Origin of the sequence: Curtobacterium sp. MCLR17_040 (assembly GCF_003234735.1) — a bacterium.
GTDB lineage: Bacteria > Actinomycetota > Actinomycetes > Actinomycetales > Microbacteriaceae > Curtobacterium > Curtobacterium flaccumfaciens.
Genome location: NZ_QKTE01000001.1, coordinates 337,714 through 391,870, shown reverse-complemented (window position 1 = coordinate 391,870; position 54,157 = coordinate 337,714). Strand labels below are relative to the sequence as shown.

Annotated in this window: 60 protein-coding genes (2 of these 60 running past the window's edge); 40 read left to right on the top strand and 20 right to left on the bottom strand. The window is 72.0% G+C overall.

The genetic code is table 11. The features are described 5' to 3' along the window. Positions 1-2: a 2-nt sliver of an LCP family protein gene (locus tag DEJ01_RS01885; protein WP_111092055.1), read on the bottom strand. Its footprint begins 1,042 nt before the window's first position; a 2-nt sliver of its 1,044-nt coding sequence is all that appears in the window; only part of the start codon is in view: it crosses the left edge, with 2 bases visible at positions 1-2; its stop codon lies beyond the left edge, outside the window. Positions 3-77: 75 nt separating this feature from the next. Next, positions 78-485 (bottom strand): MarR family winged helix-turn-helix transcriptional regulator, encoded by a 408-nt coding sequence (locus DEJ01_RS01880; protein ID WP_071404826.1) that lies wholly within the window; start codon positions 483-485, stop codon positions 78-80. Positions 486-562: 77 nt separating this feature from the next. Here DEJ01_RS01880 and DEJ01_RS01875 point away from each other — a divergent pair, with 77 nt between their 5' ends. The 4 genes from DEJ01_RS01875 to DEJ01_RS01860 all read left to right on the top strand — a co-directional run bounded on the left by DEJ01_RS01875 (position 563) and on the right by DEJ01_RS01860 (position 5,801). Then, positions 563-2,677, top strand: a complete 2,115-nt coding sequence (locus DEJ01_RS01875; protein WP_111092054.1) for an efflux RND transporter permease subunit — start codon at positions 563-565, stop codon at positions 2,675-2,677. Positions 2,678-2,689: 12 nt separating this feature from the next. Further along, entirely contained in the window at positions 2,690-3,340 is a 651-nt protein-coding gene (locus DEJ01_RS01870) for a GntR family transcriptional regulator (protein ID WP_111092053.1), read from the top strand. 137 nt (positions 3,341-3,477) lie between these two features. After that, positions 3,478-4,980: an LCP family protein gene (locus DEJ01_RS01865; RefSeq protein ID WP_071404828.1), complete on the top strand. Its 1,503-nt coding sequence runs from the start codon at positions 3,478-3,480 to the stop codon at positions 4,978-4,980. A 38-nt stretch (positions 4,981-5,018) separates the two neighbouring features. Further along, positions 5,019-5,801: an endonuclease/exonuclease/phosphatase family protein gene (locus DEJ01_RS01860; protein WP_111092052.1), complete on the top strand. Its 783-nt coding sequence runs from the start codon at positions 5,019-5,021 to the stop codon at positions 5,799-5,801. A 6-nt stretch (positions 5,802-5,807) separates the two neighbouring features. On the opposite strand, the gene DEJ01_RS01855 is transcribed toward DEJ01_RS01860, so the two are convergent. Beyond that, the gene (locus tag DEJ01_RS01855; RefSeq protein ID WP_111028642.1) at positions 5,808-6,548 is read right to left on the bottom strand and encodes a hypothetical protein; all 741 of its coding nucleotides are present in this window, start codon (positions 6,546-6,548) and stop codon (positions 5,808-5,810) included. A 198-nt stretch (positions 6,549-6,746) separates the two neighbouring features. Here DEJ01_RS01855 and DEJ01_RS01850 point away from each other — a divergent pair, with 198 nt between their 5' ends. After that, complete coding sequence (locus DEJ01_RS01850) at positions 6,747-7,673, top strand: SDR family oxidoreductase (RefSeq protein WP_110858602.1); 927 nt, start codon at positions 6,747-6,749, stop codon at positions 7,671-7,673. A gap of 97 nt (positions 7,674-7,770) precedes the next feature. Here DEJ01_RS01850 and DEJ01_RS01845 read toward each other — a convergent pair whose 3' ends face one another. Next, positions 7,771-8,088: a hypothetical protein gene (locus DEJ01_RS01845; protein WP_111024588.1), complete on the bottom strand. Its 318-nt coding sequence runs from the start codon at positions 8,086-8,088 to the stop codon at positions 7,771-7,773. A gap of 169 nt (positions 8,089-8,257) precedes the next feature. Here DEJ01_RS01845 and DEJ01_RS01840 point away from each other — a divergent pair, with 169 nt between their 5' ends. Further along, positions 8,258-8,941: a TetR/AcrR family transcriptional regulator gene (locus DEJ01_RS01840; RefSeq protein WP_111092051.1), complete on the top strand. Its 684-nt coding sequence runs from the start codon at positions 8,258-8,260 to the stop codon at positions 8,939-8,941. A 91-nt stretch (positions 8,942-9,032) separates the two neighbouring features. Further along, a complete protein-coding gene (locus tag DEJ01_RS01835) occupies positions 9,033-9,227 on the top strand; it encodes a DUF2795 domain-containing protein (RefSeq protein WP_027467172.1) in 195 nt (64 codons plus the stop codon). A gap of 103 nt (positions 9,228-9,330) precedes the next feature. Here the strand turns inward: DEJ01_RS01835 and DEJ01_RS01830 are convergent, their stop codons facing one another. The 3 genes from DEJ01_RS01830 to DEJ01_RS01820 all read right to left on the bottom strand — a co-directional run bounded on the left by DEJ01_RS01830 (position 9,331) and on the right by DEJ01_RS01820 (position 11,697). Further along, positions 9,331-10,848 (bottom strand): threonine/serine exporter ThrE family protein, encoded by a 1,518-nt coding sequence (locus DEJ01_RS01830; protein WP_111032665.1) that lies wholly within the window; start codon positions 10,846-10,848, stop codon positions 9,331-9,333. 58 nt (positions 10,849-10,906) lie between these two features. Beyond that, entirely contained in the window at positions 10,907-11,161 is a 255-nt protein-coding gene (locus DEJ01_RS01825) for a hypothetical protein (protein ID WP_111047698.1), read from the bottom strand. Between the two features lie 95 nt (positions 11,162-11,256). Next, positions 11,257-11,697, bottom strand: coding sequence for an OsmC family peroxiredoxin (locus DEJ01_RS01820; RefSeq protein ID WP_027467170.1), 441 nt, complete (start codon positions 11,695-11,697; stop codon positions 11,257-11,259). Between the two features lie 123 nt (positions 11,698-11,820). Between DEJ01_RS01820 and DEJ01_RS01815 the strand changes: the two genes are divergently transcribed. Together DEJ01_RS01815 and DEJ01_RS01810 are read left to right on the top strand one after the other, a co-directional pair. Further along, positions 11,821-12,435 (top strand): DUF805 domain-containing protein, encoded by a 615-nt coding sequence (locus DEJ01_RS01815; protein WP_111092050.1) that lies wholly within the window; start codon positions 11,821-11,823, stop codon positions 12,433-12,435. A gap of 22 nt (positions 12,436-12,457) precedes the next feature. Then, positions 12,458-13,501: an NAD(P)-dependent alcohol dehydrogenase gene (locus DEJ01_RS01810; RefSeq protein WP_111024593.1), complete on the top strand. Its 1,044-nt coding sequence runs from the start codon at positions 12,458-12,460 to the stop codon at positions 13,499-13,501. 162 nt (positions 13,502-13,663) lie between these two features. Here the strand turns inward: DEJ01_RS01810 and DEJ01_RS01805 are convergent, their stop codons facing one another. After that, the gene (locus tag DEJ01_RS01805) at positions 13,664-15,538 is read right to left on the bottom strand and encodes a gamma-glutamyltransferase family protein (RefSeq protein WP_111092069.1); all 1,875 of its coding nucleotides are present in this window, start codon (positions 15,536-15,538) and stop codon (positions 13,664-13,666) included. 165 nt (positions 15,539-15,703) lie between these two features. On the opposite strand from DEJ01_RS01805, the gene DEJ01_RS18505 reads away from it, so the two are divergent. From DEJ01_RS18505 to DEJ01_RS01740, 13 genes are all read left to right on the top strand, one after another. Next, positions 15,704-16,900 carry a peptidoglycan DD-metalloendopeptidase family protein gene (locus DEJ01_RS18505; RefSeq protein WP_111092049.1) on the top strand — a complete coding sequence of 399 codons (1,197 nt, stop codon included), beginning with the start codon at positions 15,704-15,706 and terminating at the stop codon, positions 16,898-16,900. A gap of 515 nt (positions 16,901-17,415) precedes the next feature. Continuing rightward, positions 17,416-17,577: a helix-turn-helix domain-containing protein gene (locus tag DEJ01_RS18550; protein ID WP_220038656.1), complete on the top strand. Its 162-nt coding sequence runs from the start codon at positions 17,416-17,418 to the stop codon at positions 17,575-17,577. Positions 17,578-17,603: 26 nt separating this feature from the next. Continuing rightward, positions 17,604-18,407, top strand: a complete 804-nt coding sequence (locus tag DEJ01_RS01790) for a sulfite exporter TauE/SafE family protein (RefSeq protein WP_111092047.1) — start codon at positions 17,604-17,606, stop codon at positions 18,405-18,407. Continuing rightward, positions 18,404-19,039, top strand: coding sequence for a DNA alkylation repair protein (locus DEJ01_RS01785; RefSeq protein WP_181438331.1), 636 nt, complete (start codon positions 18,404-18,406; stop codon positions 19,037-19,039). Before DEJ01_RS01790 ends, DEJ01_RS01785 begins: the two co-directional genes overlap by 4 nt. A 77-nt stretch (positions 19,040-19,116) precedes the next feature. After that, positions 19,117-20,637 (top strand): MFS transporter, encoded by a 1,521-nt coding sequence (locus DEJ01_RS01780; protein ID WP_111092068.1) that lies wholly within the window; start codon positions 19,117-19,119, stop codon positions 20,635-20,637. Further along, positions 20,627-21,214 (top strand): TetR/AcrR family transcriptional regulator, encoded by a 588-nt coding sequence (locus DEJ01_RS01775; RefSeq protein WP_051597141.1) that lies wholly within the window; start codon positions 20,627-20,629, stop codon positions 21,212-21,214. The genes DEJ01_RS01780 and DEJ01_RS01775 overlap by 11 nt, the downstream gene beginning before the upstream one ends. A 98-nt stretch (positions 21,215-21,312) precedes the next feature. Then, positions 21,313-22,227, top strand: coding sequence for an aminoglycoside phosphotransferase family protein (locus DEJ01_RS01770; RefSeq protein ID WP_111092045.1), 915 nt, complete (start codon positions 21,313-21,315; stop codon positions 22,225-22,227). Positions 22,228-22,372: 145 nt separating this feature from the next. Then, positions 22,373-23,566, top strand: a complete 1,194-nt coding sequence (locus DEJ01_RS01765) for a zinc-dependent alcohol dehydrogenase (protein WP_071404842.1) — start codon at positions 22,373-22,375, stop codon at positions 23,564-23,566. Then, complete coding sequence (locus DEJ01_RS01760) at positions 23,566-24,663, top strand: NAD-dependent epimerase/dehydratase family protein (RefSeq protein ID WP_111092044.1); 1,098 nt, start codon at positions 23,566-23,568, stop codon at positions 24,661-24,663. Before DEJ01_RS01765 ends, DEJ01_RS01760 begins: the two co-directional genes overlap by 1 nt. Before the next feature lie 234 nt (positions 24,664-24,897). Beyond that, positions 24,898-25,254: an SHOCT domain-containing protein gene (locus DEJ01_RS01755; protein WP_071404844.1), complete on the top strand. Its 357-nt coding sequence runs from the start codon at positions 24,898-24,900 to the stop codon at positions 25,252-25,254. Beyond that, complete coding sequence (locus DEJ01_RS01750) at positions 25,254-25,505, top strand: hypothetical protein (protein ID WP_111024922.1); 252 nt, start codon at positions 25,254-25,256, stop codon at positions 25,503-25,505. Before DEJ01_RS01755 ends, DEJ01_RS01750 begins: the two co-directional genes overlap by 1 nt. Before the next feature lie 9 nt (positions 25,506-25,514). Continuing rightward, a complete protein-coding gene (locus DEJ01_RS01745; RefSeq protein WP_111092043.1) occupies positions 25,515-25,943 on the top strand; it encodes a DUF6314 family protein in 429 nt (142 codons plus the stop codon). Between the two features lie 33 nt (positions 25,944-25,976). Continuing rightward, on the top strand, positions 25,977-26,642 hold the full coding sequence (locus DEJ01_RS01740) for a pentapeptide repeat-containing protein (protein ID WP_111047878.1): 666 nt from the start codon (positions 25,977-25,979) through the stop codon (positions 26,640-26,642). A 60-nt stretch (positions 26,643-26,702) separates the two neighbouring features. Here DEJ01_RS01740 and DEJ01_RS01735 read toward each other — a convergent pair whose 3' ends face one another. Next, the gene (locus DEJ01_RS01735) at positions 26,703-27,716 is read right to left on the bottom strand and encodes an NAD(P)/FAD-dependent oxidoreductase (RefSeq protein WP_111092042.1); all 1,014 of its coding nucleotides are present in this window, start codon (positions 27,714-27,716) and stop codon (positions 26,703-26,705) included. A gap of 58 nt (positions 27,717-27,774) precedes the next feature. Between DEJ01_RS01735 and DEJ01_RS01730 the strand changes: the two genes are divergently transcribed. After that, positions 27,775-28,392, top strand: coding sequence for a helix-turn-helix domain-containing protein (locus DEJ01_RS01730; protein WP_111039782.1), 618 nt, complete (start codon positions 27,775-27,777; stop codon positions 28,390-28,392). 9 nt (positions 28,393-28,401) lie between these two features. On the opposite strand, the gene DEJ01_RS01725 is transcribed toward DEJ01_RS01730, so the two are convergent. Beyond that, complete coding sequence (locus DEJ01_RS01725; protein WP_111092041.1) at positions 28,402-29,046, bottom strand: hypothetical protein; 645 nt, start codon at positions 29,044-29,046, stop codon at positions 28,402-28,404. A gap of 111 nt (positions 29,047-29,157) precedes the next feature. Further along, entirely contained in the window at positions 29,158-29,913 is a 756-nt protein-coding gene (locus tag DEJ01_RS01720) for a glycosyltransferase family 2 protein (protein WP_146247539.1), read from the bottom strand. 146 nt (positions 29,914-30,059) lie between these two features. On the opposite strand from DEJ01_RS01720, the gene DEJ01_RS17870 reads away from it, so the two are divergent. From DEJ01_RS17870 to DEJ01_RS01675, 9 genes are all read left to right on the top strand, one after another. After that, positions 30,060-30,899 carry a hypothetical protein gene (locus DEJ01_RS17870; RefSeq protein ID WP_146247538.1) on the top strand — a complete coding sequence of 280 codons (840 nt, stop codon included), beginning with the start codon at positions 30,060-30,062 and terminating at the stop codon, positions 30,897-30,899. Further along, positions 30,896-31,339 carry a phage holin family protein gene (locus tag DEJ01_RS01710; RefSeq protein ID WP_051597109.1) on the top strand — a complete coding sequence of 148 codons (444 nt, stop codon included), beginning with the start codon at positions 30,896-30,898 and terminating at the stop codon, positions 31,337-31,339. Before DEJ01_RS17870 ends, DEJ01_RS01710 begins: the two co-directional genes overlap by 4 nt. Then, positions 31,336-31,908: a DUF3618 domain-containing protein gene (locus DEJ01_RS01705; RefSeq protein ID WP_111024914.1), complete on the top strand. Its 573-nt coding sequence runs from the start codon at positions 31,336-31,338 to the stop codon at positions 31,906-31,908. The genes DEJ01_RS01710 and DEJ01_RS01705 overlap by 4 nt, the downstream gene beginning before the upstream one ends. Positions 31,909-31,987: 79 nt before the next feature. Next, a complete protein-coding gene (locus tag DEJ01_RS01700; RefSeq protein WP_111055547.1) occupies positions 31,988-32,413 on the top strand; it encodes a MarR family winged helix-turn-helix transcriptional regulator in 426 nt (141 codons plus the stop codon). Positions 32,414-32,471: 58 nt separating this feature from the next. Then, complete coding sequence (locus DEJ01_RS01695) at positions 32,472-33,113, top strand: MBL fold metallo-hydrolase (RefSeq protein WP_110865612.1); 642 nt, start codon at positions 32,472-32,474, stop codon at positions 33,111-33,113. Positions 33,114-33,167: 54 nt separating this feature from the next. Continuing rightward, positions 33,168-33,857 (top strand): HAD family hydrolase, encoded by a 690-nt coding sequence (locus DEJ01_RS01690; RefSeq protein WP_111039777.1) that lies wholly within the window; start codon positions 33,168-33,170, stop codon positions 33,855-33,857. 97 nt (positions 33,858-33,954) lie between these two features. Continuing rightward, a complete protein-coding gene (locus DEJ01_RS01685; protein ID WP_111092040.1) occupies positions 33,955-34,437 on the top strand; it encodes a GNAT family N-acetyltransferase in 483 nt (160 codons plus the stop codon). A gap of 51 nt (positions 34,438-34,488) precedes the next feature. Then, positions 34,489-35,109 (top strand): TetR/AcrR family transcriptional regulator, encoded by a 621-nt coding sequence (locus tag DEJ01_RS01680; RefSeq protein ID WP_258367298.1) that lies wholly within the window; start codon positions 34,489-34,491, stop codon positions 35,107-35,109. Next, positions 35,106-36,779, top strand: coding sequence for an MDR family MFS transporter (locus DEJ01_RS01675; RefSeq protein ID WP_111092039.1), 1,674 nt, complete (start codon positions 35,106-35,108; stop codon positions 36,777-36,779). Before DEJ01_RS01680 ends, DEJ01_RS01675 begins: the two co-directional genes overlap by 4 nt. A gap of 325 nt (positions 36,780-37,104) precedes the next feature. Here the strand turns inward: DEJ01_RS01675 and DEJ01_RS01670 are convergent, their stop codons facing one another. Beyond that, on the bottom strand, positions 37,105-38,103 hold the full coding sequence (locus tag DEJ01_RS01670; RefSeq protein ID WP_239001389.1) for a LacI family DNA-binding transcriptional regulator: 999 nt from the start codon (positions 38,101-38,103) through the stop codon (positions 37,105-37,107). 162 nt (positions 38,104-38,265) lie between these two features. On the opposite strand from DEJ01_RS01670, the gene DEJ01_RS01665 reads away from it, so the two are divergent. From DEJ01_RS01665 to DEJ01_RS01650, 4 genes are read left to right on the top strand one after another with little or no spacing between them, the layout of a single operon-like run. Next, positions 38,266-39,297: a nucleoside hydrolase gene (locus DEJ01_RS01665; protein ID WP_111092038.1), complete on the top strand. Its 1,032-nt coding sequence runs from the start codon at positions 38,266-38,268 to the stop codon at positions 39,295-39,297. A 5-nt stretch (positions 39,298-39,302) separates the two neighbouring features. Next, positions 39,303-40,733, top strand: coding sequence for an MFS transporter (locus DEJ01_RS01660; protein WP_111039774.1), 1,431 nt, complete (start codon positions 39,303-39,305; stop codon positions 40,731-40,733). After that, positions 40,730-41,611 carry a ribokinase gene (locus DEJ01_RS01655; RefSeq protein ID WP_111092037.1) on the top strand — a complete coding sequence of 294 codons (882 nt, stop codon included), beginning with the start codon at positions 40,730-40,732 and terminating at the stop codon, positions 41,609-41,611. Before DEJ01_RS01660 ends, DEJ01_RS01655 begins: the two co-directional genes overlap by 4 nt. Before the next feature lie 10 nt (positions 41,612-41,621). Beyond that, positions 41,622-42,563 (top strand): Ppx/GppA phosphatase family protein, encoded by a 942-nt coding sequence (locus DEJ01_RS01650; RefSeq protein ID WP_111092036.1) that lies wholly within the window; start codon positions 41,622-41,624, stop codon positions 42,561-42,563. A 12-nt stretch (positions 42,564-42,575) separates the two neighbouring features. Here DEJ01_RS01650 and DEJ01_RS01645 read toward each other — a convergent pair whose 3' ends face one another. Beyond that, a complete protein-coding gene (locus DEJ01_RS01645; RefSeq protein ID WP_111092035.1) occupies positions 42,576-43,208 on the bottom strand; it encodes an antibiotic biosynthesis monooxygenase in 633 nt (210 codons plus the stop codon). A gap of 142 nt (positions 43,209-43,350) precedes the next feature. On the opposite strand from DEJ01_RS01645, the gene DEJ01_RS01640 reads away from it, so the two are divergent. After that, positions 43,351-44,163, top strand: coding sequence for a cupin domain-containing protein (locus tag DEJ01_RS01640; RefSeq protein WP_111092034.1), 813 nt, complete (start codon positions 43,351-43,353; stop codon positions 44,161-44,163). A gap of 11 nt (positions 44,164-44,174) precedes the next feature. Here the strand turns inward: DEJ01_RS01640 and DEJ01_RS01635 are convergent, their stop codons facing one another. Then, the gene (locus tag DEJ01_RS01635) at positions 44,175-45,212 is read right to left on the bottom strand and encodes a Ku protein (RefSeq protein ID WP_111092033.1); all 1,038 of its coding nucleotides are present in this window, start codon (positions 45,210-45,212) and stop codon (positions 44,175-44,177) included. Between the two features lie 135 nt (positions 45,213-45,347). On the opposite strand from DEJ01_RS01635, the gene DEJ01_RS01630 reads away from it, so the two are divergent. From DEJ01_RS01630 to DEJ01_RS18025, 3 genes are all read left to right on the top strand, one after another. Next, on the top strand, positions 45,348-46,238 hold the full coding sequence (locus tag DEJ01_RS01630) for an SDR family oxidoreductase (protein WP_111092032.1): 891 nt from the start codon (positions 45,348-45,350) through the stop codon (positions 46,236-46,238). Next, complete coding sequence (locus DEJ01_RS01625; RefSeq protein WP_111092031.1) at positions 46,235-48,769, top strand: ATP-dependent DNA ligase; 2,535 nt, start codon at positions 46,235-46,237, stop codon at positions 48,767-48,769. The genes DEJ01_RS01630 and DEJ01_RS01625 overlap by 4 nt, the downstream gene beginning before the upstream one ends. A gap of 158 nt (positions 48,770-48,927) precedes the next feature. Beyond that, positions 48,928-49,083 carry a hypothetical protein gene (locus tag DEJ01_RS18025; protein ID WP_164941141.1) on the top strand — a complete coding sequence of 52 codons (156 nt, stop codon included), beginning with the start codon at positions 48,928-48,930 and terminating at the stop codon, positions 49,081-49,083. Positions 49,084-49,372: 289 nt separating this feature from the next. On the opposite strand, the gene DEJ01_RS18020 is transcribed toward DEJ01_RS18025, so the two are convergent. The 6 genes from DEJ01_RS18020 to DEJ01_RS01600 all read right to left on the bottom strand — a co-directional run. After that, positions 49,373-49,549, bottom strand: a complete 177-nt coding sequence (locus DEJ01_RS18020; RefSeq protein ID WP_164941140.1) for a hypothetical protein — start codon at positions 49,547-49,549, stop codon at positions 49,373-49,375. Between the two features lie 10 nt (positions 49,550-49,559). Then, a complete protein-coding gene (locus tag DEJ01_RS01620; RefSeq protein ID WP_181438330.1) occupies positions 49,560-50,534 on the bottom strand; it encodes a sugar phosphate isomerase/epimerase in 975 nt (324 codons plus the stop codon). A gap of 153 nt (positions 50,535-50,687) precedes the next feature. Further along, on the bottom strand, positions 50,688-51,371 hold the full coding sequence (locus DEJ01_RS01615) for a fumarylacetoacetate hydrolase family protein (RefSeq protein WP_111028610.1): 684 nt from the start codon (positions 51,369-51,371) through the stop codon (positions 50,688-50,690). Positions 51,372-51,404: 33 nt separating this feature from the next. Beyond that, the gene (locus tag DEJ01_RS01610; protein WP_111092029.1) at positions 51,405-51,620 is read right to left on the bottom strand and encodes a hypothetical protein; all 216 of its coding nucleotides are present in this window, start codon (positions 51,618-51,620) and stop codon (positions 51,405-51,407) included. Beyond that, complete coding sequence (locus DEJ01_RS01605; protein ID WP_111092028.1) at positions 51,601-51,951, bottom strand: hypothetical protein; 351 nt, start codon at positions 51,949-51,951, stop codon at positions 51,601-51,603. The genes DEJ01_RS01610 and DEJ01_RS01605 overlap by 20 nt, the downstream gene beginning before the upstream one ends. A 93-nt stretch (positions 51,952-52,044) precedes the next feature. Then, positions 52,045-54,157, bottom strand: partial view of a phosphoketolase gene (locus DEJ01_RS01600; RefSeq protein ID WP_111092027.1) — the 3' portion only. It continues 344 nt past the right edge of the window; only the last 2,113 of its 2,457 coding nucleotides appear in the window; its start codon lies off the right edge, out of view; its stop codon occupies positions 52,045-52,047.

Here is a 54,157-nt window from a genome sequence, read left to right as displayed (position 1 = left end):
ATGCGGGGCTCCTGTGGTCAGGTCGGCACGCACCGACCACAGGATCTTATCGCATGTGGTATTTCATGAACAGTGTTTCACTCGGACTGCGGTTTGGCGAGCAGTTCGCCCAGTGCCGTCCGGAGTGCCGGGTCCTCCGGCAGGACCTCGCGCTCGATGTGCCGTGCGGTCTCCCAGGCGGACCGGCCAGCGGACGTCACGCTCACCACGCGGCGCCGGCGATCGGCGGGATGCGGGGTGCGCTCGACCAGGCCGTCCCGCTCCATCCGCTCGAGCGTGCGGGACATCGTCTGCGGCTGGACCCGGGCCGTGCGGGCGATGGTGTCCGCGCCGGTCGGACCGGTCCGGATGAGGATGTCGATCGCGACGACCGCGGCGTGCGAGAGCCCGATGGCGCGGAGCCGTTCGTCCCAGTCCCGTTCGACGGACCGTGCAGCCGCGGACAGCAGGCGCCCGAGGGGCCACTGCTCGCTCGTGTCCTGCATGCCGTGATTCTATGGTCGTCAGGAGCGCTCGACCGTCAAGTAATCAGCATGCTGACGATCGGTGTACGCTCACCGACGTGTCCCGCTTCCTCCGCATCGTCCTCCCCGCGCTCGTCATCGTGGTCTGGCTCGGCATCGCCTCGGTCGGCGGTCCCTTCTTCGGCAAGATCTCCGAGGTCTCCACCAACGACCAGACCTCGTTCCTGCCCGCCTCGGCCGACGCCACGAAGGTGCAGGAGCGGTCCTCCGAGTTCCGCGACGAGTCCGGAGCGCCCGCGATCATCGTCCTCGAGCGCGACGGCGGACTGACGTCGACCGACCTCGCCGACGCGAAGACACTCGCCACGACGCTGTCCGACCGCGCCGACGTCGATGCCGTCAGCCCGGTGATCCCGAGCGAGGACGGCGACGCGGTCGAGATCGTCGCCACGCTCACGCAGGACGCCGAGACCGGGGACGCGGTCGCGGCCATCCGGGCCGACGTCGACGACGCGCTGCCGTCCGGTGTGAGCGGCTACGTCACCGGCCCCGCCGGGTTCACCGCGGACCTGACCGAGGCCTTCGCCGGCATCGACGGGCTGCTGCTCGGGGTGGCGCTCGCCGCGGTGTTCGTGATCCTGATCATCGTCTACCGATCACCCCTGCTGCCCGTCCTCGTGCTCGGGACCGCCACGTTCGCCCTGTGCGCCTCGATCCTCGTGGTCTGGTGGCTCGCCAAGGCCGACATCGTGACGGTCAACGGGCAGGTCCAGGGCATCCTGTCGATCCTGGTGATCGGCGCGGCGACGGACTACGCGCTCCTGTACACCTCGCGCTTCCGGGAGGCGCTGCGCGACCACCGCACCGGCTGGGACGCGACGAAGGCCGCCCTGCGGGGGAGCCTCGAGCCGATCCTGGCCTCGGGCGGCACGGTGATCGTCGGGGTGCTCTGCCTGCTGCTCTCCGACCTCAACTCGAACAAGGCGCTCGGCCCCGTCGCGGCCATCGGCATCGCATTCAGCCTGCTCGCCGCCCTGACGCTGCTGCCCGCGCTGCTGCTCGCGTTCCGCCGCGCGGCGTTCTGGCCGCTGCGTCCCGCGTTCGGCAGTGCCCACCCCGTGCTCACCGGTCCGGACGCCCGCGGCATCTGGGCGCGCGTCGGACGGCTCGTCGCCCGTCGGTCGCGGGTGGTGTGGATCGTCTGCACGGTCGGCCTGCTCGCGATGGGTGCCGGCCTGTTCGGACTCAAGGCGGACGGGGTGCCGCAGAGCGACCTGATCATCGGGTCGTCGCAGGCCCGTGACGGTCAGGACGTGCTGGCCGACCACTTCCCGGGCGGGTCGGGCAGCCCCGCGCAGGTCATCGGCGCGGAGCGCGACCTCGACCAGCTCGTCGACGCGATCACCGCGGTGGACGGGGTCGACGGTGTCGTCGCCGCAGCGAAGGACAGCCCCGCCGGGACCGTCCCGGTGACCGGGTCCGCCGCCGGCAGCAGCACGCCGACCGTCTCCCGCGGTGACGTCCTGCTCGAGGCGACGCTGTCCGACGCCGCCGACTCGGACGCCGCCGAGCAGACCGTCCGCGACCTCCGCACCGCCGTCGAACGGGTCGACCCGGGAGCGATCGTCGGTGGCGTCACCGCGACGGCGGTCGACACGAACGACACCGGCATCCGTGACCGCACCCTGATCATCCCCGTGGTGCTCGTCGTGATCCTGCTGATCCTGATGCTCCTGCTCCGCAGCATCGTCGCGCCGCTCGTGCTGATCGGCAGCGTGATCGTGTCCTTCGCGGCGGCCCTCGGTGTCGGAGCGCTCGTCTTCGACCACGTGTTCCACTTCCCGGGGGCGGACCCGAGCGTGCCGCTGTACTCGTTCGTGTTCCTGGTGGCACTCGGCGTCGACTACAACATCTTCCTCATGACACGAGTGCGTGAGGAGGCACTGCGGCACGGTCCACGCGAGGGCGTCCTGCGCGGACTCGGCGTGACCGGCGGGGTGATCACGTCGGCGGGCGTCGTGCTCGCCGCCACGTTCGCCGCCCTCGGCGTGATCCCGATCCTGTTCCTCGTGCAGATCGCGTTCGTCGTCGCGTTCGGCGTGCTGCTCGACACGATCGTGGTCCGTTCGCTGCTCGTGCCGGCGCTGGCCTACGACCTCGGGCACCGCGCCTGGTGGCCGTCGCGCCTCTCGCGCACGAACCCTGACATGTGACACGCTGGACCCATGCCAGTTCCCTCGACGCAGTCCGCTGCCGAGCGCAAGCTCCTCCGTGACACGGTGCAGGACAAGATCCGCGACGCCATCATGGACGGCACGCTCGAGCCCGGGGAACGGCTCAACGACGACGACCTGATCGCCTGGCTCGGGGTCTCCCGCACCCCGATCCGCGAGGCCCTCGCCGAGCTCGCCCGGGCCGGCCTCATCGAGATGGCGCCGAACCGCTACACCCGGGTCGCGGCGCCGACGAAGGGGGAACTCCTCGACGCGTACCGCACCCTCGGCGTGATCTACGGCGGCGTCGTGCGGCTCGCGGTGCCCCGGTTCACGGACGCGCAGCGCAAGAAGATCGTGAAGATGCTCGACGACGTGCACGCGCGGGTGAGCGCCGACGAGCAGGACCAGGTGGCGCGCGACGGAGCCGGCATCTACGCCATGTGGGCGGATGCGTGCGGCAACCCCTCGCTCGTGCAGCTCTGCAACTCGACCACGGACGGGCTCTCCTTCAAGCTCCGCGTGCCGGAGCTCGCCGAACTCCTGCCGGCCGACGTGATCCTGCCCGAGCTGACGAAGCTCAAGGACGCCGTCGTCGCGAAGGACCCCATCGCTGCCGAACTCGCCATGGAGGCGATCCACCTGCTCCCGTCGCGCGACTAGCGCGACCAGGAGACGGACTGGAGGCCCGTGGGGACGCCGCCACGGGCCTCCAGCCCGTCACGGGGTGACGGCGAGTACGGGGTGACCTTCCAGGCGCATCCCATGTCCGTTCCCCGCGTGGCGGTTATGGTTTCCCGGTGAGCAACGAACCCGAGCAGACGACCGAGCCCGCACACCGCGGTGCTGCGACGCCGCGCCACGGGCGCCAGAAGCGACGCGCAGGCGTCGTGTTCCCGGCCGTCGCGGGGGTGCTCACGATGGCCCTGTTGCTGGGCGTCGGGTACGCGGGGTACGCGTACAACCAGCTGTCCGACGGTGTCACGATCGTCAACGCGATCACCGGCAAGAAGGACACGAAGGACGACGTCGACGGCAAGGCGCAGAACATCCTGCTCGTCGGGGACGACCACCGGCCGGAGAACGCCACCCCCGAGCAGATGGCGGAACTGAGCACGACGTCGGACGGCGGTGCGACGAACACCGACACGATGATCGTGCTGCACATCAACGCCGACGGCAGCCAGGCGACGATGATCTCGTTCCCCCGTGACTCGTACGTCGACATCCCGGACGTCGGCAAGGGCAAGCTCAACAGCGCCTTCTACTACGGCACGCTCAACGGCGGTGGCGACACCGGCGGTGCGAAGATGCTCATCAAGACGATCGAGAACCTGAGCGGCCTGCAGATCGACCACTACGTCCGCGTCTCGCTGCTCGGCTTCTACCAGGTCGTCAAGGAACTCGGCCCGGTGCAGGTCTGCCTCAACCAGGCGACCAGCGACCCGTACTCCGGCGTCGACCTGCCGGCGGGCAAGTCCTCGCTCAACGCGAAGGAGGCGCTGTCCTTCGTGCGACAGCGCCACGGCCTGCCGAACGGCGACCTCGACCGCAACGTCCGCCAGCAGTACTTCCTGTCGCAGGAGGCCCGGAAGGTCACGTCGGCGGGGACGCTGCTCAACCCGGTGAAGATGGGGAACATCCTCAAGGCCGTCGGCGGATCGATCCAGACCGACACCGACCTCATCGACCTGGCGTCACAGATGCGCAACCTGCGGCCCGGCAACATCCAGTCCGCCACCATCCCGACGCTCGGCACGCCGACCATCTACGTGAACGGCTCCGCCCTGTCGATCGTCGAGGTCGACACCGTCGGCCTGCCCGCGTTCGTGCAGGGCCTGGTCGGCGAACCCGAGGCGTACACGAAGGCCGGCCGCGCACAGCCGGCGAACACCTCGGTCACGGTGCTGAACGGCAGCGGGGTCGAGGGTGCCGCGACGGCTGCGGGGCAGGTCTTGACCGCCCGCGGCTTCCAGGTCGCTCCGGCCGGTTCGTCCGCGACGACGAAGACCACCCAGGTGCAGTACCCCGCCGGTCAGGAGTCGCAGGCGAAGGCCATCGCGTCCGTGGTGCCCGGTGCCGTCGCCGTCCGCACCAGTGCGGTCACCGGTGTCACGCTCGTGCTCGGCACCGACGGCAAGACCGCGAAGCCGATCGCGACCGAGCCGAGCGCCGGGGCCTCGACGCCGTCGACCGGCGGTTCGAGCACCGGCTCGAAGCCGACGAAGAAGCCCGCGAAGGAGCCGACGGCCAAGTCGACCGACGTGCACAACTACGGCACCGAGGGCACCTGCATCAACTGATGGGAACCCGCCGGGCAACCGATCGGTAGGTTCACGGTGTGACCAGCGCCACACGCCCGATCGTCCTGATGACCTACAACATCAAGAACCCGGACCCCGCGCACGACTGGCCGGCCCGCCTGCCGGTCGTGCTCGACCTGATCCGCCGGCACGACCCCGACCTGCTGTGCGTGCAGGAGGCCTTCGCGCGCCAGATGGACGACCTGCGTGCCGGCCTGCCGGACCACGCCGACGTCGGACAGGGGCGCGAGGGCGGTGACGCCGGCGAACACGCGTCCGTCTTCTACCGCCGCGACCGGTTCCGGCCGTCCGACGAGGGGTCGTTCTGGCTGTCGGACACCCCGGACGAGCCCGTCTCGAACACCTGGGGCAGCCTGTACCCGCGGATCGCGAACCACGCCCGGTTCCTCGACGCCGAGGGACCCGCGTTCACCCTGCTCACCACGCACCTGGACCACGAGCCCGGTGCGCACGGTGACGAAGTCCGCGGCCGGAGTGCCGCGCTCATCGCCGAACGACTGGCGGGCACCACCGGCCCGGTCGTGTTCGCGGGGGACTGCAACGAACCCGCGGGCAGCGGGACGGCCTCGCGGGTGTTCGCCGAGGCCGGGTTCGCCGACACCTGGCTCGCCGCGGGCGACCCCGCCGACCGCACCGCCACGTTCAACGACTGGCAGCCGCCGGTCGACTCGGGCGAGCGGATCGACTGGGTGCTCACCCGCGACGTGAGCGCCGTGGACCGCATCGTCATCGACCACGACGGCCCCGAGACCTGGTTCGCCAGCGACCACTTCCCGGTCATCGCGACACTGCGGGTCTGAGTCGCTTCAGCAGCTACGCTGCGCGTGGACGGGCATCGGTGAACCGAGCACCGTGACGGTCGTCTCGTTCGTCAGGGCGGAGACCCCGTTGGTGCCGGCGTCGTCGGAGTGCTCACTCGACTCGTCGTCGTCGTCGTGCCGGTCGGCCCAGCCCTCGCGGAGCAGGAGCTGCCAGGCGCGCGAGTCGTCCGAGCCGTAGGACACCCGCTCCGAGCGGGGAGCGTCGGCGATCTCGTCCGCGATGTCGTCGCCCACCCGGACACCGCCCGGGCCGGTCAGCTCGATCTGCCGGCCGAGCACGCTGCGGACTGAGTCGCGCAGCACCCGGATCTCGACGGCGTTGCCGGCCGCCGCGTCAGTCGTCAGGGCTGCGACGCGGATGGCGCCGCCCCAGGTGTAGGTGGTGCCGGCAGGGAAGCATGCCCCGCCGTCACCCTCGGCCGTCTGCGTGCGGGACGGTGTGCCGAGCAGACGGTTCAGGACGCTCACGGTCAGCCCGGAGTCGCGCATCGAGGACTCCACCACGGTGTCGTCGCCGTCCCGGAGCACGAGAGCCTCGGCGTCGAGCTCGATCGAGTCGACCCGTCGGAGTTCCGCCTTCGTCACGTGCACCGGAGCGGCGTCGTGCGAGGTCTCGGCGGCCACGGCCACGTCTGCCCCGAGCCCGGCGGTGCCGTCGAACGCGAGCGCACCGGCCGAGAAGGCCAGCACGGCGGCGCCGAGCGCCAGCAGGGTCCGAGGAGTCACCGTTCGACGGTAGGGCCTCGATTGGAACAGAACGACAGGTGTTACCGAATCGGAGCCTGCCCGTCACCGGACCGTGACAAACGAGGATCACGCACCTGCGGCCCTGGAGCGGTGCGGTCGACGGGCGCAGGCCGCTCCGCGCAACGGGGGACAGCCTCCTGGACGGCCCGCAGCGACCCCCTGCGTACCGTCGGCGGCATGACGGACCAGCAGAACGACCAGACCGGGCCTGACCAGTACGTGATGCAGGACCCCACGAAGATGTACGCCGACAAGAAGCCCGACGAGCAGTACCTCGAGGGTGCCGGCACCGACGCGGAGATGGCGCAGAACGTCCCCGCCGACCACGGTGAGGACACCTACCGCGGCTCGGGTCGTCTGACCGGCCGCAAGGCGCTCGTCACCGGTGGCGACTCCGGCATCGGTGCCGCCGTCGCCATCGCCTACGCCCGCGAGGGTGCGGACGTCGCGATCTCGTACCTGCCCGAGGAGCAGGAGGACGCCGACCGCATCGTCGGGCTCATCGAGGCCGCCGGACGCAAGGCCGTCGCGCTGCCGGGCGACATCACCTCGCTCGAGGTCTGCGAGCAGCTCGTGGCCGACGCGGTCGAGCAGCTCGGTGGCCTCGACATCCTGGTGAACAACGCCGGCAAGCAGCAGAACGTCGACGACATCACGAAGATCTCCGACGAGGAGTTCGACGAGACCTTCAAGACGAACGCCTACGCGACGTTCCGGATCACGAAGGCCGCCGTGCCGCACCTGCAGCCCGGCTCCACGATCATCAACACGACGTCGATCCAGGCGTACGCCCCGTCGCCGCACCTGGTGCACTACGCGGCCACGAAGGCGACCGTGAACAACATGGCGAAGGGCCTGGCCGCGCAGCTCGCGCCGAAGGGGATCCGCGTCAACGCGGTCGCTCCGGGCCCGATCTGGACGCCGCTGCAGCCGGCCGGCGGTCAGCCGCCGGAGGCGCTGCCGAGCGCGGGCGAGCAGACCTACCTGGGCCGCTGGGGCCAGCCGGCCGAGCTCGCGCCGGCCTACGTGTTCCTCGCGAGCGGTGAGTCGTCGTACGTCGTGGGCGAGACGCTGCACGTCGACGGTGGGATGCCGACGCCGTAGGGCGCTGTTCCTGACGGGGCTCTGACGGGAGGCGCGGTGCCGGTGGGTACCGCGCCTCCCGTCGTCCGTGTGGCCGGGCCTACGGCGCCTGGTCGCGTCAGCAGCTGACGGAGCGCGCCATCCGCTCGAGGAGCTCGCGCGCCGACATCGCGGCGGCCAGCTCGACCTCGACGGGGTTGATGCCGATCGCCTGCTCGAACGCGCGACGGCGGGCCTGGTCGGCGATCGGCACCTCGGGGCGCTGGGGCAGCACGGCGATGGCTCGAGCCGCCGCCTCGAACGCGCCGGCGGGCCGTCCGAGCTGCTCCCACATGGCCCGGACGTCGTGCGCCACCTGCTCGGGATCGCCGCCGAACTCGAAGCCGGTCGAGGCCATGGTCGCGAGTCCCTGGGCAGTGGGGTCGTTCGGGGTCATGCCCGCATGGTCGCACGGACGGCCGCGAACCGGCTCGACGTCGGGGTCTGTCCCCCCTTGTGCCGACACCCGTACCGGGGATTCTGGTGTCCCCCGTTCTGCGTTTGGATGGAGGTACCCCGGATCCGGGGTGACACGGACAGGACGTCCGGGGACGACGGAGGGCACGATGCTCGAACACACCAGCGCCGACACGCAGGCCGCGGCGGCCGCGGCGGCCACGCTGCACCTGCGGATCACGATCGTGGGTGCCACCGTCGACCTGCTCCGGGACGTCCCCTTCCACGAAGCCCGGCCCCTGCAGGTCGCCGAGCGGATGGGCATCAGCGTCGCCGAGCTGGAGCAGCACTTCCCGTCGTGGGACGGCCTGGTCCTCGCCGCACTGGACCGCTGGAACGGTGCCCGGATGGACGAGGTCACGCACGAGGTCGGTGACGGCTCGACCGTGGACCTGCTCCGCGCCATCGTCGCCTCGAACGCCGAGGACCCGGCCCTGATGCGCCTGCTCGTCGCCCTGCTGTCCGTCGCGGGCAACCCGGCGCACCCGATGGCGACCTACCTGCGGTCGCGGTACCAGCTCTTCTTCGCGCAGATCAAGCGCGGCCTGGAGCACGACGTCGCCATCGGCCGTGCCCCGCACACGATGGACCCCCGCCGCGGCGCCGAGCAGCTCATCGCCCTGTACGAGGGGCTGCAGCTGCAGGCCCTGCTGCGCTCTGAGCTCGACCTGGTGGCGGCGTTCGACCGCGCGGTCGCCCGGCTCGAGCGCGGCTGGATGGAGCGGTACGAGCCGCAGGCCGCCCGCCGTCTGGCGATGTGGGACGACGACGAATCGGGCAGCTGGGAGATCTGACCGGCGGTTCGTCCGCGGAGCGCGTTCCCCGCGCCGTCGTGCAGCGCGCCGCGGGTACTCCGGGAGGCGCAACCTGACGGAAGGAACCGACATGGCAGCACCGAACCCCATCCAGGTCCAGAAGTACCTGAGCGGCATCGACTACCCGGCGTCCAAGGACGACGTGGTCTCGACGGCCGAGCAGGAGGGCGCTCCGGACGACGTCCTCGAGGCGCTCCGTGCGATCCCGGACGGCGAGTACGACGCCCCGACCGCGGTGTCGAGCGCGGTGTCCGACGCCGGCTGAGCGCGGCCGGCCCACTCGGTGAGCAGAAGAGGTCGGGTGCGTGCGTCGCACTCGACCTCTTCTGCTCACGAAGCGCCTGACGGAGCGGTGCCGGCCGAGCCGCTCACGAAGCGCCGCCCGAGCGCGACCCGCGCGGCACCGAACCGTCGCCGGGGTCGTACCCGGTGTCACGGATGACACGCAGCGCCGTGGTGTCGTTGTGGACCGAGTGCACGACGACCCGACGCGTCCGGCGGAGCGCTCGACGGGCACCGGGCGTCGCGAAGAGCCCACCGAGCACCAGGCCCGCGCCGATCCCGAGTGCCACGGACACCGCTGCCACGAAGTCGAGCGCGGCGCTCGACGACCCGGACATGAAGTTCAGCAGGGCGTTCGACACGGCGACACCGGGCAGCAGCGCCCCGCAGAACGCCGGCACCGCGATCGCCGCCACGGCCGTGCGCATCCGGACGGCCGCGTAGGTGGAGAGCACCCCGAGCAGCACCGCCGCCAGGAACGTCGCCCCGAGGAGCGGCAGCCCGGCCTGCCGCAGCGCCCACAGCGCGGCACCGGCGGCGACCGAGAACACCACGGCGACCGGGATCACGCGGGCGCTGGCCTGCTGCACGAAGCAGTTCGCGCCCGCCGACACCACGGTCAGCGACAGCGACGCCCAGAGCGGCAGGGTCTGCGTCACGATGCCGGACGGGTCGACCTCGATCCGCAGCCAGTGCGTCATCGCGATCCCGGCCGGCACCCCGACCACGATCGCGGCGATGACCAGCCCGATGTAGAACGCCCGGGCCACGGCCATCGCCCGGAACCCGGAGATGGCGTCCTGCGCCCAGGTCACCAGGGACGGGTGCGGCAGCAGGAGCACCACGAGCGCCGCCACCATCGTCGCCGCACCGTTCGCGTTCAGCACCCCGGCCCAGATGGCCAGCGTGCCGATCGCCGACGCCACCGCGCCCTGCGCCCCGGACACGAAGAACTGCGGGTACCCGCGGTCGGTCAGCCAGCGTCCGGAGACGATGATCCCGAGCATCAGCACGAACGCCCCGAGTCCCGCGCGCCACCCGCCTCCGGCCTGCACGGCGATCGAGATGCCGAGGATCGACAGGCCGACGTCGGACAGCCACATCGGCCACCGCGGCGGGAGTCGCAGGACGGCGACCAGGGCGCTCACCGCCGAGGTCATGTCGCGGTCGTCGTGGATGAGGTCGTCGACGATCTGGTTCGCCCGCGCGAGCTTGTCGAGGTCGGAGCCGTCCGACCGCACGGTGCGGACCTTGACGAGCGGCGGGACGTCGGCTGGGGCGTACTGGATGGTCACCGAGCTGCCGGAGAAGTCGAGGTCGAGCGGCGCGAGGTTCCACTTCGTCGAGACCGCGACGACGGCCGTCTCGACGCTGCGGGTGTCGGCACCGGAGGCGAGCATGACCTCGGCCAGGTCGAGGCAGAAGTCGACGATCTGGGTCGCCGTGTACTGGTCGCGCCCCTTGGCGTCGGGCTCGACGTGCTCGTAGATCGTCCCGCGCAGGCGGGCTCGTGCGTCGCGCAGGTCGTGCTGCGCGAGGCTGCGGCGTCGTGGCCGGGGTGGGCGGCCCGGCTTGTGCGGGCCCGGGGGGTGCTGCTCGGCCATCACGCCATGGTGCCAGTCGACGGCGGCCGAGTCCGGACGTCCGCTGGACGCCTTCGGATCAGCCCCGGCGGCGCGTGCTCAGACGACCGAGGGCGAACGCCGCGACGACCGCGCCCACCAGCACGAGGACCGGTCCGGCGGTCAGCTGCCACGGTCGGCCATTGGCGACGAACGCGTAGTCGGACAGCGGGGCGTACGCGAACCACCCGAAGGACGACGGCGGAGTCGTCAGCACGAACACGATCCCGACGACGACGGCCAGCAGGCCGAGCCAGAGGGCGACGAGGGTCGGGGTGGCGAGGAAGCGGGGCACGGCACCCAGCGTAGGTGGACGACGGACGGGAGGCCCGTGGCGGGGTCGCCACGGGCCTCCCGTCCGTCAGGTGGTGACGCTCCTGCGTCCCGCGCCTACTGCTCGAAGGTCGCGTGCAGCGTGATCTCGACGCCGGTCAGCGCCTTGCTGACGGGGCAGGTCGCCTTGGCGTCCTCGGCGGCCTTGAGGAAGGCGGCCTCGTCGATGCCGGAGACCTCGCCGCTGACGGTCAGGACGATGCCGGTGAGACGGAAGCCGCCGGCCGGGTCCGGACCGAGCGAGACGTCGGCCTTGACGTCGAGGGCCTCGACCGTGCCGCCGGCCTCGCCGAGGACCGCGGAGAACTGCATGGCGTAGCAGGCCGAGTGGGCGGCGGCGATGAGCTCCTCGGGGCTCGTGGTGCCGCCGGCGTCCTCGGCGGTGCGCTTCGGGAACGAGACGTCGTACGTGCCGACCTTCGAGCTCGAGAGTTCGACCTGGCCGGAACCGTCCTCGAGGCCGCCGTTCCAGGCGGTGCGTGCGGTGCGAGTGGGCATGCCCGCTCCTTTCGTGTGGGGGAGCGGCCCCGAACGGGACCACCGCTCCTGAGTCAATCGGAGAACGAGCGTTCTCGCAACGGGCTCACGGCGAAGACGCAGGTCTGCCCTACGATCTGGCACATGGGGGACAGCGACATGAGAGGTTTCCGCGAGTCCGTGCTCGAGCAGGGTCCGGCCGACGTGACGAACCCGGTGGTCGCCTGGCTCCGGTTCGGGACGCAGGGGTGGCGGTTCCACGGGCGGGCGAGTCGCTCGGAGTTCTGGTGGGTGATCGCGCTCGAGCTCGCGCTGGTCGGGGTCGCGCTCTGGGTCGTCGGCGTGCACGGGACCGGAGGGCGGTGGGAGATGTACGTCGACCCGTTCGGGGTCGTCCCGTCACCGCGGGTCTCGTTCCACCTGATCGACCGCGGGCAGGGGGCGTGGTTCGGCTGGGGCGGCGGCGAGCGGGACGTCTGGCCGGACGCGTGGGACCTGGCGATCCTCGTTCCGACGATCCTGACCATCGTGCCCCGGTGGTCGCTGCTCGTGCGGCGACTGCACGACCGGGACCACGCTGGGCTGTGGATCCTGCTCCTCGTGTTCACCGGGCCGCTCGGTGCGGTCGTGCTGGGTGTCATGGTGGCGCGGTCGTCGCGTCCCGGTGGGGCACGGTTCGACCGCGGACTGTTCGCGGGAGGGCGTGGTCCCGAGGCAACTGGGCGACACATGTCGTCCTCGACGACAGGTGTAGCGTGAAGGGCGATCAAAGGAGAACCCCATGCGCGCCGTCGTGTTCGAGCAGTACCAGACCTTCCCGTCCCTGACCGAGGTCCCGAAGCCCGCACCCGGGCCGGGTGAAGTCCTGCTCAAGGTCGCCGGCGCTGGTGCCTGCCACTCGGACGTCGCCGTGTACCGCGAGTTCCAGCAGGGGCAGCCGGGAGCCCAGGCGCCCGCGTTCGTGCTCGGCCACGAGAACTCCGGTTGGGTCGAGGCCGTCGGTGACGGGGTCACCGGCTTCGCCGAGGGCGACGCCTACCTGGTCTACGGGCCGGTCGGCTGCGGGCACTGCTCGTACTGCTCGAAGGGACAGGACACCTACTGCGAGAACGCCGCGACGAACCCGTACATGGGGATCGGCCTCGGGCGCGACGGCGGCATGGCGGAGTACGTGAGCGTCCCGGCGCGGAACCTCGTGCCGCTCGGCGACGCCGACCCGGTCGCCGCCGCACCGCTCAGCGACGCCGCGCTCACGCCGTACCACGCGATCAAGAACTCCCTGCCGAACCTGGCTGGTGGCGGTCGCTTCGCGCTCGTCGTCGGGCTGGGCGGCCTCGGGCAGATCGCCGTGCAGATCCTCACGGCGCTCACCGGTGCCACGGTCATCGCGACCGACATGAAGCAGGACGCGATGGACCGCGCCGCCGCCCGTGGCGCGATCACCGTCCCCGGCGGCCCGGACCAGGCCGAGCGCATCCGCGAGATCACCGGCGGACGCGGCGTCGACGCGGCCTTCGACTTCGTCGGTGCCACCCCCACGATCAAGGTCGCGCAGGCCTCGATGGCGGTCGGCGGGCGGTTCACCGTCGTCGGGATCGCCGGCGGCACCACCGAGTGGAACTTCTTCGCGACGCCGTACGAGTCGACGATCACGAACACCTACTGGGGCACCATCGAGGACCTGCACGAGGTCGTCGCGATGTACCGCGCGGGGCAGATCGTCCCCGACGTCGAGCGCTACGCGCTGTCCGACGCACTCGAGGCGTACCGGAAGCTCGAGGCCGGCGAGCTCTCGGGTCGCGCGGTGGTCGTCCCGACGCTCTGAACCGGGCGTGCCCGGTCGAATCGGGCGTACCTGGTCGAATCGGGCGTACCTGGTCGAATCGGGCGTACCTGGTCGATTCGGGCGTACCTGGTCGGAAGTTCTGACCAGGTACGCCCGATTCCACTTTCCAGTGCGGGTGTTCTGGGAAGGAACGGGCGCCGGTCAGCGTCCCGCCGCGTAGCCCTGCGCGCCGCGGGGGTTCGCGGCAGCGCCGAGGATCCCGGTGTCCGGGTCACGGGTGACGCACGACAGCCGGCCCAGGCTCCAGTCACCGCCGCGGGTCACGACGTGTCCGCGGGCCTTGAGTGCCCCGATGACCTCGTCCCCCAGGCGGTCCTCGACGACCAGGCCCGCGGGCTCCCACGTACGTGGCCAGAACGACCCCGGGAAGGACGTGGTGTGCAGCGCCGGCGCGTCGATGGCCTGCTGTGGTGAGTACCCGCCGACGATCCAGCGCAGCAGGAACAGCAGCTGCCACTGGTCCTGCTGGTCACCGCCGGGGGAACCGAGCGCGGCGACCGGCTGCCCGTCGCGGAGCACCAGGGTCGGGGTCAGCGTCGTGCGGGGGCGCTCGCCGGGCCGCAGGGTCGAGGCCGTGCCCGGTTCGAGCCACGTCATCTGCAGTCGGGTGCCGAGGCAGAACCCGAGCTCGGGGATCGTCGGCGACGACTGCAGCCAGCCGCCGGACGGGGTCGCGCTGACGATGTTGCCCCAGCGGTCCACGACGTCGATGTGGCACGTGTCGCCGCGGGTCTCGCCGTCGGGGGTGACGAACGGTTCGCCGCGGTCCTCGAGCGGAGCGGCGGGCGGGACCTCGGTGTCGGCTTCTGCCTCGCGGGCGACCTGCACGGTCGGTTCGCCCACCCCGACCGACCCGGCGGAGTCGTACGAGGTGCGGATCGGCGGCAGCGCGTGCTCGGCCCCGGCGATCGTGCCGGGTCGGAGCTCGGCCGAAGCACGCTCGCCGATCAACGTACGACGTTCGTCGGCGTAGGCGTCGGAGAGCAGGACGTCCATCGGGACCTCGCCGTCGCCGTAGAACGCCTCGCGGTCGGCGAGGGCGAGCTTCTGCGCCTCGACGATCGTGTGCGCGCCGAGCTCGGTCGACGGGTCGAGCAGGGCGTCGTCGAGCGGTTCGAGCAGCCGCAGTGTCTGGAGCAGCGCCGGACCCTGGCCCCACGGTCCGGTCTTGGCGATCGTGCAGCCGCGGAACTCGGCGGTCGTCGCGGGCTCGTACGACGCCCGGAACGCCGCCAGGTCCGACGCCCGGATGACCCCCGCGTGGTCGGTGCCCGACGCGTGCCGGTGCGGTTCGCGGACGAACCGGTCGATCGCCTCGGCGACGGACCCCTCCGCCCACTCGGACCGGGCCGCATCGATGCGGCCGGTCCGGCTGCCGGCACCGGCGCCGGCCTCGACCAGCCGGTCGAGCACTGCAGCGAGTGCCTCGTTGCGCACCAGGTCCCCGGGGACCGGCACCGCGCCTCCCGGCAGCCACTGCGAGGCGGAGGTGGGCCAGTGCTGCTCGAACAGGCCGCGCACGGCGGTGATCGTCCGGACCACCGCAGGTGCGACCGGGTGTCCGTCGCGGGCGTACCCGATCGCGGGGGCGAGGACGTCGGCCAGCTCCCACGTGCCGTGGTCGCGGAGCAGGAGCAGCCAGGCGTCGACCGCGCCGGGGACGGTCGCGGCCAGCGCGCCGGAGCCGGGGACCAGGTCGAGGCCCTCGGCGCGGTAGTGCTCCGGGCTCGCGCCCTCGGGGGCGGGGCCCTGACCGACCAGCACCGTCGGCACGGGGTTGACTGCCGTCGCGAAGACCGCCGTCAGGTCGCCCCCGGGGCCGTTCAGGTGGGGCTCCACGACCTGCAGGACGAAGGCCCCGGCGACGGCGGCGTCGAAGGCGTTGCCGCCGCGCTCGAGCACCGACTGGGCGGTCGCCGTCGCGATCCAGTGCGTCGAGGCCGCCATCCCGAACGTGCCCCGCAGGTCCGGACGGGTGGTCTGCGCAGCGGGCGGGACGAAGGCGGGGCTCGGCATCGACATGGTCCCATCCTGTCCCGCGGCGAATACTCCCGTGCTGTACACCCCCCGTCCAAGGGGTTGTGCACCCCGCGCAGAAAAGCGAACATCGTTCGGCGACTCGTGCAGGGCGAGCGCCGAACGACCGCGCGCTCGCACGGTCGGTTCCAGGGCAGGGGATCCATGACCACCACTCCGTCGACCGTCGCACGTGCGCGCCGACTCCCACGCATCGCCGGCGCCGTGACGGCACTGGCCCTGGCGGCGGGGGCGCTCGTGGCGACAGCCGAACCGGCAGCGGCCTCTGCGGTCTGGGTCGGCTCGGCCCCGGCCGGCACCAAGATCCTGCCCGGCGACCAGGTCACGTCGCCGAACGGCCAGTTCAAGCTCATCATGCAGGGCGACGGCAACCTGGTCGAGTACGGCATCGGCAACCGTGTGCTGTGGGCGTCGAACACCGCCGGCAACTCCGGCGCGATCGCCGTGGTCGGCAAGAACCGCGCCCTCGACATCACGAAGAACGGCAAGCGTGTGGCCCGCTGGGCCTCGGCCGGCACCGTGAACTCGACCGCGCTGAAGGTGCGCGCCGACGGCACGATGGCGCTGCTCGCCGGCAAGACCGTGGTCGTGAGCTGGAACGGCTACCAGGACCGCGTCCCGTCGGGGAACACCATCCTGGGCGGCACCGTGCTGCGATCCGACACCTCGAACACGCGCATCCTCAACATGCGCACCGACGGCAACCTGGTGCAGAAGGTCAGCGGCCGCGTGGTCTGGCAGTCGCGCACCGGCGGGCACCCGGGCGCCTGGGCCGAGCTGCAGGCCAAGGGCAACTTCGTCATCTGGACCCGTGACGCGTCGCGCAAGAAGGTCGCGCTCTGGAGCTCACGCACCAGCACCGCCGGGTCCGGCAACCTGCTCGTCCAGGTCGACGGCAACGTCGTGCTCTACGGCGCGAAGGACACCCGGGTCTGGTCGAGCCGACCGGTCACCGGCCTGGCCTGGCCCGTCAACGGCACGAAGATCACCGGCCGGTACGGCGACGACCGCGGCGCCGGGCACGTGCCGCGCTACCACCAGGGCGCCGACGCCCCGGTGCCGGTGGGGACGGCCGTGTACGGCTCCGGGACCGGGACGGTCACCAAGACCATCGCGAACGACGCGGCCTACGGCAACTACATCGTCGTCACGTACGGCATGACGGCGGTGCTGACGGCGCACCTCAGCAAGATCGAGGTGAAGCAGGGGCAGATCGTGAAGCTCGGCACCGAGATCGCGAAGTCCGGCAACACCGGGCAGTCGACGGGGCCGCACGTGCACGTCGAGACGCGGCGGAACGGCACCCTCGTCGACCCGCTGAAGAACATGCACTTCCGCTGAGGCGGGGCGGGGCCGCGGGCGCGGGCGGGGCGCGGGTTTCGGGCACGTCGCGTGTGTCGCGCGCGACCCCGCCCCGCGCATCGGGTGAGCAGAAAAGGTCGGGTGGCTTGAGGCCACTCGACCTTTTCTGCTCACTCGTTGGCCGCCCCGCACCGTGCGAGGGCGGCGTCATCATCCCGCTTCGTCTCTGTCGCTTGCGTTGAGGAATCAAGGGCAGTAGACAGTGCAACACCGGGATCGTCGTCGGGTCGACTCGGAGCACCGTCGGACGGCACTCCGAGATCGCCGACGGCACCGCTCGGGCGTTCTTCAAGCAGTTCGAGCAGAACGACCAGTTCCCCGGCGCGATCTCGCAGGTCCGTCGGCTCGACCTCGCTGCCGATGCCCAGCGTGAAGCGATCGCCTTCGTCGCCGAGGTCGATCAGGACGACGTCACCGTGGTCATCCGTGCCTAGCTCGAACCAGCCCTGGCGCGCTCGCTCGAAGAGGCCACCGCGCTGCGCGCCGAGGCCGAGGTGAAGGAGGCCCGCGCGCTCTCGCTCCGCAGGGCGATCGCTGTCTCGCTGAAGGACGACGGCCTCACCCTGCGGGACATCGCGGTCGTCCTCGGTGTCTCGTACCAGCGGGTGCACCAGCTCGTGCACGAGGGTGAGCCGGCGGCGCTCGCTGCGTCGTAGCCCGCGGCGCGGATAGCCTGGGCGGGATGAGGAAGCGCGGCGGAACGGTGCTCGTGTTGGTGGCGATCGGGGTCCTGGCGGGCGTGCTGTCCGGTCTGTTCGGCGTCGGCGGTGGGGTCATCGTGGTGCCGGCACTCATGGCCTTCGCGCAGATGGACCAGCGTCGGGCCTCGGCCACCTCGCTCGTGGCGATCGCCCCCGCAGCCGTCGTCGGCGCGGTCACCTACGCCGTGCAGGGCGAGGTGCACTGGCTCGCGGCCCTGACCCTGGCGGTCGGGAGCGTCATCGGCGCCCCGATCGGTGCCCGGCTCCTCCGTGCCCTGCCGCTCCGCGCGCTGCCGTGGATCTTCGTCGGGTTCATCGCCGTCGTGCTCGTGTCGCTGTTCACCACGGTGCCGACCCGCGGTGGCGAGGTGCACTTCGGCGTCGTCGAGGCGATCGTCCTGCTGCTGCTCGGGCTGCTGTCGGGGGTGCTGTCCGGGCTCGTCGGCGTCGGCGGCGGGGTCGTCATCGTGCCGGGGCTCGAGGTCGTGCTCGGTGCCGGCGACCTGCTGGCGAAGGGCACGTCGCTGCTCACGATGGTGCCGACGTCGGTGTCCGGGACGGTCGCGAACCTCCGGCGTCGCGCGGTCGACCTGCGGGTCGGGCTGACGGTCGGCGTCACCGCCGCCGTGTGCTCGCCGGGCGGTGCCGTGCTGGCGCGCCTGGTGGATCCGCAGGTGGGCACCTGGATGTTCGCGGCGTTCCTGGTGGTCGTCGCGGTCATCGTGCTCAGCCGCGGGCGTCGGAGGGCACCACAGAACGACGCGAGCGACGGGGAGGTCGCGTGACGGGCCTCCAGGCAGGGCGCGACGCGGAAGCCGTGCTGGCGGCGTTCGCCCGCACCACCGGCGATGTCGCCGCGGCCCGCCGGGTCGCGCGGCAGTTCCACGACCTCGACGAGGGGGAGCGCTCGGCGCTGCTCTGGAGCGAGGACGACGGCGCGAAGCTCGTCGCCGTCCTGCTGCTCGTGCAGGCGATGCGGGCGCAGCCGGACCCGGAGCTCACCGACGAGTACCTGTCCGCGGCGAAGGCCGAGCGGCTCGAAGACCCGGTGCTCGTCGACCTGGCCGCCGAGGAACTCGTCGGCGCCCCGTTGGTGGGCGCCTCGACCGGTCCGCTGTTCGCGCTGGCGAAGTCCGACGTCGCGATGGTCCGTCGGATCGCGGTCGTGGCGACCCTGGCGTTCGTGAAACAGGGCGACGCCGAGGTGCCACTCGGGATCGCCGGCCGCCTGGTGCGGGAGCGCAGCGAGACGGTGCAGTCGGCGCTCGGGTTGGTCTTGCGCGAGACGGGGAAGCGGGCGTCCGAGGCGGCGCTCGTGGCGTTCCTCGAGCAGAGCGGCCGGTTCCTCAGCCCGGCTGCCCGCCGGACGGCGACCGAGCACCTGCCGCCAGGGGAGCGTGACCGGCTGCGGGGCTGACCGAGCGGCGCTGTGCTGTGCTGTGAACCGACTGTGCAGTCTGCCCAACCGACCAAATGGTCGGTTACGGTCGACCGATGACCACGACCAGCACCACCCCGACCCACCGCGCCTCCGTCCGTGAGTGGGCGTCCCTCGGCGTCCTCACCCTGGCCGTGGTGCTCCTGGCGATCGACGGCACCGTGCTGGCCCTGGCGGTGCCGTCCCTGACCGCCGACCTCGACCCGACCGCGACCCAGGTGCTCTGGATCGGCGACGTCTACTCGTTCGCACTCGCCGGGTTGCTCGTCACGATGGGCAACGTCGCCGATCGGATCGGTCGGAAGCGCCTGCTGCTCCTCGGCTCCGTCGCGTTCGGACTGGCATCGGCCGCTGCGGCCTTCGCCTCGAGCCCGGAGCTGCTCATCGCCGCACGGGCACTCCTCGGCGTCGCCGGCGCCACCCTGATGCCCTCGACGCTGTCGCTGGTGCGCACGATCTTCCGCGACCCGCGGCAGCGCACCACCGCCATCGCGGTGTGGTCCGCGGGCGCGACCGGTGGTGCCGCGGCCGGACCACTCGTCGGCGGGGCGCTGCTGGAACACTTCTGGTGGGGATCGGTGTTCCTCATCAACATCCCCGTCATCGCGGTGATCGTCGTCGCCGGGGCGTTCCTGCTGCCGGAGTCCCGCGGCGGCGCCCGGACCCCGATCGACCTGCTCTCCGCGGTGCTCTCGGTGCTCGCGATCGTGCCGATGGTCTACGCCGTGAAGCACGTCGCCGGGCACGGGTTCGACTGGACGGTGCCGGCGACCGCGTTGCTCGGGCTCGCGTCGGGCTGGTGGTTCGTCCGGCGGCAGAAACGCCTGACCACGCCGCTCATCGACCTGCAGCTGTTCCGGATCCCGGCGTTCTCCGGTGCGGTGGTCGCGAACTCGCTGTCCGTCTTCGCGCTGAGCGGTCTGCTGTTCTTCTTCTCGCAGTACCTGCAGCTGGTGCGCGGGTTCACCCCGCTGCTCGCCGGAGCCGCGGAGCTGCCGGCCACCCTGGCGTCCATCGCGGTCATCGCCGTGATCGGCCTGCTCTCCCGTCGCGTCGGCCCCGGTCGCTCCATCGGCCTCGGGCTGGCGGTCGCCGCGGTCGGCATGGCCGGACTCGCCTTCGCCGAGGGGCTGCCGACGTACTGGGGGATCGCCATCGCGCTCGCCGTGGTCGGCCTCGGCGTCGGGGTGTCGATGACGCTGGCGACGGACGCGGTCGTCGCCGCGGCTCCGCGGGAGCGTGCGGGCGCCGCCTCGGCGATCTCGGAGACCGGGTACGAGCTCGGCGTCGCGCTCGGCATCGCGGTGCTCGGGTCGCTGCAGACCGCGTTCTACCGGTCGAACCTCGACCTCACGGGCGACAGCCTGGGGGCGGGGGTCGCGGACCGGGTCCGGGAGTCGCTGGCGTCGGCGAGCCAGGTACTGCAACCGGGGTCGCCGGTGCTCGAGCACGCCCGTGAGGCGTTCACCGGTGGCATGCAACTCGCCTCCGTCTGCGCCGCGGTGCTGCTCGCGGTCGCCGCCGTGGTCGCGCTCCGGGTCATCCCGAACCGGCAGGATGGACCGCATGACCACTGACCGCAGCACGGGCCCCGGCACCGGCACCGACGGCTCCCGCGACCGCGAGCGCACGCGGCAGGCCGTGCTCGAGTCCGCACGCCGATTGCTCGCCGAGCGCGGTACGCGGGTGAGCGTCGCCGAGATCGCGACCGAAGCCGGCGTCTCGAAGAGCGGGCTGCTGCACCACTTCCCGTCGAAGGACGAACTCCTGCTCGCGGTCGTCGAGCACGGGTTGGCCGCGTTCACGGACGAGGTCATGCAGCACGTGGACCTCGCCGAGAACCGACCGGGCAAGGTCCTGCGCGCCTACGTCCGGACGCTCTGCGGCGGCAGCGAGCAGGCGATGGACCTGTTCGCACCGTCGTCGCACTGGCCCGGTCTGATGGCCGTCCCGGGGATCGCCGCGGCCGTCGCCGCCGACGCCGAGCACTGGCGGACGCTGTTCGCACGCGACGGCCTGCCCGAGGACCGCGCACTGGTGGTCCGGCACGCGGCCGAGGGCCTCGCGGCCGCGGTCGGCATGCCGCCCTACCTGGACGAGCGGGAGCTCGCGGTCGCGCGCGACGCCTTGCTCGCCCTGGCAGAACCCGCCTGAGGCGACGGCCGGGAGGCCCGGTGCGAGTCCGCCCCGCCGCTGGCCGCCCGCGCGCACCGGCCCCACCGCTGGCCCGGTCCGACGCCTAGGCTGCGGGCATGCACACCGAGGTGCCCCGGATCGACGCCGGACTCGTCGAACGACTCGTCGCGGAGCAGTTCCCCGACTGGGCCGACCTGCCCGTGCGCGAGGTCGACCACCAGGGCTGGGACAACCGCACCTACCGGCTCGGGGACGCCCTGTCGGTGCGACTGCCGAGCGCGGCCGGCTACGTGCCCGCGGTCGAGAAGGAGCAGGACGTCCTGCCGTACCTCGCCCGGCGGCTGGACGTCGCCGTCCCGGAGCCCGTGGCGCTCGGGGAACCGGGCCAGGGGTACCCGTTCCCGTGGTCGGTGCGGCGGTGGCTCGACGGGGTGCCCGCCGTGCAGGTCGACGACCTCGACCACGAGCGCTTCGCTGCCGAGGTCGGTGCCGTGCTCCGGCAGCTCCGGAGCGTCCCGGCGACGGGCGGCCCCACCGCCGGCGCGCACTCGTTCTACCGCGGCGAGCACCCGTCCGTGTACGACGCCGAGGTGCGGACGGCGCTCGACACGCTCGGCGGCGGCGGCGGCGGCGGCGGCAGCGGCAGGACCGGCGGCACCGTCGTCGACCGCGGCGCGTGCGAAGCGGTCTGGGCCGAGGCCCTCGCCAGCCGGTGGGAGGCGCCGGCCGTCTGGTTCCACGGCGACGTCGCCCCGGGCAACCTGCTCGTCGACGACACCGGGCGGCTGTGCGCGGTGATCGACTTCGGCACGTGCGGCGTGGGGGACCCGGCGTGCGACCTCGTGCTCGCGTGGACGATGCTGGACGGCCCGGCGCGACGGGTGTTCCGGCGGGCCGTCGACCTGGACGACGACACGTGGGCGCGTGCACGGGGATGGGCGCTGTGGAAGGCGCTCATCATGCTCGCCGGCAGCGCCGGACCGGGCGGTCGCGACGAGCACGAGCGGGTCCTCGCAGCCGTCCTCGCCTGAGGTCGCGGCCACGGCTGCCCACCCGTGCCGACGTGCGCGAGGGGGACGCGGGGCTGGGAGCGTCCACGGGGCGGGCGCGTACCGAGGAGGGGAACGCGAGTCGTGCCTCCAGGCAGGCTCGAAGCGACCACGAGAGGAACGCAACGTGCGCGCACTGACCTACCAGGGCACCGAGAAGGTGTCCGTCGAGACCGTCCCCGACCCGACCATCCAGGAGCCGACCGACGCGATCGTGCGGATCACCTCCACGGCGATCTGCGGCTCCGACCTGCACCTGTACCGCGTGCTCGGCCCGTACATCGACCGCGGCGACGTCCTCGGCCACGAGCCGATGGGCATCGTGGAAGAGGTCGGATCCGGCGTCACGAACCTGAAGGTCGGCGACCGGGTCGTCATCCCCTTCAACATCTCCTGCGGCCACTGCTGGATGTGCCAGCACGGCCTGCAGTCGCAGTGCGAGACCACCCAGGTGACCGAGTACGGCACCGGGGCCTCGCTGTTCGGCTACACGAAGATGTACGGCCAGGTCCCGGGTGGCCAGGCCGAGTACCTGCGCGTGCCGCACGCCGACTACGGCCCCATCGTCGTGCCGGACGACGGCACCCCCGACGACCGCTGGCTGTTCCTGAGCGACATCCTGCCGACCGCGTGGCAGGCCGTGCAGTACGCCCAGGTGCCCGAGGGTGGCACGCTCGCCGTGCTCGGCCTCGGCCCGGTCGGCCAGTTCGCCGCCCGCATCGGCAAGCACCTCGGCTACCGCGTGCTCGCCGTCGACCCCGAGCAGGTCCGCCGTGACCTCGGGGCGAAGCACGGTGCCGAGGTGTTCGACCTGACGAAGGACCTGGTGCCCGAGCTCGTCGACCTGACCGACGGCCGCGGCCCCGACGGGGTCGTCGACGCCGTCGGCATGGAGGCCCACGGCAACCCGATGGCGGGCTTCGCCCAGCGCGCCGCCGGCCTGCTGCCCGACAAGCTCGCGCAGAAGGCGATCGAGACCGCCGGTGTCGACCGCCTGGCGGCCGTGCACGCGGCCATCGACCTGGTCCGCCGCGGCGGCACCGTCTCGCTGAGCGGTGTCTACGGCGGCATGGCCGACCCGATGCCGATGATGACGCTGTTCGACAAGCAGATCACCATCCGCGAGGGCCAGTGCAACGTGAAGCGCTGGATCGATGACATCATGCCGCTCGTCTCCGACCCGTCGGACCCGCTCGGCACGCTCGACCTGACCACCCACCGCGTCTCGCTCGAGGATGCCCCGCACATGTACGAGGTCTTCCAGAAGAAGCAGGACGACTGCGTCAAGGTCGTGCTCGACCCCGCGATGGCCGCAGCCTGATGCGCATCGTCGTCGTCGGTGCGACCGGTAACGTGGGGACGGCGGTGCTCCGTCGGCTCGCGGCCGTGCGCGCCGACGGCGACGGTGACACCGGCGGTGACACCGGCCGTCACGCCGCCGGTGACGCCGCCGGTGACGGCGTCGGCGTCCAGATCGTCGGTGTCGCCCGGCGCCTGCCGGACCTGCGCGCGGAGCCGTATGCTGCTGCCGTCTGGCACGCCGTCGACGTCGGTGCCGCGGACGCCGTGGACCAGCTCACGGCCGTGTTCCAGGGCGCCGATGCCGTCATCCACCTGGCGTGGGCGCTCCAGCCGACGCACGACATCCCCGCGCAGCACCGCACGAACGTGACCGGGACGGCGAACGTCCTGGCGGCCGTCGCGCGCGCCGAGGTACCCCAGGTCGTCGTCGCGTCGTCGGTCGGTGCCTACCGCGGAGTGGACGTCGACGGCAAGCGCACCCCCGTGGACGAGAGCTGGCCCGCCGACGGCATCCCGACGGCGACGTACTCGATCCACAAGGCCGCGAACGAAGCGGCGATGGACGCGTTCGAGGCCGACCACCCTTCCGTGACCGTCACCCGCCTCCGCCCGGGGCTGATCTTCCAGCGGGACGCCGCCGCCGAGATCCGGGGGCTGTTCCTCGGACACCTCGTGCCGATGTCGATCGTGCGGTGGATCCGCTGGCTCGTGTTGCCGCTGCCGTACCCGTTCGTGTTCCAGGCCGTGCACGCCGACGACGTCGCCGACGCCTACTGGCGCGCGGTCGACCGACGGGCAGCGGGGGCGTTCAACATCGCCGCGTCGCCCGTGCTCAACCCGCCGCGACTGGCTCGGGCCTTCGGCATGCTCGGTGCCGTCCGGATCCCGCTGCGGCTGCTGCGCGGGATCGTGACGGTGACGTGGCGGCTGCGGTTGCAGCCGACGGACGCCGGGTGGATCGACATCGCGGCCGGCGTGCCGATCATGCGGACCGACCGTGCCCGGTCGGTGCTCGGATGGGAGGCCCGACACACCTCCGAAGAAGCGTTGCGTGCACTCGTGGCCGGGTTCGCGGACGGTGCGAACGTTCCGGGGTCGGGGCCGCTGCGCGGCTGAGCGGGCTGGGGGTGGCCGGGGGTGCGTGGCGCGCTGGGTGGGGCTCGCGCTGCCTGGGGTCGCGTTGCCTGGTCGAATCGGGCGTACCGGGTGATTTCGGGCGTACCGGGTCGAAAGTTCCGACCAGGTACGCCCGTTTCCACATTCCATCGCGGGCGTTCTGGGAAGGAACGCCCGCTCGTGTTCGCCGTCTCGCGCTACGCTTCGCTCGTCGTTGTGAGAAGGGGGAGCGCGATGGTGCTCAGTTGGTCCGCGTTCAGTGAGCTCGAGGGTCCGGGGGAGTCGGGGATGCCCGACCTGTTCGACGGCTGGTTCGGCATCGCGTTCGGGGTCGTCGCCGCGTTGGCGATCCTCACGACCCTGACGATCGTCATCCTGGCGCTCTACCGGGGCAAGCGGATGGCCGACCGTGGTCAGAACCCGCTCACCATGCAGGAGGACATCGCGTACCAGGCGATGCAGAGCCGCACGTTCGCACCGGACAAGCCGCTCGAACAGCGGCTCGCCGAACTCGACGACCTGCACGCCCGCGGCGTGATCTCCGACGAGGAGCACCGCAGCGCCCGAGCCGAAGCGCTGCGCGGACGATGATGGCCTCCGAAGAAGTGCAGAACCCCTTGATCCCGCCGGTCTACGACCTCGTCTGGACCCTGCTGATGGCACTCATCGTCATCGCGGTCATCGTCGCCGTGTGCATCGCGGTCGTCCGCAGTCGGCGCCCGCACGGTGCCCGTCGGAGCTCACCGGAACAGCGGCTCCTCGAACTCGACGAGCTGCACGCCCGCGGGGTCATCACCGACGACGAGCGCCGAGCCGCGCGGGCCGAGGCCCTGCGCGGTTAGCCTGGTCGGGTGCTGCTGCCGACGGACCTGCTCGGGGTGTGGGACCTGCACCGCACCGTGCACGACCACCGTGCCGGGGCCACGGGGACCGTCACCGGGACCACCACCCTGACCCGGGTCGACGACGAGGTGCGCTGGGACGAGTCGGGCGTGATGACCTTCGACGGCCGGACGACCCCGGTGTCTCGGACCCTCGTCCTGCGGCGGACGAGTACCGGCGGGGCGCACCGCGCCGACGGCGGCTGGACCGTGCACTTCTCCGACGGTCGGGTGTTCCACGACTGGGTCTGGGGCACGAGCGTCGCCCACGCCTGCACCCCGGACGACTACACGGGTGCCTTCGACGGCGACGAAGACCGCTGGACGGTGCGGTGGGAAGCGCGCGGCCCGGCGAAGGACTACCGGCTGGACAGCGTCCTCACCCGACCCCGGTCGTGACCCTGGGTCGGCGGTCACCGCCAGACTGGGGGCATGGCACGCTCCTCCGGCACCGACGCCCCGCGCATCACCCTGACCGAACCCACGAACCTCGAGGACTGGGTGCCAGCACCCGGTGACGTCCTGACGGGTGACCGCATCGAGGGCAAGCGCATCGACGTCCTCGACCTGGCCGGCGAGCGACTGCCCGACCTGGAGATCGAGGAGTGCGTCATCGACACGTTCCGGGGCGACGACGCGGACTTCCGTGGGCTCCGGGTCCGTGACTCGATCATCGACTCGCTCGACGCCCCGATCCTGCGGGCGTCGAGCAGCTCGTGGCGCGAGGTCCGGGTCTCCGGCGGGCGCGTCGGCTCGGCGGAGCTGTACGACTCCGGGCTGAACGGCGTCGAGTTCGTCGGCATGAAGTTCGGGTTCGTGAACCTGCGCGGCTCGACGATCACCGACGTGGTGTTCCGCGACTGCGTCATCGACGAGCTCGACATCGCCGACGCGAAGCTGCTGCGGGTGTCGTTCGACGGCAGCAGCATCCGCGCCGCCGAGGGGTCGAACACCCGCATCGACCACGTGGACCTGCGCGGAGCGGACCTCGATCGGGTCGAGCGGCTCGAGGGGTTCCGCGGGGCCACGATCGGGGCCGACCAGTTGTACACGCTCGCGCCGCTGCTGGCCGCGCAGGCCGGCTACCGCGTCGACTGAGCGAGCCCGGGTTTCGCGCTCACCGACATCGCACGCCTGCCCGGCCCCGCGACCTGTCGCTCAGCCCGAAACATCGGCTGCAGGGACGCCCGCACCGACGCCCGCGCCCGCGCCGACCCCGGCCAGCGCCGCCGCCAGGTCGGCCTGCACCAGGTCGCCGTGCACCGCCGCACCCGTCTGGGTGCCGGCAGCCGCCGACGCGATGACCGTCGCCATCGGGGCCGTCACGTTGCCGGCTGCGTAGACCCCGCGCACGGCGGTCTGCCCGGCGGCGTCCACGGTCAGCGCGGTCGCGAACCGGTGGTCACCCATGAACTGGTCGGTGGCGTCGAGGCCGAGCCCGGACAGGAACGCCACCCGCGCCTCGGGCCGGCTCGCCGTGGCCAGGGCATCGAGCTCGACGAACGACCCGTCGCCGAGCCGGACCCCGGTCAACCGGTCACCATCGGAGACCACGGCGGCGACCGGTGCCTGAGCCACCGAGATGCCACGGGCCGCCAAACCGGCCAGGGCGGTGTCGTCCATCAGCGCCGGATCGGTCAGGAACACGATCACCCGATCGCTCAGCGCCCGGAACATGAGCGCGTGGTGTGCGCCGTTCGGCGTCGTGACGAGGACCCCGATCCGCTGGTCGCGGATCTCCCACCCGTGGCAGAACGGGCAGTGCACGACCCCGCGCCCCCACTGCTCGGCCAGGCCCGGGACCTCCGGCAGGACGTCCACGGCGCCGGAGGCGACGACCAGTCTGCGCGCCGTGACGACCTCGCCCGAGTCCAGCGTGACCGAGAAGCCGACCGGGTCGTGACCGTCACCGGTCGTGGCGGACGTGGCCACGATCCTCCCGGCGGTGACCTGGACACCGTAGGCGGCGACCTCGTCGCGACCGATGCGGAGCAGCTCGGCGGGCGCGACGCCCTCGTGGCCGAGGTAGTTGTGCGCGCCGGCCGCCGGGGCGTTGCGGGGCTCGCCGGAGTCGACGACGAGCACCGAGCGCCGCGAACGGCCGAGGATGAGGGCGGTGGAGAGGCCGGCGGCGGAGCCGCCGATGACGATGACGTCGAAGTGTGCAGGCATGCGCTGATCATGCGGCGGGTCGAGCGTGAACAGCAACGAAGTTTGCCGGTGTGGCAACATGGCCGCCATGGGACACGGCAACCAGGACGCGACCACACCGCGCACGACGGCCGAGGTCGTCGACGGGGTCGGCCCCCGCCTGCGCGCGCTGCGTGCCCACCGCGACGTCACGCTCGCCGCCCTGTCCGAGCAGACGGGGGTCTCGGTGAGCACGCTGTCGCGGCTCGAGTCTGGGCAACGGAAGCCGACGCTCGAACTGCTGCTACCCCTCGCGCGGGCGTACCAGGTGCCCCTCGACGACCTGGTCGGCGCACCGCAGACCGGAGACCCGCGCGTGCACATGAAGCCCGAGGTGCACGGCGGCCGCGTCGTCGTGCCGCTGACGAAGCGGACCGGCGGGGTGCGCTCGTTCAAGCAGCTGTTCCCGCCGAACACCCCGGGTGGGGAGCCGTCGCTCAAGACGCACGAGGGCTACGAGTGGCTCTACGTGCTGTCCGGACGGCTCCGACTGGTGCTGGGGGAGCACGACCTCGACCTCGGACCCGGTGAGGTCGCCGAGTTCGACACCCACACCCCGCACTGGATGGGCAACGTGACCGACTCCGTCACCGAGGTGCTGTGCCTGTACGGGCCGCAGGGTGAGCGGGCGCACGTGCGGTCTCGACCCGCCCGCTGACCCGATGCGTCAGTCCGTGAAGACGTTCGCCACGACGTCGTCGAGCAGATCGGTCGTCTCGATGTTCGACTGCTGGATGTGGATGCCGAGGTCACCCCGCGTGAAGTACGTGTCGCCGTCCGTGACCGGGTACTGCGAGTTCTTCGAGACCTTCTGGCACAGGGACCCGTCGGACTCGTCGCCGCAGTCGTAGCCCTTCGCGCTGAGCTGCTCGAGCGCGTCGCGGGCTGCGGTCGGGTCGACGGCGTCGACCGCGATGGACAGGTACGAGATGTCGGCCTGCGGCTCCCGCCACACGCAGTACAGGCGCTTGCCGTCGCCCTGCAGCGCCGGGGTGAACGAGCTCTTCGGGATCGCGATCGGGTCCCCGACGACCGACGGGTCGTTGAGCGGTGCCGATGCGAACGCCTTGTCCCACTTGCCAGGGGTGATCAGGTCGGTGCAGCTGGCCGGGACGGCGGCGGTCTCGTCGCTCGGGGCCCCGGTGTCGGTGGGGCTCGGAGCGGTCGTGGTGTCGGTCGGGCTCGGTGCCGTCGTCGGGTCGGCTGCGGTGGTCGCGGTGTCGCTCGAGGGTCCGGCCGGTCCGGCCTGGGCGCAGCCGGTCAGGGCGAGGCCCGCCGCCAGCAGGGCAGCGAGCGTGATCGTGTGGCGCATGGTTCCCCTTCGTCCGGTCGCGTCAGGTCGTGACCGTCGCTCACGAACGTACCGACCGAGGGCCGCGGTGGCTGGGACCGTCACCGATTCGTTGTCGCCCGACCCCGTCGGTCAGCGGCTGCGCCACCACCGCCGCGACCGCGACTGCGATCGCAGCCGTCGCGCCCACCGGCGCACCGGGTTCGCCCGCCGGCCGTTCACGCGGAACGTGTGGAAGGCGCGTCGCGTCCGCACCCAGACGGACGGGAGGCCCGCCAACGGTCGCGCGGACACCTGCACGGTGAGCACGGGGTCGGCAACCACCCGCCAGGCCGGGTCGAGCTGCATGCTCAGGTCGACGTCGTCGTGCACCTCGGCGTCGTCGCGGTGCGCTCGCCCACCGACCGCGGCCCAGGTCGACCGGCGCATCGCCATGGCGGACCCGAACAGCGGCGGGTGCCCGAGCGCGCTCCACATCAGGACGAAGTACGGGCCCATGTACACGGCGTTCCACAGTCGGCGCACCACGGCGCCACCGTTCCGCGGCCGGCCCGGACCGGTGACCGCGACGACCTCGGGGTCGGCGAGCAGCCGGACCGCGTCGGCGATCCACGTCGGCGGTGGGACGGAGTCGGCGTCGAGCCGCACGACGACGTCGCCGGACGCACGGTCGTAGCCGCGCGCCGAGGCCCGGGCGATCCCGCGCACCGGCTCCGTGAGCACGACCGCACCGGCGTCCCGGGCGACCGCCGCGCTGTCGTCGGAGCTGCCGTTGTCGACCACGACGACCTCGTCGGCCGGCCGGGTCTGGGCCGCGAGGGCGGCGAGGCACCGGCGCAGGTGCACGGCGTCGTCCCGCACGGGGATCACGACCGAGACTCGGGGCACCCGTCGATCCAACCGGCTTCCACCTGTGCGGATTGCCGGACCGCGTTTCCCGGTGATCCTGGGACCGGACCAAGAGGGCACGGCGCAAGTTCGTTGCGAAACGCCCCCGGTGCACGCCGGGGACGACGACAACCGGAAGGCCGACCATGACCACGAACCCACCCGGGAACGACTCCGGGACGCCCATCCACGACCGCACCGCAGCCTCCGAGGGCCACGAGGTCGCCCCCGGCGTGACCGTGCCGTCGTACGCCAGCGGAACCCCCGCCGCGCGACCCACCGACCCCGGTGCGCCCCAGACCTACGACCCGTACGGCGACAGCGCCGCCGAGGTGCCGTTCGACGCACCCCTCGACGCCGTCCCGGCCGACGAGCAGCTCCCCGCCGTCCCGTCCGCGGCATCCGCCGGCAGCGTTGGTGGCTCCGGCAGCACCGGCAGCCGCTCCGGCTCCGGCAGTGACTCGGGCAGCGGCTCCGGCAAGGCCGACGCGGCCAAGGGTGCCGCGCAGGACGTCGCCGGCGACGCCAAGGAGAAGGCCGCGAACGTCGCGGGCACCGCCAAGGAGCAGGCGTCGAAGGTCGCCTCCGAGGCGACCGAGCACGCCAAGCAGCTCTACGGCCAGGCGTCCGAGAACCTCAAGCAGCAGGCCGGCGAGCAGCAGCAGCGCGCTGCCGGCGGACTCCGCTCCCTCGGCGAGCAGCTCGGTCGCATGGCCGAGAACGACGACGAGCAGGGCGTCGCCTCGAAGGTCGTCCGCGACCTGTCGGGCCGCGCGACCTCGGCCGCCGGGTTCCTCGAGAACCGCGACCCGGGCTCGCTGCTCGACGAGGTGAAGAACTTCGCCGCGAAGCGCCCCGGCACCTTCATCGCGATCGCCGCGGGCGCTGGCCTGCTCGCGGGACGCCTGACCAAGGCGCTCGCGACCGAGGTCAAGCACGAGAAGGAGGCCGGCGACGGCACCACCGGATCGGGGAGTGGCGTATGAGCCAGTCCGTCCCCGGCGCGACACCCCTGGGTGAACCGACGCCCGAAGAGCGCGCTGCGACCACACCGCTCGGTGAGCTGCTGTCCGACGTGTCGCGTGACCTCTCCAGTCTGTTCCGGCAGGAGGTCGCCCTCGCGAAGGCCGAGCTGACCGACTCCGCGAAGAAGGCCGGCAAGGCGGGCGGGATGTTCGGCGGCGCCGGACTCACCGCTGTGTTCGCTCTGCTGTTCCTGTCGATCGCAGCGTGGTGGGGCCTCGGCTACCTGATCGGCAACGCCTGGTCCGCCCTGATCATCGCGGTCGTGTACGCGATCGTCGCCGCGATCCTGGCCGTCCGCGGGCGCAAGGAGATCAAGGAGATCAAGGGCGCCCCACAGACGGTCGAGACCGCCAAGGAAGTCCCCGAGACACTCAAGCCCAACACCGGGAGGAAGCCATGAGCACCCCAGACGAGATCCGCGCCGACATCGAGCGCACCCGCGGCGAACTCGGCTCCGACGTCGACGCCCTCGCCGACAAGGTCAGCCCGTCGTCCATCGCCCACCGCCAGAGCGAGAAGGTGAAGGGCCGGTTCCAGGACGTCCGTGAGTCCGTGATGGGCGCGGCCCAGTCGGCCCGCTCGAGCGCCTCCGGTTCCGCCTCGGGCGCGACCGGCCAGGCGAAGGACGTCGCGCAGAAGGGCGTCGAGAAGGCGAAGGGCAACCCCCTGGCCGTCGGCCTCATCGCGTTCGGTGCCGGTTGGCTCGTGTCGTCGCTCCTGCCGACCACCGAGAAGGAAGAAGAGCTCGCCGGTGAGCTGAAGGACAAGGCTGCACCGCTCGTCGACGAGGTCAAGGAGCAGGCGAAGGACGTCGGCTCGCAGCTCGGCGACGTGGCGAAGGAGCACGCGCAGGACCTCAAGGGGACCGCGCAGGACGCCGCGCAGACGATCAAGGGCGAGGCGCAGGGGGCCGCGTCCGACGTCAAGGACAACGCGCAGGGTGCGGCGGACGACGTCCGCAGCAGCTGAGCGGAACCCCGTGACGGACAGGAGGCGCGGTGCCAGCGGGCACCGCGCCTCCTGTCCGTGAAGCGGTAGCGTTCCGGGCATGGACCCGATCGACGAGCTCGCTGCGGAGCTCCGACAGTCCATCGGCCGGGTCGTGCGTGCCGCACGACGCGAGGCGGACGCGCTGCCGGCCACGCACACCACCACCCTCGGGTTCCTGCACCGCGAGGGCCCGATGACGATCGCGGAACTCGCGCGCCGCCGCGGGGTGAAGCACCAGGGGCAGTCCCGCACGGTCGGCGAACTGGCCGAACTCGGGTACGTCGACCGGACGGCGTCGGCCACCGACCGCCGAGCCTCGGTGATCCGGATCACGGACGCCGGCCGGGCCGCCCTGCAGCGCGACATGGACGCCCGCACGGACTGGCTGGCCGACGCGATCCGCGAGGAGACCGACGCCGAGGAGCGTGCGCTGCTCCGCCGTCTGCCCGAGCTGTTCGAGCGGGTCGCGCGCCGGGCCGACTGAACGACTCCTCACCTCCTGGGCGATCGCAGAAGTACAACACGGCTGTACAGTTGTGCGCATGGAGTTGACGAAGTACAACCACGCCACCGTCGTCCTCGAGCAGGACGGCGTCACCCTCGTCATCGACCCCGGGGTGTTCACTCCCGAGGCCGTCGACCTCGTCCGCGGCGCCGCGGGTGTCCTCGTCACGCACGACCACCCCGACCACTTCGACATCGACGCCCTGCGCGCGGGGCTCGCCGCGAACCCGGACCTCGTCGTCCGCGGTCCGGAGACCGTCGTCGAGCAGCTCGGCGAACACCACGGCCGGGTCGCAGCGGTGCACGCCGGCGACACGATCACCGTCGGACCGTTCTCCGTCCGGGTCTTCGGCGAGCAGCACGCGGTCATCCACCCCGACATCCCCTCCACTGCGAACGTCGGCTACCTGGTGGACGACGCGGTGTTCCACCCGGGCGACGCGTACCTCGAGCCCGGCGTCCCGGTGCCGACCCTGCTGCTGCCGACGAGCGGCCCGTGGACGAACACCGCCCAGGCCGTCGACTACGTGCGCGCCGTGGCGCCGGAGCGGGCCGTGCAGATCCACGAGGCGATGCTGAGCGAGCTCGGCCAGCAGTCCGCCGCGCGCTTCCTCGGCCCGGACGGTCTCGGGCCGGTGCCCGTCCTGATCCTGCCGGCGGGGGAGACGATCACCGTCTGACGGACGCGGGCGGCCCCTGGGAGGCGATCCGGGCCTCCCGAGCAGCATGGTGGGATGGCCGACGCACCCACGACAGCAGTCCTCTTCGACATCGACGGCACCCTCGCCGACTCGAACTACGCGCACATCGACGCGTGGTGGCGGGCGTTCCTGGCGGCGGGGGAGTCCGTCGACGCCTGGCGGATCCACCGCGCGATCGGGATGGACTCGGCGAAGCTGCTCGAGACGCTGCTGCCGGACGCGTCCCAGGAGACCCGCGACACCGCGAAGCAGTTCCACACCGCCTACTACGCCGAGCAGATGCCGCGGCTCCGGCTGCTGCCGGGTGCACGCGAACTCCTGCAGGCCGTCGCCGAGGCCGGGCACGCCGTGGTCCTGGCGACCAGCGCGCCCGAGCACGAACTCGCCCGCCTGCGCGACCTGCTCGACGCGGGCGAGTGGGTCACCGCCGAGACCAGCTCCGAGGACGTCGAGCAGGCGAAGCCGGACCCCGGCATCATCCGGGTCGCGCTCGACAAGGCCGGGGTCTCCGCCGACGACGCCGTGATGGTCGGGGATGCCATGTGGGACGTCGAGTCCGCCGGCAAGGTGGGGGTACCGTGCGTCGGCGTCATGACCGGCGGCATCGGCGGCGACGAGCTCCGCGGTGCCGGGGCGGCAGAGGTGTACGACGACGCGGCGGCCGTGCTCGCGGCGTTCCGCGCCGGCGAGGGCCCGATCGCGGCACTCGGCCAGCGCGCCTGACGGGCGGCGCCGGTCGCGCCGGACGGGCGGCGCCGGTCGCGCCCGACGGTCGCCTCGGTTTCCGCGTCGTCGGTCGCCCGTGCCAGGATCGACGTTCGTGATCACGATCGAACGCGTGTCCTGGGACGACCCCCGCAGCGTGGTGCTCCGCGCCCGCATGGACGACGAGATGCACGAGCGCTACGGGTCGGCGAACGCCGGCGAGGACCCGGCGGTCACCGCCGAGCGGGGTCGTGCGCTGAGCGTCGACCCGTCGACCGTCGTCACGTCGATCCTGGCCGTCGACGAGTCCGGCGAACCGGTCGGGCACATCGCCGTCCGGCGCCTGGGTGACGAGGTCGAACTGAAGCGCCTCATCGTGCTGGCCTCCGCGCGTGGCAAGGGTGCGGCCACCGCACTGCTCGACGAGTGCGAGCGCGTCGGCCGTGCACTCGGCGCCCCGCGGCTCATCCTGCAGACCGGCGACAAGCAGCCCGACGCCGTAGCGCTCTACCGCAAGACCGGCTGGGACCAGATCGACGTCTACGAGCCCTACGCTGCGACGATGCCGTGGTCGTTCTGCTTCGAGAAGACGCTCTAAGTCGACCCGATCCAGATTGCACTTTCAACACGAGAGTGCAATTCTTGCTCGGTGAGCACCACCGAACGCACCCGCGCGCTGCGCCGACGCATGATCGTCGAGGCACGTCGGGCGACGGTCGAACACGGGCTGCACGGCTTCACGATCGAGCAGCTCTGCGAGACCGTCGGGGTGTCGCGCCGCACGTTCTTCAACCACTTCGGGTCGAAGGACGACGCCGTGCTCGGCATCGAGCTCAACGCCGACGTCGAGGCGATCGACGCCTACGCCGCGGGCGGGATCGTCCCCGGCGAACTGGACCCCCTCGGGTCGATCGTCGCGCTGGCGATCGACCAGTTCCACCGGGTCGGCATCGCCCGCGCCGACGAGGCCCTGGTCCGCCGCGTCTTCGAGCGGGAGCCGGCACTCGTCGCACGGTTCCTGTCGGCGACCGACGTGCAGCTCGCCCGGATCACCGTGGCCCTGCGGCGACGGTTCGGGTGGGACGACCCCGCCGACCGCCGACCGCGCCTGGTCACCGAGGCCGCGGCCGCCTTGATGAAGGCCACCGCGACCGAGTACTTCGACGACGCGTTCGACGAGGCCACCGGGCCGACGTTCGACGAACTGCTCACCGAGAACCTCCGCCTGCTCAGGGCGGTCACCACGACCGAACGGGAACACACCACATGAGCGCCACCGCGCCGGGCACCACCAAGCGTGCCCGCCCAGGCTCCGACGGCCCGCTGCTCCTGACGCAGCGTCGCATCTGGATCATCTTCTCCGCCCTGATCGCGGGGATGCTGCTCTCCAGCCTCGACCAGACCATCGTCTCCACCGCGATGCCGACGATCGTCGGCGAGCTCGGCGGCGTCGCGCACCAGGCATGGCTGACGACCGGGTACCTGCTCGCCTCCACCATCGTGATGCCCGTCTACGGCAAGTTCGGCGACGTCCTCGGCCGACGCAACCTGTTCCTCATCGCCATCGCGCTGTTCACCATCGCGTCGGCCGGGTGCGCGTTCGCCACGGACTTCACGCAGCTCGTGGCGTTCCGCGCCATGCAGGGGCTCGGCGGCGGTGGCCTGATGATCCTGTCGCAGGCGATCATCGCGGACATCGTCCCGGCCTCGCAGCGCGGCAAGTACCTCGGCCCGCTCGGTGCGATCTTCGGCCTGTCCGCCATCGGTGGCCCGCTGCTCGGTGGCTTCTTCGTGGACCACCTCACCTGGAACTGGGCGTTCTACATCAACATCCCGGTCGGCATCGCGGCGTTCTTCGTGGCGTGGTTCGCGCTGACCCTGCCGAACAAGAAGGCGACGAAGCGCATCGACGTCCTCGGCGTGCTGTTCATGTCCGCCGCGACCACGTGCCTGGTGTTCTTCTCGGAGTTCGGCGGCAGCAAGGACCACGGCTGGGACGCCCCCGAGACCTGGGCCTGGTTCGCCGGTCTCGTCGTCTCGGCAGCGCTCCTGGTGTTCGTCGAGTCCCGTGCGCAGGACCCGGTGCTCCCGCTGTCGTTCTTCCGCAACCGCACCTTCCTGCTGGCCACCGGCATCGGCCTCGTGCTCGGCATCGGCATGTTCGCCGCGATCGGCTTCGTCCCGACGTTCCTGCAGATGGCCTCCGGCACCTCGGCTGCGGTCTCCGGCCTGCTGATGCTGCCGATGATGGCCGGTCTGATCGGCACCTCGATCGCCTCGGGTGTCCTGATCACCAAGACCGGGCGCTACCGGATGTTCCCGATCGTCGGCACGGTCCTGGTGGCCATCGCGATGCTCGCGATGACCCAGCTGGCGGCGGACACCCCGATCTGGCTCATCTGCGCGTACCTGTTCGTCTTCGGTGCGGGGCTCGGCCTGATCATGCAGGTGGTCGTCCTCGTCGCGCAGAACGCCGTCCCCGCCGAGCAGGTCGGTACCGCCACGTCGACGAACAACTACTTCCGCGAAGTCGGCGCCTCCCTCGGCACGGCCGTCTTCGGCGCGCTCTTCACCGCGCGGCTCACGACGTCGCTGACCGACGTGTTCCGCGGTGCCGGCGGTTCGGCGACCGATGCGGCGTCCTCGGCGGGGAGCATCGACCCGTCGACCGTCGCGGGCTTGCCTCCTGCGGTGCAGGACGGTGTCGTGAACGCGTACGCCGACTCGCTCGCACCGGTGTTCTGGTACCTGCTGCCGTTCATCGCGGTGGCGTTCCTGCTCGCGCTCTTCCTGCCGCAGATCACGCTCTCCGACACGGCCGGCATGGTCGCCCGTGGCGAGGCCGTCGGCGGCGAGGAGGCCGACGAGCTCGAGCGCGCGCAGCGTGCTGCGCGCGCGGAGCACGCGGCGGCGGAGCCGACGGACCGCACGCAGCAGTAGCCCGCCTCGCGAAAGCGACAGATCTGCGCGGAACGTCCGCGGACATCTGTCGCTTTCGCGGTCCTGCCGGTCGGTGGGCGGCGAGATCTGTCGCCATGGCGGGGTGGTCGCGCCCGTCGCTCCCTGGAGGCGCGGTGCGGGCTGGCACCGGGCCTCCCGTCCGGCGCGTCCGCGCCCACGGCGCGTGGCCAGCCCGCCTCCTTCGCGAAAGCGACAGTTCTCCGCGGAACATCCGCGTCGAACTGTCGCTTTCGCGGACCTGCCGCCTCGGACGTGCGACATCTGTCGCTTTCGCGGGCCCCGGCTCGGGCGCCGGCGCGGCGCGCTACGCGCCGGTGCTCGCGCGCGGCACGAGCCGCGTCGGCAGGGCCGCGGGCTCGGCGGCCGTGCCGTCGAGCGTCGCGAGGAGCCGCAGCGCCGCAGCCCGACCGAGGTCGGCGCCGGGCAGCGCCACGCTCGTCAGGGCCGGCGCGGTGACCGACGAGGACGGCAGGTCGTCGAAGCCCGCGACCGCGAGTGCGCCGGGGACGGCGATGCCGAGCGCACCGGCGACCCGCAGGACTCCGTAGGCCAGGGTGTCCGCGGCCGCGACGACGGCGGTGACGTCGTCGTCCTGCCAGGCCTCGATGACGTGCTCGGTGGCCGAGGCCGCGGCCTCCACGGTCAGGTCGGCGCGCGCGGTGACCTCGGAGACCGTGATGCCGGCGTCCGCGCAGGCCTGCTCGAACAGTTCGCGGCGCACGCCGAACGTCGCCGCCCGCGAGGTGCCGTCGAGGTAGCCCACGTGCCGGTGCCCCTGGTCGTGCAGGTGGGCGACGAGGTCGTGCACGCCGGTGGAGAGGTCGTAGTTGACCGCCTCGGGCCCACCGGGGGCGTCGAGCAGCACCACGGGGACGCTCGCCGACATCGGCTCGTCAGCGGCGGGGGCGTCGACCAGGATGCCGGCCGGGCGGAGCCGTTCGAAGCGCCGGACGTCGGCCGCGACCGGCTGTGCACCCCGCTCGGTGACGGAGAGCACGAGCTGGAACCGGTCGCCCAGGGTGTCGCGGACGCCACGGATGACCTCGGCGAAGAACGGGTTCGACAGGTCGGGGGCGATGAACACGACGAGGTCGCCGCTGCCCCGAGCCAACGAGCTGGCGGCGTGGTCGACGACGTAGCCGAGGTCGTCCACGGCGTCGCGGACCCGTGCGGCGATGGGGGCGGAGACCCGCCCGCGGTCCTTGCCGTTCACGACGAGGGAGACCGTGGCGATGCTCGTGCCCGCACGCTCGGCCACCATCGCAGCGGTCACTCGACGGCTCGGAACGGCGGGGGAGGGCACCCGTCGATGCTAGCGAGCGTGGTGGTCGAACTTGACGTCAAGCGTTTGACGTGTTTCGATGTCAAACGCTTGACGCGCCGCGTCGCCAGCGCTCTGCCGGCCCGTGGATCCCCACCACGTCGAGCACTCACCTCGATTCCCCGAAGAAGTGGAGCGCCCAGCGTGCCCGATGCGACCCAGCCCGCCGCGAAGATCATCCTCGACTGCGACCCCGGCCACGACGACGCCGTGGCGCTCCTGCTCGCCCACGGCAGCCCGGCGATCGACCTGCTCGCCGTGACCACCGTCGTCGGCAACCAGACCCTGCCGAAGGTCACCCGCAACGCCCTGGCGGTCGCCCGCATCGCCGGCATCACGGGTGTGCCGTTCGCTGCCGGAGCCGCCCGCCCGCTGCTGCGTCAGATCGAGGTCGCACCGGACATCCACGGCGAGAGCGGCCTGGACGGCCCGATGCTCCCCGAGCCGTCGTTCGACCTCGATGAGCGCCACGCCGTCGACCTGATCATCGACACCGTGATGGCCCACGAGCCCGGCACGGTCACCCTCGTGCCGACCGGGGGTCTGACGAACATCGCCCTCGCGGCCCGCAAGGAGCCCCGCATCGTCGAGCGCGTCAAGCAGGTCGTGCTCATGGGCGGCGGCGTGCACGTCGGCAACTGGAGCCCGGTCGCCGAGTTCAACATCGTCATCGACCCCGAGGCCGCGGCCATCGTGTTCGAGGCCGGCTGGGACGTCGTGATGGTCGGCCTCGACCTGACGCACCAGGCCCTCGCCACCCCCGAGGTCGCCGCACGCATCGCCGGCGTCGGCACCGCCCCCGCCGGGTTCGTCGGTGAGCTGCTCGACTTCTTCGGCCAGACCTACAAGGACGCCCAGGGCTTCGACGCCCCGCCGGTCCACGACCCCTGCGCCGTCGCCTACGTGATCGACCCCACCATCGTCCGCGCCGTGAAGGTCCCGATCCACGTCGAGACCCAGGGCGCGCTGACCCTCGGCATGACCGTCGCCGACTTCCGCGCCCCCGCACCCGAGGACTGCCGCACGAGCGCCGCGATGGAGCTCGACCACGGCCGGTTCTGGGACCTCGTCGTCGACGCCCTCGAGCGCATCGGCGAGACGGCCGACACCGGCTGGACCCCACGTGCCGCCGCCGACGCCGTCGAAGCCGGCATCACCACGACCCCGGAGCACTGAACCCCATGACCACCACCTCGACGAAGAAGTCGATCGGCGCCCTCACCGCCGCGCTCCTCGCCGCGTGCATCGCGTTCCAGCTGAACGCGAGCATGCTCAGCCCCGCCCTCGTCACGATGGCGCGCGAGCTCAACACCGACGACGCCACGATCGGGCTGTCGCAGACCCTGTACTTCACGCTCGCGGCGCTGTTCTCGCTGTTCCTGCCGCGGCTGTCCGACATCGTCGGTCGCAAGCGCGTGCTGATCGGCATGCTCGCCGTGATGCTCGTCGGCAGCATCGTCGCCGCGCTCGCGGTGAACGTGCCGATGCTGTTCGCCGGTCGCATCATCCAGGGCGTCACCGGTCCGGTCGTCCCGATCTGCCTGCTCGTCCTGCGCAACGAGATCAGCGACCCGAAGCGCTACGGCGCCGCGCTCGGCCTGCTCACCGCGGTGAACGGCGGCATCGCGGGTGTCGACGCCCTGGCCGGCGGCTGGATCGCGACGAACTTCGGGTTCCGCGGGATCTTCTGGGTCATCGCCGTCGTCACCGTCCTCGCCCTGTTCCTGGTCGCCGTCTGGGGTGTCGAGTCGAAGCCCTCGGCCGGCACCCGGATGGACTGGATTGGCGTCGTCCCCCTCGTGGTGAGCGTCGGTGCGCTGCTCACGGCGTTCAACGAGGCCGGCAAGCTCGGCGCGGCGAACCCCGTGCTCGTGGTGGGTGGCGTCGTCGTCGCGCTCGTCGCCTTCGCGGTGTTCTGGGCCGTCGAGTCGCGGGTGCGGGAGCCCCTGGTCGAGACCCGGTTCCTGAAGCGCCGCGCGACCTGGGCGCTCCTCGCCACGACATTCCTCACCATGACCGGCGTCTTCGCCGTCGTCAACGGTCTGGTCACGTCGCTCGCGCAGAACGGGGACGCCGGCTTCGGGATGGAGGCCGACCTTGCCTCGCTCGTGTTCCTCACCCCGTACGCGCTGGTCGGCTGGATCGTCGGACCCTTCGCCGGGCGCCTCGCCCCCACCATCGGGTACCGCGCGGTCCTGCGCTTCGGACTCATCGGCAGCATCGTCTCGACGGTCCTGATGGCGCTCGTCGGCGTGCACTCCCTGCCGGTCCTGGTCACCGCGACGGTGCTGATCGGCATCACCTACGCCGGCATCGCGAACATCATCCTGAACGGCCTGGGCATCGTGCTGTCGCCGGAGTCGAACCCCGGGTTCCTGCCCGGGCTGAACGCCGGTGCGTTCAACCTCGGCGCCGGGGTCAGCTTCGCGGTCCTGCCCGCGCTGCAGATCGCGCTCGGCGTCGGCGGTTCCGCGGGCACCGCCGGGTACTCCGGTGGCATGCTGCTCGGGGCCGCGATCACGACCGTCGCGCTCGCGATCTCGTTCCTCATCCCCCGCCCGGAAGGCGCCGAGACCACGTCCGTCGCCCCGCAGAAGGAGACCGTCCGTTGACCGAGAGCATCGTCGTCGTCGGGTCGCTCAACGCGGACCTGGTGGTCCGCACCACGCGCTTCCCCCAGCCCGGTGAGACCCTGCAGGGCTCCGACCTCGCGATCCTGCCCGGGGGCAAGTCCGCCAACCAGGCGGTGGCTGCCGGGAGGCTCGGGGGCACGGTGCGCATGATCGGTGCGGTCGGCGACGACGGGAACGGTGCGCTGCTCCGCGACTCCGTCGCGGCTGCGGGTGTCGACACGACGCACGTCGCCGTCCGGGAGGGCGTCGCGACCGGCACCGCCGTCATCACGGTCGACGCCGCAGGCGAGAACACCATCGTGATCTCCGCCGGGGCGAACGGCACGCTGACGCCGGACGATGTGCCGACCGACGCCTTCGCCGACGCCGCGGTGCTGGGGCTCTGCCTCGAGGTGTCGATCGACGTCGTCCTCGCCGCCGCCCGGGCCGCGCACGCCGCCGGGGTCACGGTGCTCACGAACCTGTCGCCGTTCGGCGCCGTGCCGGCCGAGCTCCTCGAGCTGACCGACGTCCTGCTGGTGAACGAGCACGAGGCCGCGGCGCTCGGGGACCACGGCGTCGCGCGGTCGATCGTCACCCGCGGTGGTGCCGGCTGCGTCGTGCACGAGGGGGACGCCGAGCCGGTGCCGATCGACGCCGTGCGGGTCGAGCCGGTGGACACCACGGGCTGCGGTGACGCCTTCATGGGTGCGGTGGCGCTGCGTCTGGCGGCGGGCGACACTCTCGTCGACGCCGCTCGGTTCGCGGTGGGGGTCGGGGCGTACGCCGCGACCAAGCCGGGCGCACAGGCCTCGTACCCGACCACCGCCGAGCTGGAGGCGTTCCTGCGGGCGGAGGACGGGCCTCCAGGCCGTTAGCGTTGTCCCCATGCGCGTGGGAGTCCTCGACATCGGGTCCAACACCGGCCACCTGCTCGTGGTGGACGCCCACGGCGGCGCCGCGCCGCTGCCGGCGTCCTCGTTCAAGCAGCCGCTGCGGCTGGCCGAGCACCTCGACGACTCGGGCGCGGTGACCCAGCAGGGCATCGACGCCCTGACCGCCTTCGTCGCCGACGCCGTCCGCGTCGCCGAAGAACGCGGCTGCGAGGACATGCTCGCGTTCGCGACCTCGGCGGTGCGCGATGCCGGCAACTCCGAGGCCGTGCTCGCCCACGTCGAGGCCTCCACCGGGGTCGAACTGGCCGTCCTGTCCGGCTCCGACGAGGCCCGGTTGACGTTCCTGGCCGTGCGCCGCTGGTTCGGCTGGTCCGCCGGTCGCCTGGCGGTCTTCGACATCGGCGGTGGCTCGCTCGAGATCGCCGGCGGTGCCGACGAGGCGCCGGACGTCGCGTGGTCGATGCCGATCGGCGCCGCACGCCTGGCGCGCTCCTACTTCGCGGCCGGCACCCCGACCGAGGACGACGTCCGCCGCATCCGGCACGAGATCCGTGTGGAGATCGCCCGGGACGCCGGACGGCTGCTCCGCTCGGGGCGTCCGGACCGGGCCGTGGCGACATCGAAGACGTTCCGGTCGATCGCCCGCATCTGCGGTGCCGCCCCGTCGGCCGCCGGGCCCCTGGTGCCGCGCGCGCTCGACGGAGCGGTGCTGCGGCAGCGGCTGCCGGAACTGCTCACGATGTCGGTCGACGAGCTCGCGGCGCTGCCCGGTGTCTCACCGAGCCGGGCGCACCAGGTGGTGCCCGGCGCGCTCGTCGCCGAGGCGTGCCTGGACATCTTCGACCTGCCGGCCCTCGAGATCTGCCCGTGGGCGCTCCGCGAGGGCGTGATCCTCGAGCGGCTCGACCAGCTGTCGGTGCTCGGGACCCCGTAGCGCCCCGTCGGTCTAGCCGTTTGGCTGCGGGTCCGGCTGCCGTCGCTGCCTCGGCGGAGCGAGCAGCCACGGACGGATCAGCTTCGTCACGAACGGCAGCACCCAGAACGTCATGATCGGCGTGAGCACGACGGTCGTGATGAGCACCCGGGGCAGGATCGCGACGTGCGCGAACGCGGGGACGAGCCAGGCCGTCAGGTACGTGAACGCGAGGTTGACCGGGAAGAAGCCGAGCCAGATGCTCACGGACTGCTTCCACCGCGGGGGAGCGCTCGAGGCCGGGGCGTCCTGCGGCACGTCGAACCACCCCTCGATGCCGGTGCGCTTCTCGACGCGGGACTCCACCACCAGGTCACGGCCGAGGTCGAGCCAGCGCAGCCGGTCGTCGGAGTTCTCCCACGTGGCCAGGGAGTCGTGGTCGGCGAACCGGTAGAGCATGTGCCACTCGCGGGACTGCGCGGTGGAACGCACCCACCCCGAGCCGAGGAAGCCGGGGTAGCGGTTCGCCAGGTTCACCCCGGACTGCACCCAGCGGGTGACCTCGGGGATGCGGTCGGGTTCGACCAGGCGGGTGACGGAGACGGTGACGGGCGGGCCTGCGGTCTCGGATGACGACTGCAGGCTCCCAGGCTCTTGTGGAGTCATCCGACCAGTGTCGCGGACCCGTGTTTCCGGCTCGTGACACGTGCCTCGCGCGCCGGCTGAACGGATCCGCGTCGTCCTTCGACCACCGTCCCAGGTGGGTGCAAGACGATCATCTGGCGAACGCGCCACCGAGAGGACCCCGATGCCCCACCCCGAGCCCAGCACCACCCTCGTCGCCACCGTCGACGGGCCCGACGGCGGCACGTACGAGGTGCGGCGGCTGACGCTCCCAGTGGGTGCGTCGACCGGCTGGCACCAGCACGACGCACGCCAGACGGGTCTCGTGGTGCGCGGGGCGCTGACGCACGTCACCGAAGAGGCCACTCGGGTCGTCGGGCCGGGGCAGGCCCTGGTCGAGGAGCCGCGCATCGTGCACGACGGCCGCAGCACCGGCACGGAGGACGCCGAGCTGCTCTACGTCGCCCACCTGCCGGCAGGTGCAGCGGCGTCGACCCCGGGCGAGTCGCCAGCCAGCGAGGGGCCGGTCCGCAGCGCGCTCGTGACGGTCCCGCTGGGGCGGCCGCAGTTCGTCCACGCCCTGCGCTACACCGCGATGTACGCACCGAAGCCCTTCGCCGAGGCCCTGCTCGTCTACCGGGACAACGGCACGTACACGATCCTGTCCCCGGGTGAGGACCACCACGGCTGCTACGTCTCGGCGACCGATCCCGCCGAGGGGATGCGGCACGTCGCGTTCATGTCGTGGCCGTCCGCGGACTGGGGCCGGAACATCGCATCGCACACCCTGACCTTCGAGGCCGCGAGCGGCGCGTTCACCCAGGAGCTCCGGTTGCCGGGTGACCCGGTCCCGCGGGCGCAGTACGGGTACGCGGTGCCCGTCGAGGAACCGGATTCGATCGACACCGGCGCCGGGTGGGCGGCGCTCCGCCAGCAGTACGCCGGGGTGTTCACCACGCTCGAGCACCTGGCGGGCGGCGGGTCGACCGCGGTCTGACCCACGGACGGTCAGCTCGCCTGCTTCTTGGCGGCGGGCTTCTTGGCCGGGGCCTTCTTCGCCGGTGCCTTCTTCGGCGCCGACTTCGCGGGGGCCTTCTCCGTCGTGCTCTCGGCAGCCTTCTTGGCCGGTGCCTTCTTCGCCGGCGCCTTCCTGCCGGAGCCGGACGTGCCGGAGCCGGACGTGCCGGAGCCGGACGTGCCCGAGCCGGAACCGGACGACGACCGTGACGTCGACGACGAACGCGACCCCGAGCCTCCCGTCCGCTTCTTGTCGACGGACGCACGCAGGGCGGCCATCAGGTCGAGCACGTCTCCGCCCTCGTCGTCGTCCTCGTCGTCCTGGGCGCCGAAGGTCTTCTCGGTGTCGATGTCGTCGCCCGCCGCGAGCTTGGCGTCGATCAGCTGCTGCAGTTCCTCCTGGTAGGAGTCGGTGTAGCGGTCGGGGTCGAAGTCGGTGGACATGCTCTCGACGAGCGAGGACGACATCTTCAGCTCGTTGGCGCTGACCTTCACCGTCGTGTCGAGCGTCTTGAAGTCCGCGGCGCGGACCTCGTCGCCCCAGAGCAGCCCCTGCAGCAGGATGACCTCGTCGTGCACCCGGAGCACCCCGAGCCGCGTCTTCTGCCGCAGGGTGAACTGCACGATCGCCAGACGGTCGGTCTTCGCCAGGGTCTCGCGCAGCAGCACGTACGCCTTCGGCGAGCGCGAGTCGGGCTCCAGGTAGTAGGTCTTCTCGAACATCATCGGGTCGACCTGCTCGACGGGGACGAACTCGAGCACCTCGACCTCGTGCGACTGCTCCTCGGGAAGCTGCTTGAAGTCGTCCGCGGTGAGCACCACGGTCTTGTCACCGTCGTCGTAGGCGCGCTGGATGTCCGCGTACTCGACCTCGTGGCCGAACTCGCACACCCGCTTGTACCGGATGCGGCCCTTGTCGTCGTCGTGGACCTGGTGCAGGGACACGTCGTGCGTCTCGGTGGCCGCGTAGACCTTGATGGGCACGTTGACGAGCCCGAACGCGATGGAGCCCTTCCAGATCGACCTCATGCGCACATGATGCCCGCCCGCACGCGTGCGTGCCCGGAGCCGTCGGTTCCTCCACAGGTCCGCCGTCCGGGGGATCGTTCCACGGATGTCCGGTTCGCTGGACCGCCGCGAGGCCGGCGCGAGCACGATGGGCCCATGAGCCAGCTCGACAAGCAGGACCCGCGCGACCAGTTCCCCCGTCCGCCGTTCCCCGCGCAGACCCAGCAGGGGTCCGGGCTGGCGAGTGCGATGGACCCCGCCCCCGACCACGGCGAGACGAGCTACCTGGGCACCGGGCGGATGCGCGGGTACCGGGTGCTCGTCACGGGCGCGGACTCCGGCATCGGGCGCGCCGCGGCGATCGCGATGGCGAAGGAAGGGGCCGACGTCGCCCTGAACGCCCTGCCCGAGGAGCGCGAGGACCTCGAACAGGTCCGCGACGTCATCGGTGACCTCGGGCGCAAGGCCGTGCTGCTGCCCGGCGACCTGACGGACGAGGCATTCTGCGACGTCCTGGTGCAGGACGCCGTCAGCGAGCTCGGCGGCCTGGACGCGCTCGTGCTGGTCGCGGGCCACCAGCAGGTGCACGAGGACGTCACCGTGCAGAGCACCGAGGACTTCGACCGCACGATGAAGGTCAACCTGTACTCGCTGTTCTGGCTCGTCCGTGCTGCCGTCCCGCACATGGCGCCGGGCAGCTCGATCGTCACGACCAGCTCGGTGTCCGCGTACCAGCCCCAGGACCGCATGATCGACTACGCCGCGACGAAGGCCGCGATCATCACCTACACGAACGGGCTCGCGCGGCAGCTCGCCAGCAAGGGCATCCGCGCCAACACGGTGGTGCCCGGGCCGGTGTGGACGCCCCTGCAACCGATCAGCTACCCGGGCGACGAGATCGCGGCGTACGGCCAGGACACCCCGTTCGGCCGTCCCGCCCAACCCGTCGAGCTCGGCGGCGCCTACGTCTACCTGGCGGGGCCCGAGTCGTCGTACACGTCCGGCACGACCCTGACGGTGGCGGGAGCGACCGGGGTGGCGCTGTGAGTCCCGCCTCGCGCAAGACCGTGGTCCTGGTCGGGGACCGGCGGCTCGCGCTCACGAACACCGACAAGGTGCTCTACCCCGAGACCGGCACCACGAAGGGTCGGGTGATCGAGTACTACGAGCGGGTGGCGCCGTGGATGATCCCGCACGTCAAGGACCGCCCGGTGACCCGGAAGCGCTGGGCCAACGGTGTCGAGGGCAAGGTCTTCTTCGAGAAGAACCTGCCCGACTCGGCCCCCGACTGGGTGCGGCACCACACCATCCACCACTCGGAGCACGACAACGAGTACCCGATCGTCGACGACCTGCCGACCCTGGTGTGGATGGCGCAGCAGGCCGCGCTCGAACTGCACGTCCCGCAGTGGCGGTTCGGCCCACGCGGCGCGCAGCAGAATCCGGACCGGCTCGTCCTCGACCTCGACCCGGGTGACGGCGTCGGGCTGCCCGAGTGCGTCGAGGTCGCCGTGGCCGCGCGCGAGATCCTGCACGGCATGGGGCTCGACCCGTACCCGGTGACGTCCGGCTCCAAGGGCATCCACCTGTACGCGGCCCTCGACGGGAAGGCGACGACGGCGCAGGTCTCCGACGTCGCCCACGAGCTGGCCAAGGCCCTCGAGACGGACCTGCCGGACCTGGTGCTGTCGTCGATGAGCCGTGCCGAGCGGAAGGGCAAGGTCTTCGTCGACTGGTCGCAGAACAACGGCAACAAGACGACCATCGCCCCGTACTCGCTGCGCGGCCGCGAGCGGCCGACGGTCGCGGCGCCCCGCACCTGGAAGGAACTCGAGGAACGCGGGCTCGCGCAGCTCACGTTGGACGAGGTCCTCGAACGCCTGGAGGCCCGTGGGGACTTCCTGCACCCGGTCGCCTCCGCCTCGCTGGCCGTCGGGCGCGACGACCACGGTCACTGGGACAGCGACCGGACCGAGCGCGCGAACGACGCCGAGCAGCCCGCACGTGACCGGCTCGCCGCCTACCGGGCGAAGCGGGACGCCTCGAAGACGCCGGAGCCCGTGCCCGAGGGAGCGCCCACCGTGCGGAAGGACGGCACACCGACCTTCGTCATCCAGGAGCACCACGCCACCCGCGACCACTACGACTTCCGGCTCGAGCACGACGGGGTGCTGGTGAGCTGGGCCCTGCCGAAGGGCGAGCCGACCGACCCGGGCAAGAACCACCTGGCCGTGCAGACCGAGGACCACCCGCTCGAGTACGGGTCGTTCGAGGGCACGATCCCGAAGGACGAGTACGGCGGCGGCACGGTCACGATCTGGGACGACGGCACCTACGAGCTCGAGAAGTGGCGCGAGGGGCAGGAGGTCATCGTCACGCTGCACGGTCGGGCCGGTGGCGCTCGCCGTCTCGCGCTGTTGCACACCCGCGGCCGTGGCGGCGGGGACGAGAAGAACTGGCTGATCCACCGCACGAAGGAGCAACCCGAACGGCTGGCGGACGGCGGCGGCTCTGCCGGGCCGGCGGTGGCGCGACGGGCGGACCGGCAGCGGGACGGGCACGGCGATGCGCACCGCGCCGGGCAGCGACGGATCAGCGGGGCCGCGGACGCTGAGACCCCACCGTCGGAGCGCCGGACGATGCAGGCGACCCTGGCCAAGGGGGAGTCCCGGCTGGACCCGGCCGACTGGGCCTTCGAGATGAAGTGGGACGGGGTGCGCGCGCTGGCGACGGTCCGTGACGGGTCGGTGACCCTGCGCAGCCGCAACGACAACGACCTGACGGCCCAGTACCCCGAGCTGCAGGAACTGGGCGAGCGGGCCGGTGTGGACGGCGTGTTCGACGGTGAGATCGTGGCCGTCGACGATCGTGGCCGACCATCGTTCCAGCTGCTCCAGAACCGCATGGGCCTGACGAAGGCGCGCGAGGTCCGGAGCGCGCAGGAGACGACGCCCGTGCGGTTCCTGCTGTTCGACGTGCTCGAGGCGGACGGGCACGAGCTGACGCGGCTCGGCTACGACGCCCGGCGGCAGGCACTCGAGACGGTCGTGGACCCCGGCGGCGCGATCGACGTGCCGCCGGCGGTGCAGGGCGACCTCGACGCGGTGCTTGCGGCATCGCGCGAGCAGGGACTCGAGGGCGTGGTCGCGAAGAAGCGGTCGTCGAAGTACGCCGAGGGTCGGCGGTCCGAGGCCTGGCTGAAGCTCAAGCACCACGCCACGCAGGAAGTCGTCGTCGGCGGTTGGAAACCGGGCAGCGGTCGGCGTGCCGGCGGGATCGGGTCGCTGTTGCTCGGGGTGCCCGGCCCCGACGGGCTGGAGTACGTCGGCAAGGTCGGCACCGGGTTCCGTGACCGTGACCTCGACGAGATCGCCGGGGTCCTCGCACCGCTGGAACGGAAGACCCCGCCGTTCGTCGACGTCCCACGACCTGACGCTCGGGATGCGCACTGGGTCACGCCGAAGCGCGTCGGCGAGGTCGAGTTCGCCGAGTGGACCGGCGACGGACGGCTCCGGCAGCCGTCGTGGCGTGGGTGGCGCGTGGACAAGGACCCGGACGACGTCGTGCGGGAGACCTGACCCGCGCTCCGGCTTCGGCTCCACATGCGTGCGCATGGGGTCCGCCGCTGGCGAACATCCGTCCCCCGTACCGAGTCTGCGCGGGGGACAGTGTCGGCACCGCTGGCCACGATCGGCCATCGGCTGTTACGTTCGCCGGGACGAAGGGGGCTTCGAAGATGAACTCGAGCAAGTACCTGCCGCCCTACACGGCCGCAGAACGCGTCGCGATCACGGGGGACGACCTGTCACAGCGGACCGTCGAACCGGGCAGCGGCGCCACGGAGACCGAGGTCCGGTACGCGGACTTCCTCGCTGACGAGGACGACGACTGACCGGGGCGGTCTGAGCGGCTGACCGCCCGGCGGGCGGGACAGACCCGACGGCCCGCACGCTGGATCAGGGAGCGCACGGACCGTCGCCGGGGCACGTGACCAGCCGGTTCAGGGAGACCGACCACGAGGCCCCGCACCGGGCTCGCCGAAGCGCGACCGGTGGGTCCACTGGTGAGACGTGCCGAGTGACGGGATCGTCACACGAGCGGCAAGAAGAATCGCCGGGCGACCTCGATGGTCGCCCGGCGATCTCGTCTGTCCGGGGGGATCCTGTCGGATCAGGACGGGGTCAGGCCGCGGGTGCAGGGCCGTCGGAGGGCGCCGCGTGGTCGGCCACGGGCGCGTCTTCCTCGATGAGCTCGTCCTCTTCCGGCTCGACCACCTCGGCCGCGGCGGCCTTGGCCTCGTCGATGGACTCCTGGGAACGGCGGAGCAGGTCGTCGTCGTGTGCTGCCTGATCAGTCATGCCCAGCAACCTACGCGGGCGTCCCTGTGTCGGCGTCCCGACGGCGGGCTCCGTGCGTCGGGTCGTGCCGGCCGGTGTGCGGTGGCTCGAAGTCCACCGCGGACGTCGGTGCGGGCGTCGAGGGCATCGCCGGGGCGGCCGGGGAGCCGAACGCGTCGGCGGCGTCGAGCACCGCACGGGTGGCGGCCACGGCCGTCCGGAGTGCATCGCGGACGGGCATCGCCCGGTGCGCGGGGGTCCGGACCTCGACGCCCCACGGCTCGTCGAACCCGAGTTCGCGCACGGTCCGGACGAAGCCGGGCAGGTCCCACGCCCCGGCACCGGGCAGGTACCGTGCCGTCCGGGACTCCTCGGCGAGGGTCATCCCGCTCGGGGTGTGCAGCAGTCCGTCGCTCAGCTCGACGGCTGCGAGGACCCCGGGTGCGACGCCCTGCCGGATCGACGCGAGGGTGGAACCGCCGCGGAGTGCGTGCATGGCGTCGATGAGCAGGCCGCCGTTGGGGTGGCCGGCAGCGGCGACGAAACGGGAGGCCCGTTCGATCGTGGGCAGGTTCGACCACGGTTCCGGTTCGAGCACGAGCTGCGCTCCGACCGCCTCGGCCTGGTCGGCGAGCACGACCCAGTCGTCGGCCATCGTCGCGGGGGAGGCTCCGGGCAACGAGGTGTCGGCGCGCGCCACCACCTGCCAGGCGCTCAGCGTCGCCGCGGCCTCGAGCACGACCCCGCGGTCGGCGTCCTCGTCCTGGGTGCGGCTCGTGCACGTCCACCACCGGTCGAGTGGTCCGAGCTGGACCCAGACGATGCCGGCGGCGTCGAGCATGCGGCGCAGTTCGGCGAAGCCCGTCGTCGCGCGGACCTCGTGCAGGTCGTCGAGGGACAGCGACAGGCCGGCGAACCCGGCGGCGCCGACGGCGTGCACGCGGTAGCGGATGCTCTCGTCGCCCGCCCACGTCCAGGACGTGGCGAGCAGGTCGTGTTCCAGCACGGTGGTACCTCCGGCAGTCCCGAGGTGTCCGCGTCGCCCCGTCGCGATGCGCCGCCCCGTGTCCGCCGCGGGCCCCACCCGCGACGATGCCCAAGACTTACCCGTGCTGCCTGCGAACGCTCCCAGCCCGTCGACACATCGCCGACACGTGCTTCAGACGATCCGGGTCCGGACCTCGCCGACGCCGGCGATCGTGCCGACGAGCACGGCGCCGCGTTCGAGCACGCCGACACCGTCCGGAGTGCCGGTCATCACGAGGTCGCCGGGCGCGAGCGCCACGGACCGTGACAGCGCCGCGATCGTCTCGGCGACCGACCAGATCTGGTCGGTCAGGTCGCCCGACTGCCGGAGTTCCCCGTCCACCGTCAGCTCGATCGCGCCGCTGGTCGGGTCGACCTCGGCCGCCGGGGTGATCGCCCCGATCGGTGCCGAGGCGTCGAAGCCCTTGGCCGTGTCCCACGGCCGCCCGAGTCGTTTCGCCTCGGCCTGCAGGTCGCGACGGGTGAGGTCGATCCCGACGGCGTAGCCCCAGACGTGTGCGAGGGCGTCGGCGACGGCGATGTCCGTGCCGCCGGTGCCGATCGCGACGACGAGCTCGACCTCGTGCTCCAGTTGCTGCGTCAGCGGCGGGTACGGGGTGTCGGCCCCGTCGACCACGACCGCGTCTGCCGGCTTGGTGAAGAAGAACGGCGGCTCGCGGTCCGGGTCGTGGCCCATCTCGCGGGCGTGCGCGGCGTAGTTCCGGCCGACGCAGAACACACGGCGGACGGGGAAACGCGCGCCCGTCGTCGTGGGCACGGTCGGGAGGCTCGGGGCCGGGATGACGAGTTCGGTCACGGTCCCAGCGTGGCAGGCTCGCAGGGCATCGGTTCAGCTCTCACCGAAGGACGCCTCATACTTGAGCTTCCGCGCCCGTGCGCGCTCCTGGCGTTCGCGCCATTCGATGCGCATCTGCGCGAGTTCCGCCTCGGCGCCCTTCGCGCGCATGAGCGGACCGTAGTGGGGGCTCGCGAGGAGCCGTGGTGTCGTCATCTCTCGGTTGTCGAGCCACCGCTTGAACTCGTCATCAGTCAGCGTCGAGATCATCTGCGAGCACTCCTTCCTGTTGTCCCCGGGCTTTCGCTCGCGCTGCCTCGGAGTCAGCGAGCGCCGAGGACGTCCACGTGTCGTCGTCGGTCGTCCAACTGCGGGTCACCAGCGCAGCCGACATCACACCGGCGGCCGCGCGCTGTCCTTCGTCGTCCGAGGTCGCCCGGTCGGCGACCCACGACCAACGCTGCCACCACAGGTCGCGGTGCACCGAGAACTCTGCATTTCGCCGTCCTGCGCGCCCGTCGAGCACCGAGGCGACGAGCGCACCCAGCGCGACGGTCGCGCTCGTGACCGACACGAGCGCGCTGATCCAGCCGATGTCCATGCCGGAACCCTGACAGCACGGAACCGGCCACGCGGCGGGCGTGACCGGTCCTGTGGACGGCGCTCCGGGCCTCCAGGCCTGTGGAGGAGTGCGTCAGTTGCCGGGCGCGGCCGCCTCGGTCTCGCCCGCACCCGGGTCGCCGCCGGTCCCGCCGCTGGCGGGCTCGTCCTGCGGCCAGCCCGCGAACTCCCAGCCCGCGAGGGACGGGTGGTCCTCACCCTTCGTGTACGCGAACGTCCGCGCGGCGTCACGCGCCTCGGACAGCTTCGTGAGCAGGTCGGCGTGCGCCTCGGCGTCCACCCGCGTCAGGGCGTCGTGGGCCAGGGCGAAGCGGTCCATCTCGTTGCGCATGAGCATGTCGAACGGCGAGGTCGTCGTGCCCTGCTCGAGGAACCCGTGCACGTGCAGGTCGTCGTGCCCGTTCCGGCGGTACGTCAGCTGGTGCACGAGGGTCGGGTACCCGTGGAACGCGAAGACCGTGGGCGTGCCGGGCAGGAAGAGCGCGTCGTACTGCTCGTCCGGGATCGGGTGCTCGTGCTTGCGCGGGTCGCCGAGCGCCAGCAGGTCGACGACGTTGAGCACGCGGACCCCGACGCCGGGAGCGTGCTTCCGGATGATGTCGGTGGCGGCGATCGCCTCGACCGTGGGGACGTCACCGGCGCAGGCGAGCACGACGTCGACCTTCCCGACGGCCTGCTCCGTGCCGGCGAAGTCCCACACGCCGAGTCCGGCCTGCGCGTGCGCGACCGCGTCGTCGAGGGACAGGAAGACCGGCTCCGGGTGCTTGCCCGCGACGATCACCTCGATGCGGTCCGTGGTCTCCATCGCGTGCGCGGCGACGGCGAGCAGCGTGTTGGCGTCGGCCGGCAGCTTGATCCGGACGAGGTCCTGCTGCTTCGACGCGACGACGTCGAGGAACCCGGGGTCCTGGTGGGAGAACCCGTTGTGGTCCTGTCGCCAGACGTGCGACGAGAGCAGGAGCGACAGGTTGGACACCGGCACGCGCCAGTCGATGTCGGTCGAGGACTCCAGCCACTTGGCGTACTGCCCGACCATCGAGTCGATGATGTGGGCGAACGCCTCGTAGGTGTTGAGCATTCCGTGCCGACCGGACAGCACGTAGCCCTCGAGCATCCCCTCCAGCAGGTGCTCGGACAGGACCTCGGTGACCCGCCCGCGTGCGGCGAGGTGCTCGTCGCCGGCGGCGCGCTGGGCCCGCCAGACGCGCGAGGTCACTTCGAAGACCGCGTCGAGCTTGTTCGAGATCGTCTCGTCCGGGCCGAACAGCCGGAAGGTCGAGGCGTTCTTCTCGATGAGTGCGGCGAGCCAGGGGCCGAGCGTGCCCGTGGCGGATGCCGTGGAACCGGCCTCGACCGCGTACGGCTCGAGCGGCGGCCGGTCGAGCGCGGTCCGCAGCCGTCCGCCGTTGCCGTGCGGAGTGGCACTCATCCGCTCGTCACCGGTCGGACGGATCGTGGTCATGATGCCGACCGGGTGGCCGTCCTCGTCGAAGAGCTCCTCGGGGCGGTACGAGCGCATCCACTCCTCGAGCTGCGCACGGTGGCCGTCGTCCTCGCGCACCGCGGGCAGCGGCACCTGGTGCGCGCGGAAGGTCCCCTCGACCTGCTCGCCGTCGACCTCCTTCGGGCCGGTCCAGCCCTTCGGGGTGCGCAGCACGATCATCGGCCAGCGCGGACGCAGGTCCGCGGCACCGGCGGGCTGCCCCGCGGCGGCACGGGCGGCCTGTGCCCGGGCAGCGGCCTGGATGTCGTCGATGCCGGCGAGGGCACGTCGCAGGGCACCGTCGAACAGGGCGTGCACCGCGTACGGGTCGTCGTCGACGCGGCGGGAGTCGACCACGATCGGGTCGTAGCCGAGCCCGCGGAAGTACGCGGTGAGGTCCTCGTCGGGGATGCGGGCCAGGACGGTCGGGTTCGCGATCTTCCAGCCGTTGAGGTTGAGGATCGGCAGCACGGCGCCGTCGGAGACCGGGTCGAGGAACGTGTGCGCCTGCCACGAACCGGCGAGCGGACCGGTCTCGGCCTCACCGTCACCGACCACGCACGCGACGACGAGGTCCGGGTTGTCGAGCGCCGCACCGTAGGCGTGCGACAGCGAGTAGCCGAGTTCACCGCCCTCGTTGATGGAGCCGGGGGTCTCCGGGGCGGCGTGCGAGGGGATGCCGCCGGGGAACGAGAACTGGCGG

What these genes read in the sequence shown, in the direction of transcription:
- DEJ01_RS18020 (WP_164941140.1), bottom strand. Translation starts at nt 49,549, where the DNA reads ATGACTGATCAGGCAGCACACGACGACGACCTGCTCCGCCGTTCCCAG.
- DEJ01_RS01605 (WP_111092028.1), bottom strand. Translation starts at nt 51,951, where the DNA reads ATGGACATCGGCTGGATCAGCGCGCTCGTGTCGGTCACGAGCGCGACC.
- DEJ01_RS01810 (WP_111024593.1), top strand. Translation starts at nt 12,458, where the DNA reads ATGCGCGCCGTCGTGTTCGAGCAGTACCAGACCTTCCCGTCCCTGACC.
- DEJ01_RS01820 (WP_027467170.1), bottom strand. Translation starts at nt 11,697, where the DNA reads ATGCCCACTCGCACCGCACGCACCGCCTGGAACGGCGGCCTCGAGGAC.
- DEJ01_RS01710 (WP_051597109.1), top strand. Translation starts at nt 30,896, where the DNA reads ATGAGCCAGTCCGTCCCCGGCGCGACACCCCTGGGTGAACCGACGCCC.
- DEJ01_RS01700 (WP_111055547.1), top strand. Translation starts at nt 31,988, where the DNA reads ATGGACCCGATCGACGAGCTCGCTGCGGAGCTCCGACAGTCCATCGGC.
- DEJ01_RS17870 (WP_146247538.1), top strand. Translation starts at nt 30,060, where the DNA reads ATGACCACGAACCCACCCGGGAACGACTCCGGGACGCCCATCCACGAC.
- DEJ01_RS01755 (WP_071404844.1), top strand. Translation starts at nt 24,898, where the DNA reads ATGGTGCTCAGTTGGTCCGCGTTCAGTGAGCTCGAGGGTCCGGGGGAG.
- DEJ01_RS01835 (WP_027467172.1), top strand. Translation starts at nt 9,033, where the DNA reads ATGGCAGCACCGAACCCCATCCAGGTCCAGAAGTACCTGAGCGGCATC.
- DEJ01_RS01610 (WP_111092029.1), bottom strand. Translation starts at nt 51,620, where the DNA reads ATGATCTCGACGCTGACTGATGACGAGTTCAAGCGGTGGCTCGACAAC.
- DEJ01_RS01790 (WP_111092047.1), top strand. Translation starts at nt 17,604, where the DNA reads ATGAGGAAGCGCGGCGGAACGGTGCTCGTGTTGGTGGCGATCGGGGTC.
- DEJ01_RS01690 (WP_111039777.1), top strand. Translation starts at nt 33,168, where the DNA reads ATGGCCGACGCACCCACGACAGCAGTCCTCTTCGACATCGACGGCACC.
- DEJ01_RS01675 (WP_111092039.1), top strand. Translation starts at nt 35,106, where the DNA reads ATGAGCGCCACCGCGCCGGGCACCACCAAGCGTGCCCGCCCAGGCTCC.
- DEJ01_RS01830 (WP_111032665.1), bottom strand. Translation starts at nt 10,848, where the DNA reads ATGGCCGAGCAGCACCCCCCGGGCCCGCACAAGCCGGGCCGCCCACCC.
- DEJ01_RS01650 (WP_111092036.1), top strand. Translation starts at nt 41,622, where the DNA reads ATGCGCGTGGGAGTCCTCGACATCGGGTCCAACACCGGCCACCTGCTC.
- DEJ01_RS01695 (WP_110865612.1), top strand. Translation starts at nt 32,472, where the DNA reads ATGGAGTTGACGAAGTACAACCACGCCACCGTCGTCCTCGAGCAGGAC.
- DEJ01_RS18505 (WP_111092049.1), top strand. Translation starts at nt 15,704, where the DNA reads ATGACCACCACTCCGTCGACCGTCGCACGTGCGCGCCGACTCCCACGC.
- DEJ01_RS01870 (WP_111092053.1), top strand. Translation starts at nt 2,690, where the DNA reads ATGCCAGTTCCCTCGACGCAGTCCGCTGCCGAGCGCAAGCTCCTCCGT.
- DEJ01_RS01740 (WP_111047878.1), top strand. Translation starts at nt 25,977, where the DNA reads ATGGCACGCTCCTCCGGCACCGACGCCCCGCGCATCACCCTGACCGAA.
- DEJ01_RS01705 (WP_111024914.1), top strand. Translation starts at nt 31,336, where the DNA reads ATGAGCACCCCAGACGAGATCCGCGCCGACATCGAGCGCACCCGCGGC.
- DEJ01_RS01760 (WP_111092044.1), top strand. Translation starts at nt 23,566, where the DNA reads ATGCGCATCGTCGTCGTCGGTGCGACCGGTAACGTGGGGACGGCGGTG.
- DEJ01_RS01730 (WP_111039782.1), top strand. Translation starts at nt 27,775, where the DNA reads ATGGCCGCCATGGGACACGGCAACCAGGACGCGACCACACCGCGCACG.
- DEJ01_RS01635 (WP_111092033.1), bottom strand. Translation starts at nt 45,212, where the DNA reads ATGAGGTCGATCTGGAAGGGCTCCATCGCGTTCGGGCTCGTCAACGTG.
- DEJ01_RS01850 (WP_110858602.1), top strand. Translation starts at nt 6,747, where the DNA reads ATGACGGACCAGCAGAACGACCAGACCGGGCCTGACCAGTACGTGATG.
- DEJ01_RS01725 (WP_111092041.1), bottom strand. Translation starts at nt 29,046, where the DNA reads ATGCGCCACACGATCACGCTCGCTGCCCTGCTGGCGGCGGGCCTCGCC.
- DEJ01_RS01815 (WP_111092050.1), top strand. Translation starts at nt 11,821, where the DNA reads ATGGGGGACAGCGACATGAGAGGTTTCCGCGAGTCCGTGCTCGAGCAG.
- DEJ01_RS01770 (WP_111092045.1), top strand. Translation starts at nt 21,313, where the DNA reads ATGCACACCGAGGTGCCCCGGATCGACGCCGGACTCGTCGAACGACTC.
- DEJ01_RS01735 (WP_111092042.1), bottom strand. Translation starts at nt 27,716, where the DNA reads ATGCCTGCACACTTCGACGTCATCGTCATCGGCGGCTCCGCCGCCGGC.
- DEJ01_RS01630 (WP_111092032.1), top strand. Translation starts at nt 45,348, where the DNA reads ATGAGCCAGCTCGACAAGCAGGACCCGCGCGACCAGTTCCCCCGTCCG.
- DEJ01_RS01775 (WP_051597141.1), top strand. Translation starts at nt 20,627, where the DNA reads ATGACCACTGACCGCAGCACGGGCCCCGGCACCGGCACCGACGGCTCC.
- DEJ01_RS01750 (WP_111024922.1), top strand. Translation starts at nt 25,254, where the DNA reads ATGGCCTCCGAAGAAGTGCAGAACCCCTTGATCCCGCCGGTCTACGAC.
- DEJ01_RS01880 (WP_071404826.1), bottom strand. Translation starts at nt 485, where the DNA reads ATGCAGGACACGAGCGAGCAGTGGCCCCTCGGGCGCCTGCTGTCCGCG.
- DEJ01_RS01645 (WP_111092035.1), bottom strand. Translation starts at nt 43,208, where the DNA reads ATGACTCCACAAGAGCCTGGGAGCCTGCAGTCGTCATCCGAGACCGCA.
- DEJ01_RS01780 (WP_111092068.1), top strand. Translation starts at nt 19,117, where the DNA reads ATGACCACGACCAGCACCACCCCGACCCACCGCGCCTCCGTCCGTGAG.
- DEJ01_RS01805 (WP_111092069.1), bottom strand. Translation starts at nt 15,538, where the DNA reads ATGCCGAGCCCCGCCTTCGTCCCGCCCGCTGCGCAGACCACCCGTCCG.
- DEJ01_RS01660 (WP_111039774.1), top strand. Translation starts at nt 39,303, where the DNA reads ATGACCACCACCTCGACGAAGAAGTCGATCGGCGCCCTCACCGCCGCG.
- DEJ01_RS01845 (WP_111024588.1), bottom strand. Translation starts at nt 8,088, where the DNA reads ATGACCCCGAACGACCCCACTGCCCAGGGACTCGCGACCATGGCCTCG.
- DEJ01_RS01640 (WP_111092034.1), top strand. Translation starts at nt 43,351, where the DNA reads ATGCCCCACCCCGAGCCCAGCACCACCCTCGTCGCCACCGTCGACGGG.
- DEJ01_RS18025 (WP_164941141.1), top strand. Translation starts at nt 48,928, where the DNA reads ATGAACTCGAGCAAGTACCTGCCGCCCTACACGGCCGCAGAACGCGTC.
- DEJ01_RS01840 (WP_111092051.1), top strand. Translation starts at nt 8,258, where the DNA reads ATGCTCGAACACACCAGCGCCGACACGCAGGCCGCGGCGGCCGCGGCG.